Raw genomic sequence first — 57,671 nt, forward strand, 5'->3', positions numbered from 1 at the left:
GCACACTCACCTGATAATGCAAAATCAATGAGGTTTTTGGTAGCTTTCTATTTAATTAGTTTTTGATTTTTGATAATGTAAAATTACAATATAATATCATTATTATAGTAATAATTAATGACTATGTATAGGTATCAATTTATTTTATTAAATATCTAGAGAATGATTTTCATATTAATAAATTAGGCAACAATTGCCGGAAGTATTATCTTTGAATACATGTTATATGACATCTTATCGTATAGAGAGAAAATAAAAGTAGTTGAAGATAACAAGAGGCATAGTTGAAGTCAATTGATTGACAGAGCGATTCTAGCACTTCAATCAAGGTTGGACCAAGTGCAGTAATTTAATTGCATATTTCCAACATATAAGAATTTAACATAATACTTCAAAATAGTAGAAGGATTATGTTAAATTTTGCAGAATTTTATAAATGTGAGATTAAAAAGGGATGTGAATTTATATTGGACAAAGCAGAGACATTAATGAATGGTGAATGGATGGAAGTCTATCCTGAATATTGGATAATGAGTAACAGTACTGACTTGTCTAGTTACTTGTATCATACACCTATAAATAAAGTAAAGCTGAGATGTAGTGAATGTAAAGAAGAGGTTTTTATATGTGCATTAGGTGATGGCATGAAGAAGAAGCCGTATTTCGCACATAAGAAAAGTAAGGAAAATGGGGAAGAAGAATTTATCGAAGAATGCTATCTTCGTACTTCAAATGAGAATTATGAAGAGATATATAAATTTGATAAACCAAGGGCTAATACTTATGAAAGTGCTCTTCATACTGAAATGAAGAAATTTGCAATATCAAAGTTCTGGAGTCAAGAAAATAAATACTATGTTACAAAGGAAGAAGAGGTATTTACTTATAATAGAATAGAGAAGACAAAGCTAAGAGCTGACCTTTTAGCTGGACCATTATATAGAACTGATGGTAAGCCGATTCAAAGAAGTGAACAGTATATTTTTGAAGGTCAAACTATGAAGAATCCATTATCAGTAGCTCACATCGAAAAAGCGATAGAGTATAAGAAGTTAGGATTCTTAGAAGAGAATGTTATAAATGCATATACAGTCGATCATTTAAAGAGAGCAACATTTATTTCAAATAACTATATAGATATCCTACAGTTGCAAAGTCTAGATAGAACTGAAGTTGATGATAGGATTAAAACTAATAGAGAAAAACGTGGTTCAATAGTGAATATGCTGGAACATAGCACAGTAGATAAGCTTAGTGGGTATTATGCTTTCCATGCAGATACTGAGTTTTTATTAGCACTCAAGGATTATAGTAATAATCATCTACTATTTATGTATATTCCAATCACTGATGGTATAAACGAGTTAGAAGAGAAAAATAAGCATAAAAGAAGGCTTATTTTAGCAAGTGTACTTGATACAATAACAATAAAAGATGACTATTGTGTAGTAGCTTATCTATATTTTAAGGATATAACATATATAACTGATATTACTGTATATCAACATGAAGTTATCTTGTACAAAAATAAAACTATAGAGTTCTGCCAGAATTCTTTGCGTGATATAGGAAAGAGATATGTAGAGGATATAGACAATAAGAATAAACAAATCTCAGATTTTATAAAAGATAATGCTCACATACAAAATAGCTTTAATAGGGTAAAATATGAGCTGGAAGCACTAGCATCTCAAAAGGAGAGTGAATTAGCTACTCTAAAAGAAGAAAATAATAAGTTATCAACGACACTCTCAAAAACGAGAGAAGAGCTTTATAAAGAAGCAGAAGCTAAGGTAAGAAATGCCCTAGAAACTGAGTATTTATCCTTGGATAAATTGAAAAGTCACTATCAAGCATCTTATGATGAGATAGCTTCAGTAGCTGAAAGAAACATTAAGAAAGAGCTAGAGAATGAATATAATTATAAATACAATGCTTTCACTGATGGTCACAATTATATGAGAAAAAGGGTAAATTGCCAGAGAGAACATCTACGGTTCATAACAGCAGTAGAAAATATAGAGGCTAAACTTATAGATGGTAAAATTAAATGTCCTAATATTTCAAATGACTCATTAAAGAGGTATTTTGCAGACTATCTAGAAGTTCAGATATATAAATGTGCAACTTGTCCCAAGTATAAGTAATTAGAAGTAAGAAGCAATATAAGCTGCAGAAGTTGACTATAAATACGGTAATGTTTCTCTTGTTTTTTCTGAGGCGGATTTAATGGAATGGGATCAAAGTACATGAACTACTCGTGTTGAATCAGTAGATCATCATTTTGATAAACATCATGATGATAATAAGCATATAGAAGTTAATTATCTAAGTATGAATTTAATAGAGAAATATGGAATTAATTGTATAGTTAAATTAAAAACTTTAATTTGTAATAATTATAGAAAGGAATATAATATTTTATGCCTAGTACTCAAGGATTTGGGGTAATGGAAGAAATTGAAGAAAAGAAATCATATATTGATTATGAGCCTGAGAAATATGATTGTATATTCATTGATGATGATTTCTTTACAGAAATATATATGAGAAATCTTGATATGTTTAAAGAAATGGAAACATTTATTAATAGCATAGATCGTCACTATCAAGGGCTATCTCTATGCGGAATAACATTAATACCACCAAAGTCACTTAAAACTTTCTTAGATATTATTGTTGAAGAGAATACTAATTGTAAATCAAAAGAACTGAAAATGTTAATAGAGAAGATATCTATTGCGATCAAAGAAAATAAATATGTAATCCATTATGGAGATTAGATAGTCTTTTAATATATCGTATGATTAAATGTAAAATTAATAATACTTATTAGAAATAAAAAGTAATTAAATAGTACATGCACTTTACGAGCTTTTTTAACTTTAATACAAAAGGTGATGATTTTAAGAATAAAGAGCAAATTAATGGTGTGAAAGTAAGAGTTGGTATTTGATATGGTGTAAGAGAATATGTTGTTATAAATTTAATATAAAATAGAAAAAGACTATGAAGAGAGCTAGTATTGGCTGAAACTTCATGGTCTTTTTGTGTTTTATAAGTTCATATGATTTAAAAGTTATTATTTTCTTATTTAGACTGACAGTCAATGTCATCATAGTAATATATAATTAAAGTAAAATTTATGAAATATAAATATTGAGGGTAGTGATGTTAATTGGATTATGAAAATATAGATAAGGAAACACTTATTAAAATTCTAAGACAGAAGGATAGTATGTTAAAAACACTAAATATAGAAAAAGAAAAATTAAGTTACTATGCAAGTACGGATGCTATGACTGGAGCATTAAATAGAAGGTCAGGTTTAGAATTACTAGGTAAAGAACTTAACCTGTCTAAAACTAGCAATGAAAATCTTGTTGTTTGCTTTGTTGATGTAGATAGATTGAAGATGATAAATGATACCTTTGGACATGAAGAAGGAGATAAGAGTTTAATAAGCATAGCAAAAATTCTAAGAGAAAGTATTAGAAAAACTGACTTTGTAATTAGGATGGGAGGAGATGAATTCTTAGTAGTATTTCCAAAAACAACAATGAAAGAAGTTAGTATAGTATGGTATAGAATTTGTAAAAGAGTAGATGAAATCAATAAAAATAGTATTAACTATAAATTAAGTTTGAGTTATGGTTTTTATGAATATAGTAAAAAAGTACAAAAAGAAATATCTATTAATGATTTAATAAAAAAAGCTGATACAGAAATGTATAAGAGAAAAACTAAAAAAAAGAAGGAATTTTAGGAATATATGTATAATTAATAAATAGATAAAAAATTTGAGAAAGGTTTACATATTTAATATGGAAAGATTTAAAACAAATGTATTACTATTCATTTACAATCAATTAAAAGAAGGAAAGGTAGTTATAAAGACTGATGTAATAGATAAATTTAATATAAATGAAAGAACTTTTTATAGATACATAAAAGATATAAAAGATTTTATAGATCAAGAGTCTAATGGTGAGTTAATAGGTGAAAAAGTTATATCCGATAGAGAAAAAGGGGGCTATATCCTTAAAGGAGAGCATGAAAAAAATCTCAATGAAAAGGAAATTTTAGCAATTTCGAAAGTTCTCTTAGAAAGCAGAGGTTTTGTAGATACAGAAATAAAAGATATAATTCAAAAACTTCTTGATAATTGTATTTGTAAAGATAAAAAAAGCATCAAATGCATTATAGGAAATGAACTAGTTAACTATGTTTCACCACAACATGGTAAAGAACTCTTAGACAATTTGTGGCAAATAAGTAGTGCAATAAAAGATAAAAACGTATTAGACATTCAATATTGTAAGATGGGTGCAGATGGAAAGATACAAGAACAGGTCTCAAAAAGAACTGTATATCCACAAGGAATATTATTTTCTGAGTATTATTTTTATCTTATAGCTTTAATAGAAGGAAAAAGTTATGAATACCCTACTATCTATAGGGTGGATAGAATTAAAAATTTAACTATTGTAGATAGAAAATATAAAGTGGAGTATAGCAAGAGATTTCAAGATGGAGAGTTTAGAAAGTTAATTCAATTTATGCATACAGGAGAACTAGAAAGAATAAAGTTTAGATTTACAGGTGGATCTATAGAAGCAGTTTTAGATAGACTACCTAATGCAAAAGTAGTAAAAGAAAAACAAGGTAAATACATAATAGATGCAAATGTGTTTGGTAAAGGTATAAAGATGTGGCTTTTGAGTCAAGGGGATTCTGTAGAGGTTTTGGGTTCTGATAAATTTAGGGAAGAAATGATGGAAACTATTGAAAAAATGAGAAACTTATATGTGTGATTGGTTAATAGATAGAGTTAACAAACGTAGATAAATTAGGAAAAATTATATAGCTAATACTTAGAGATTTGAAGATGAAGAATCTAGAAAGCGAGTATGCAAGCAAGATTATGAAAAAAATTTAAATTTACAGAATCTTTAATAGATGCAATATTAGATAGGTGAGCTACAGTAAGGCGCATAGAATCGGTAGAGAAAATTTATTGTAGAAGCTGATGTTTATGGTAGAGGCATAATTATGTGTATATTAATTCAAAGGAAGTATATAAAAGTTATATCGCCATCACAGTTTGTTTAAAAAGTTATTGAAAAAATAAAGAGTTTAAAAATAATTATATATAATAAATGGGTAAGTGTAAATTTATGTATATGTGATTTAATTGCAGTTATAATATATGGGGGTAAGAGGATATGGAGTTTGATTTAAGGTTGATGACTGTTTCACATTCACTTAAAAAACATCCAGTGATAGAGGAAAGTGTAAAATATAAGATTAAATATTTAAATGTCTTGGAGTATATTGTTAATAGGTATTCTAAAAAAGATGAATTTGCTTTAGAATCATTGAAAAATTATAAGAATGCATTTTTAGGCAAAGATATAGATCAATATTCATATAATGATCAGGAATTAAAAAGAGTTTCAAAAGGTGTTATAGGTGTAAAATTTAAGGGGTTTAAATTATTTACATATAGGTATGCTCTTGTGTGTGATTGTCTATTTATAAATGCTATGATGGATGTTACTAAAGCTACTAATATATTAAGTGAAATTAAATCTATTTATAGAAAAAGATATCATGAAAGGCTAGATTTACTTTTTGATGTACTTTATAAAAATAAAAAGTCTATTGAAGGATTAGACAAAATTAAATATCAAGTTAAGTGTTGGCAAGATAATAAAGAATATTTAAAGCAAAAACAATTAACAGTGCTTACAATAGCAAATATGAGTGCAGGAAAATCAACACTTATTAATGCGATAGTTGGCAAGACTATAAATCGCACAATGAATGATGCTTGCACTTCAAAGTTGCATTATATTTATGATAAGGCATTTGAAGATGGATTTAATTATGAGTCAGATGGGGTCTTAAATTTAGATGTAGATGAGAAGATACTTTTAAATGATGATACTAGTAATAAGGATGATAAAATACTTGTTTCTACATATTTTAAGTTATTAGCACAAAAACATTCTAGATTATGTATTATTGATACTCCTGGAGTTAATTCATCATTAAATTCAGATCATACTAAGATTACTAAAGATACTGTTCTAAATGAGCAATATGATAAGGTGTTATACTTAATAAATGCTGAGAATTCTGGGACGGATGATGATCTTAAATATTTACAGTTTATTTTTGAGAATGTAGATGAAAATAAGATAATTTTTGTATTAAATAAATTGGATCGATATAGAATTCCAGAGGATTCTATAGAAGAAAGTATAAATTATTTGAAGGAAGATTTATTAAAATTAGGACTTAAAAATCCAATTATTTGTCCTGTTTCTTCATACGCTGGTAGATTAGCAAAAAAGAAAATGTTTGGAAGTGAATTGAATGAAGATGAGCAGGATGACTACATCTTTCTTCAAAGAAAGTTTAAAAATGAAAGTTATGATCTTTCTAAGTTTTATTCTGAAAATATATTAAATAGGATAAATGAAAATTATAGTGATAAAGAAAAATGTCCAATTATTGATTTACTAATAAATTGTGGCATACTTTGCTTGGAACAAATTATTGCAGAAGGAGCTGAATGCTAATGAGAGAAATATTTATAAAATACAACCCTTATAAAGTTGAAACACAAGTTCAGATTGATGGAAACCCCATTAAAGCAAATAGTGCACTAAATGTGGATGACAAAAGGTTACAAGAATGGATAGAAGATTTACCACAAGTTTTGGTTGATGAGTGTAACACTAGAACTTTTAAAATTATATTTCATGGAACTGTTTTAGACTATGAGGATTTATTATCTGTAGCTAAAGAAGCAAAAGAAAAAGGAATTCAGATAGATTGTGAACACATACCTGCTAAGGAAGTGAAGGAAAAAGAACAAGCTATAAAAAATATTTTTAATGATATTCAGAATGGTCCTTTTGATGAATTAAGGCAGGTAGATGTAAACCGTGCATTTGAAATGGCTTGTAGTAGCGATTTTGAAGTGAATGTAGTTGCTACCATGAGTGCTGGAAAATCAACTTTGATAAATGCTCTTCTAAGACAAAAACTAATGCCTGCAAAACAAGAAGCCTGTACAGCTACAATTACAAAAATAAGAGATAAAGATTTAGACTCTTTCAGAGCTATGGTTTATGATAAACATGGACAGCTAATCGAAACGCATCCTGAACTTAATTTTAGTGTAATGGACAACTTAAATAACAATCCATTAGTTTCGACTATTGATGTTGAGGGAAATATACCTTTTGTGACATCAGAAGATGTTTCATTAGTCCTAGTAGATACTCCTGGTCCTAATAATTCTAGAGACCCGGGACATAAAGCGGCTACTTATCGTATGTTATCAGAATCATCAAAAACCGTTGTTTTATACATATTAAATGCTACACAGTTAGCAGTTAATGATGATAATAACTTACTAAATCATGTGGCAGATAGTATGAGAGTGGGGGGGAAACAATCAAAAGATAGATTTATTTTTGTAGTAAACAAATTAGATGATTTCAAAAAAGGTGAAGATAGTGTCGTTAACTCAATTGAAAAAGTTCGAAAGTACTTAGAAGATAAGGGAATAAAGAACCCCAATATTTATCCAGCAGCAGCACTACCAGCTTTAGACATAAGAACTTCTTTGAAAGATGTAGATTTATCAAAATTAAATCTTATGGATGAGGATATAGATCCAAATATTATGGAAGCAGTAATAAAAGTAAATAAGTTAAACCGAAATGAGGAACTACATTTAGAAACATATGCTCCATTAACACCAAGTGTTCGTGGACAAATTACTTCTGAGTTAGCAATAGCAAAGGAATCTGGAGATAAATATACAGAAGCTCTTGTTCACACAGGGATTATACCAATTGAGTCAGCTATAAGGATATATGTCGCTAAGTATGCAAAAACAGCTAAAATAAAGAATATTGTCGACACTTTTTCAAAAAAATTAGAAAGTGCAAGAACATTTGAGAACACAAAGCAAGATATTGCATTAAATCAAAGTAAACAGAAGGAAATTATATCACAAATAGACGCTATAAAAACAAAATTAAAAAATGGAGAAGAAGCAAAAAAATTCAAGAGTAAGATAGATGCTATTAACTATGACAATGAAATCAAAGAAGTTTCCAACAATATCATTAAGGAAGCACAAAAGAAAATTTCAGCTCAGTGTTCAAGTTGCGAATCTAAACTTAGTCCTAGGGAAGCAGAAAGTATTTGCCAAGTGTTTGCTAGGTTTGCAGAGGGATTACAAGCAGAAATTCAGGTCAAATTAGAAAATATTATAACAAATCATGTTGAAAGAAATGCTCAAGAATTACTTAGTCAGTATAAGCAGAAGATTGAAGCTTTATCAAAAGATGTTGAGGTAGGTGTTATAAAAGTTAATCCTTTTGAATTATTAGATGGAGAAATTGAAAATACAAAAAATATTAGCAAATTATTAGGTGATCTCACTCAAACAGAACGTGTAAAGATTGGAGAATATGAGGTTGAGAACCCTGAAAGATCTGGGTTTTTGGGATTCTTTAAATTTTGGAAGCCAAAATATATTACAAAAACCGAATATAAAGATGTTGAGTATATTAATGGTTCTGAGCTTGCACAGAGGTTTTTTGCACCTTTGCAAAAACAGTTATTTGACAATAGTGATAATGCTATAAAATATGCAAAAGGACAAGTTGGTAATATAAAAACTTTCTTTGGAAAGAAATTTGTTGAACTTGATGATGTGTTAAAGAAGAAACTAGCAGAATTAGAGATATGTGCTACTGATAGTAAAAATGTAGAAAAGATGATTGTGGAAACAAATAAACGATTAAAATGGCTTGAAGATATTCAAATACGTATACAAGCGATACTTCAAATTTAGTATTAGGAGGGGAAATATATGACAATTACACAAGAATTCAGACAAGCTATACAGAATAAAGATACTCGTATGGTTAGAATAATGCTCAAAGACAGTCTTGTAGTTGATCCTACATTTGCAGAATTTAATCAGATGAGTACATTAGCAGAAGCTAACATTGCTGATTTATATGATAAGCATGATGGAGAGGTCTTAAAATCTGAAACAATATCATGGACCAAAGACTATATGGATGAACAAATGGTTCAGCTTGTATATAATTTTTCAAAAGAGAGAATCAAGTTACTTAAAGGCATTTGTGCTTATCTTTATGGTAAAAGAGCTGATAAGATTAAAAATGACAGAAACAATTGCCAAACCCAGATTCAAATTACTAAGAAACAGGTTGGTACAGGATTAGTTGTAGGAGGGGTTGCTACAGCGGCAGTTGGAGTAGCTATAGCTGAAACTGCTATAGTAGCAACAGGAATAGCTATTGGAGTTGCAGGTGCTATACTAATAATCAACGATAAATAGGAGGGCAGCTGAATGAATGAGATTAATGAGTATAAAGATGAAAAAGTAATTTTGCCTAAATATGAGAGTTTAGATGTCCAATTTCAAGAAGCATTCCATGTTGTTGATGACATAGTTTTAAAAAACTATATTACAAAACTTAGAGATTTAGAAATTGTCCCATTAAATGAACAAGAATTTTCAACAAATATCCCTGAAAATGTAAGGTTCTTCAAAATAAATGAAATGGTTTATGAAAAAAATGAATATTCAACACACAAATTTGCAAGTGTTTTTAATGCGCTTGCAACAACAAATTGTGCTGTATTTATCATAATTGATAGTAATGGGGAAAAAACAGATTTTTATATGGGAATTCGATCACTTGATTCTGAACGAACAACAAATTCACTTAAGGATACATTAAAAAATGCAATGTGTGGTCAATTTCCAGGTATAAAAACACAGGATTATCTTGAAGATGAAATGTATGAAGTTTTAAGAAAAATAAAAGCTAGTAGTATATCTGCTGTATCAAGTGTAGCAAATAATAGAGATTATAATAATAGTGATAATAAGTCATTTGTTCAAGGATTAGAAAAACTTGCACTCTCTATGCAAGGTGAACGCTATACAGCTATTATAGTTGCTAATGGTACAACTAGAGAACAGTTGATAGAAACACGGAAAAATTATGAGAAAATCTATACTCAACTATCACCTTTTGCTAGTTCTCAAATAAGTTATGCAAATAATAGTGCGATTAACTTGTCACAGTCATTTTCACAAGGAGTAACAAAAGGAACTTCTTATACAAAAAATGAATCAACAACATACAGTTCAAGTCAATCTAGAAGTGAATCTATTTCAGATTCAGTATCAAAAGAAGGAATGGGAAGTAAGACAACAAAAGGACTTGCTTCTGCAGCTGGAATAGTCGGTGCTGCGCTTGCGCCAGTTACAGGAGGTGCAAGTTTAGCAGTAGGTGGAGTTATATCAGGTGGATTAAGCTTACTAGGTACAGCAATTCAAAATACAGAAACACATGGAACTACAACCAGTACATCACTTAGTGAAAGTAATTCTAAGACGAATGGTGAAAGCTTTGGTGAAAATCAAAGTAAAAATGAAGGGACTACAGATACAAAAGGATTAACCAATGGTACATCACAAACTATAGCATTAACAATTCAAGATAAATCAATTATTAATACTTTAGAGAGAATAGATATTCAGTTAGAAAGGCTAAAAGAATTTGAAAGTTTAGGAATGTGGGAGTGTGCTGCATATTTCTTATCCGATAATCCATATGGAGCTGAGATTGCAGCTTCGACATATAAAGCACTTATGCGTGGAGAAAATTCTGGGGTAGAAGTTTCAGCTATTAATTCATGGAGTAAAGCTGATGGTGATAAGACCAAAATCATTAAGGATTATGTTACAAATTTTATGCATCCTGTTTTTTCATACAATGGTCCGGCAGGGAGTATAGAAGTGACCCCAAGTGCTTTGATAAGTGGAAATGAATTAGCACTTCATATGGGTTTGCCAAGAAAATCTGTAAGTGGCTTTCCAGTAACAGAACATGCTGACTTTGGAAAGGAAGTTGTTAGTTATAATGGCGAAAAAGCAACGCATACTATAAACCTAGGTAATGTTTTTAATATGGGAAATGAGTGCATTAATAGAGTTGAACTAAACAGGAATAGCTTATCTATGCATACATTTATTACTGGATCTACTGGATCAGGGAAAAGTAATACGGTATATGAATTACTCGACCAACTTGATAATGTTGGTATTAATTTTTTAATTATAGAGCCAGCTAAAGGTGAATATAAGAATATGTTTGGTAATAGAAAAGACGTTATTGTTCTTGGTACTAATCCTGTATATTCAGAAATACTTAGAATTAATCCATTTAAATTTCCAGCTAAAGTTCATATTTTAGAACATATTGATCGTTTAATAGAAATTTTCAATGTATGTTGGCCAATGTATGCCGCTATGCCGGCAGTATTAAAGGATGCTGTTTTACAAGCTTATGAAGTATGCGGTTGGAATTTAGTAGAATCGAAAAATAAGTATTCAGAAGAATTATTTCCAACTTTTCAAGATCTACAAACTGAGTTAATCAATGTAATTGGAAATTCTGCTTATTCTCAAGAATTAAAAAGCAACTATATAGGATCTTTGGCAACAAGGGTGAAATCATTAACAAATGGGTTGAATGGTCAAATATTCTCATCAGATGAAGTAGATAATAATATTTTATTTGATAAAAATGTTATTGTTGATTTAAGCAGAGTGGGTTCATTGGAAACTAAGGCTCTTATTATGGGGATTCTTGTAATGAGATTGAATGAACATAGAATAGCATCTACAAAAGGTATGAATATACCTCTTAAACATGTTACAGTTTTAGAAGAAGCTCACAATATTTTAAAAAGAACATCGAGTGAACAAAATTCAGAGGGGTCTAATGTTACAGGAAAATCTGTAGAAATGCTATCTAATGCTATAGCAGAAATGAGAACATATGGAGAAGGATTTATTATTGCTGATCAGTCTCCAAGTGCAGTAGATATCTCAGCTATAAGAAACACCAATACTAAAATTATTATGAGGTTACCAGATGAAACTGATAGAAGACTTGCTGGAAAGTCAGCAGCATTAAAGGATGAACAATTAGATGAAATTGCTAAACTACCAAAAGGTGTTGCAGTTGTATATCAAAATGATTGGTTAGAGCCAGTATTGTGTAAAATAAATAAGTATGATGCTAAAGAAATTGTTTATGAATACAGTGGGTCAATTGTATATAAGCAAAGTAATAAAAATGTATTTGTTAGTGAATTATTAAAATTATTATTAAGAGGACGAAACATAGAACAAACAGAAGTTGATATTGAGTTTTTAAATAACCTTCTAGGAAAAGTTAATTTATCAACAAAGAATAAAATAGGGATTCATTTCTTATTAAAGGAGTATGCAAGTACAGGTAAATTGAATGTATGGAATAATAAAAACTTTGATAAATTATCTGAATTAGTTATAGAACTACTTGAATGTAAAGTATTGGTCGAGAATACAATTCAAAATGTAGAAGACTTTAAAGCATTAACAGATGAATTATGTGAAATGATAGAAAAATTTACTGTTGAACTTAACAAGGAAACAATATTAGCAGTATGCCAATGTTTATTGAAGGATTATTCAAAATATAGTAGCGATAAACTTGAAATTTATGCGGCTTGGAGAAATGAGATTGATAATGGGGTGTTGTTGAGATGAGTGCATTTATGCAATTTGCAGAAATAAATTGGAAAGAATCTTCATTAGCTAAGCTGGCTAAAGAAATGACCAATAAATCAATGGATATCACTGAACTAGACAAACCATTATTAGCTGAAAAAAGAAATGATAGTTCAGAGAAAAAGGAAACTCGTCCTTTGACTGAAGATGAAAAAAATGATATACAACAGAAAACAGGCTGGTCAGAGGAGCAAATGAAAAAATGTACTATAGATGAAGATGGAGTTATCCATTATAAATGTGATAATGAGGAGTTCGAAGGAAAAAAACATGAAGGATCTGGCGTTGAATATGTAAGAAAAACCATTGATGTTAATGGAGTAAAAGTAGAGGTTGTTGTACCGGAGTTTGATAGTGCATTTGATGCACAATTGCCAAAAGATTTATTAAAAGAGTCTAATCCAAAGCAATTTAAAGAGTGTAATCAACAACTGAAAGATACTATAAATAAAGACCCAGAGTTACGTAAGAAATTTACAGAAGAACAGATTGAAGATATCATGGATGCTAAAACTCCAGAAGGATATACTTGGCACCATGACGCAGAGACAGGAAAAATGCAACTGGTTGAAACTAAAATACATGATAGAACTCAAGGAGGAGCAGCCCATACTGGTGGCAAATCGATATGGGGTGGAGGATATAATTCATAAGGAGGAGAATAAGAATGAACAATATTATTTGGAAAAGAGTTAAGCCATTGATCCAGTCTGATAGCCTTAATAAATTTGAACAAGACTATGGAATTATACTGCCAGATACTTTAAAGGAATTTATTATTACTAATAACGGTGGGCGTCCAAGTTTAGATATAATAAAGACAGCAGATGGCAAGGAAGTTGAGATAAAAGCCCTACTATCTTTCAATAAAGAAGATACTGAGAATATTTATAGTGTTATTGAGTATTTTAAAAAACAATTTAATGGAAAGATATTGCCTATTGCAACAGAACCTTCTGGGGATTATTTTTGTATTGATCTAACTATTAACTCAATTGTTTATTGGGAGCATGAAACTAATAGATTAACTTTTATTGCTAAGGATATTGTTGAATTCTTAAATTGCTTATACAAATTATAGCTTTTAGCAGTTATAAAAATGCAATACCCCTAATTCAAAGGGAGACTAAATGCGGTTACCTCCAATATTCATGCGTTTTAGTATAAGCTTGCTAGCAAAACATATGTAGAGTTAATGGTAAATTATGGTGATAAAGTAACAGCTTGTATTTTATATAGTGTAAGGGATGCGTCATTATAAATTTAATATAAAATAGAAGAAGACTATGAAGAAGCTAACAGCTTACATTTCATAGTCTTCTTGTGTTTTATAAATAATAAATAAACTTCTATATTTTATCTCCATCATCAAAAACAAAAAATCCTTCAAATTTACATCCAAGAGCTTCAGCAATTTGCTGGAGCTCTTTTTCTGAGAAATTATCACGAGTAAGTTTGTTGGATAAATTTTGATTAGTGGTTTCAATTAAATTTGCAAGCTCAGATATAGTCATTTTTTTTCGTTTTATTAAAATGCGAATTTTTTCGCCCATTGTTAAAGCCATATTATTCACCATCCTTAATAATAACAATATACACTTTTAAATGTGATTTATCAATAAATCAAGATAAAACTAAACTAAATAATTTAATATTACTTGAAATAATAAACTTATTAGTGTATTATCAAACTATAAAATGTTAAAAGCGAAAACAAGCAAAATTAATTTAGGAAGGTGGATATTAAACATATGAGTAAAGTAATAGCAATTGTTAATCAAAAGGGGGGAGTATCTAAAACTGTAACAACTTTAAATTTAGGACATGCTTTATCTGAAATAGGGAAGAAAGTGTTACTTATAGATTTTGATCCACAAAGCAGTTTGACTGTATGTTTTGGCTATGATAACACTGATAGCATAAACACTACCATATATAATCTGATGGCACTGGCTATTGAAGAAAAAAATCTACCTGAAAAAGATAAGTATATTCTTTCAACGGGGAAGGTTGATCTTATTCCATGTAATTTGGAATTGTCAGCAATAGAAATAGCACTTGTTAATGTCATGAGTAGAGAACTTATTTTAAAATCTATTATTGATGAAATTAAGGAAGAGTATGATTATGTTATTATTGACTGTTCCCCATCACTTGGAATGCTAACAATTAATGCTCTTGCAGCATGTGATAGTGTGATTATACCTGTTACTCCTCAATATCTTTCTGCTAAAGGATTGGAGTTATTATTAAAAAGTATTCTAAGAGTAAAAAAGAGGATTAACCCTAAGATACAAGTTGATGGAATACTTCTTACTATGTATGCAGAAAGAATGAAACTATCAAAGGAAGTGCTGTTAATTATACAAGAAGCATATGGAAGTCATATTCATATCTTTGAAAGCAAGATACCAACATCAGTAAAGGTAGGAGAATCTAATCTGAGAAATAAAAGTACTATAGAGTATGATCCTAAGAATAAAGTATCAATAGCTTATGGGAACTTTGCAAGGGAGGTTGCAGCAATATGAGTGAGAAAAAGTTAATGAGTTTAGCTGATATGTTTGGAGAAAATACTGAGGAAAAAGAACCTGCTAATCATATTGAAATTGACATATCAAAACTTGTATCTTTTGAAAATCACCCATTTAAATTATATGAGGGTGAGCGACTTGAGAATATGGTACGAAGCATTAGGGAACTTGGGGTTATTGTTCCAGTCATTGTAAGATCAAAAGGTGACAGATATGAAATTTTATCAGGTCATAATAGAATAAATGCTGCTAAAACAGCAGGACTATTGAAAGTGCCAGCAATAATTAAGGAAAACCTTGAAGATGAAGAAGCCATGCTTATTGTAACTGAAACAAATCTTATGCAGCGTTCTTTTAGTGATATGCTTCATTCAGAAAGAGCATCTGCATTAGAGCAGCATCATAAAGCACTAGCTTCTCAAGGCAAAAGAACAGATATTTTAAAAGAGATTGAAAGTCTTCTGAAAGCTGATGAAATCAAGGTTGATGAAACTTCTCGACAAGTTGGCGAGAAGTTGACAAGTGCAGATGAAATAGGAAAAACTTTTAATCTTTCAGGTAGGTCTGTATCAAGATATTTAAGAATCTGTAATCTTATAAAAGAGTTAAAAGATAGATTAGATATAGAAGAAATACCTTTTACAGCTGCAGTAATTCTTTCTTATCTAACAGAGGAGGAGCAGTATATTGTAGAACTTATTCTTTCAGAACATAACCTCAAAGTAGATATGAAGAAATCTGAAAGTTTAAGAGCATATTCAGAAGGAAAAAAATTAAATGAAGAAACAGCTTATGCAATTCTTTCAGGAGAATTGAATAAAAAGAAAAAGACAAATAAGCTCTTATCTATTAAATTGAAACCTAAGCTTATCAATAAGTTTTTTGCACCTGAAACTAAGCAGCCTGAAATTGAGGATGTTATTGAAAAAGCTTTAGAATTATATTTTAAATCACAAGGGAAGGAGGTTTTAAATGAGTAGATTCAAAGAAGTAAAAGAAATCTATGAAGAGATAACAGATGTTGTAGCAGACGAAGATATATTAAATGTAGTTGAAAATGAAGCTGCTATTGATGAAGAACTAGAAAATGAAGAGATATCTATATAAAAATTATAAAGAGAAGGTGAAGCCGATGAATAGACAAAGAACAATTAATCTTAATGAGTATAAACATATAATTTCTTTACTTGTACAATTACTTGAATTGGATATGGACACAGAAGAAAAAATTACAGAATACATTGAAACCTTTGGAGTAGATAATTTTCTAAGGGATTATGAATTGATGGACTTGCCTTATGATACATTAGAAAAACTTGAAAGCTTAGCGGAAATTATTGAAGTTTTAGAAGAAGGAAGAGAGTTAATGGAAAATGAAAAGAAAGGAGGTGCAATTTAATGAAAAATAGGCCTCATACAGAAAGCTTTTTAAAAGGACTAACTACATTAACTGGTCTTTCAATGAGAAAGGTTAAGGATTATGCAAAAGATAATAGTCTATTTAATATTTTAGAACATCCACGTATTATAGAACCTAATGAGAAACAGCTTCAAAAGATAGGATTATTGAATGAATTTATTGCGTCTTATAATTTGTTGAAGTCTCATGAAAGTGAAAATAAAATAAAAATATCATCACCAGAGCAAGCAGGAGCTTACTTTGTACCCTTACTTAGTGGTAAGAAAGACAAAGAAAAGTTTATGGTTGCTTTTTTAGATTCAGGAAATAACATTATTCATGCCAGTCTTATATCAGAAGGAACAGTATCACAAGCTGTAGTTTATCCAAGAGAAATATTAAAGCAGGCTTTAGCTTGTGATTGCAAATCAATGATTATTGCACATAACCATCCAGGAGGAGGAATACTGCCATCAGCTGAAGATAAAAATATTACACAAAGACTTGTAGATATTTTTCATCCACTAGAAATTAGAATACATGATCACATTATTGTAGCTGATACAAAATATACTTCAATGGCTGAAAAGGGATATATGCCAAGAGATATACAGGCAAGAGCAAGTTATGAACCTTTTAAAATAGTAGAAGTCAAAAATGAAGAAGAAATTGACTATTCTATTGATATTGAAGATGAAGAATGGGAGCTTTAATAAATAATTAGTAGGAGTTGAGAGTTTTATGGAAAGAGAAAAATTGAGATTTACTGATGAACAAATTGCTCTTGCAGATAGTGTAAATATTATAAACTATGCTGAAAGTATAGGGTATACAGTAAAGCAAGTTACTTCAAGATCATTTAAAATTGAAGGCTATGGCGGGTTATATATTCATGGGAACGGCTATAAGTGGAATTGGTTTTCTCAGAACAAAGGTGGAGGAGCTATTCAATTTGTTATGGAAATGGAGGGTAAAACATGGGTAGAAGCAATAAAAAAGCTACTTAATATAAATAATGAAATTGTAAGTTATACACCAACAAAAATTGAAAATAAAGAAGAAAAAGGAGAATTTATACTACCAGAGAAAAATAGTACCTTCAAGCATATATTCGCATATCTCATAAATACAAGGTATGTTGATAAAGAAATAGTTTATGACTTTGTAAACAAGGGTATGCTTTATGAAAATAAACATGGAAGCTGTGTTTTTGTAGGCTATGATAATAAAGGACAAGCTAAATATGCTAGTGTAAGAAGTACTAATACCACAGGAAAGTCTTATAGATGTGATGTGAAAAATTCAGATAAGACCTATCCATTTTGCAGGTCAGGAACTAATGACACAGTATGTATATTTGAAGCTCCTATTGATCTTATGAGTTATTTAACATTAATAAAAAAGCTTAATATTAAAGATTTTAAAAGCCATTGCATTTCTCTTGGAGGTGTTGCGGATAAAGCTCTTGAATATTATCTCGAAGAAAATCCAGATATAACTAAAATAATGCTCTGCCTTGATAATGATGAAGCAGGGCATTTTGCATGTCAGCAGATAAGAGAAAAATATAGAGACAGATATAAGATATTAAGACATATTCCGCAAGGTAAAGATTTTAATGAACAGCTTTTAAATATGAACAAATTATATGTAGAAGCGGTAGAAAATACATCAACACATATGGTTGATGAAGATGAACTACTTATTTCTCAATAACCTAAAAGACCAAGAATAAAGCCTGTGGCTTTGGTGAGGGCAAGCTTCCTATTTGTATAGCCAATAGCTTGTAAAGTGTGGGGAATCCCCACGCCCCTTTTTAAAAAAATCTCTTCAGCAAGGATGGAATAGATGAGAAAAAGAAATATACAAACAAATATTAGAATGACAGAAAAAGAAATTAATGGCATAAAGAAAAAGGCTAAAAGTGCAAATATGTCTTTTAGTAATTATGTTATTTCTTCAGCATTAAATAATGAAATTATAGTTATTGATGGGATAAAAGATTTTACTCATCAGCTTTCAAAGATAGGGATAAATCTTAACCAACTCACAATGCTATGTCATCAGGGAAAAATAAATTGTGCAGATATAACATCAGTAAATAAAGTGTTAAATGATTTATGGGAGTATTTAGTTTCTATAAGGAAACGTAAAAAGTAAGGTGAGGAAATGGCAGTAATAGAGTTTATTAATGCTTCAAATAACACATATAAAGGAATGAAAAGAGCTATAAATTATATAAAAAATCCTGAAAAAACAGAGCCACACTTAGTTGGTGGAAAAGATAGTAGCCCAGATACTGCTTTTAATGAATTTGTAATGACTAAGCAAAATTTTAAAAAGGAAACAGGAAGGCAATTTATACATTTTGTGCAATCTTTTTCACCACATGATAAAGCAACTCCAGAAGTAATAAATGAAATTGGGAAGAAGCTTTTAGGTCATGAAGCTTTTAAAGATTTCCAAGTTGTATATTCTACCCATACAGATAAAGAACATTTGCACAACCACTTTATAATTAATTCTGTAAGTTTTACATCAGGACGAAAATGGCAGCTATCAAAAGAGCAATTAGAAAGCTTAAAGGAATTCTCTGATGAGTTATGTAGAGATTATGGACTCATTATTGTTGATGGAGCTAAAGGAAACCATAAAGATAGAGGTGAATATAGGGCAAAAGATAAAGAACAAAGTTGGAAGTATGAGCTGTTCTTAGCAGTAAGGCAATGCAAATGGTGCAGTAGAAGTAAAGAAGAATTTATTTCTAATATGGATAAGCTAGGTTATAAAGTGGATTGGAGTGATGAAAGAAAATATATCATCTTTACCACTCCTGATGGTAAGAAATGCAGAAATAGAAAATTATATCCCCCAGAGCATTTCACCAAAGAAGCCCTTTTAAAAGCGTTTGAACTCAATGAGCAGAATGCAGATAAGAAGCAATTGCAAGCTCAAATGGAATTACTATTATCAGCAGTACATGCATTATCAGAAGATGAAAATAGACAAAACAAACATTATCCTTTAACAGCACTTGAAGGTCAAGTTAAGAAGGAGAGAGCTATTGAAGAAGCTAAGGGAAGGGGGTTGGAGTGGGAAAGATAGATTATAATATTGTTTTAGGTTGGAAAATGATTTAATGTATAATAATGGGATAGAAGCCATTTTATAATGATTTAAGGAGGAACTATTATGAACAATTTACAAGCAACAAAAGCTTTAGATAGAGTATTTAGTAGTGACAGTAAAAACTTTAATAATACAGTGTGTGTATTTATTGATGGAGTTTGGGGAATTGGCAAAACATATTTTATTCAAAATTATTTTTCTGAAAGAGAAAGTGAATATGAATTAATTTATACATCTGTGTTTGGAAAAAGTTTAGTTAGAGATATAGAAAAATCTATTTTAATTCATTCTTTACCTGGATTGAAAAAAATCAATGAAGATGGTGGTTTTACTAAAGTTGCAAAGACTTTAATTAATGATGTGAGTGGTAAATTTCTAGGAGTAAGTATTGAAAATTATATTAACTCATTTTCAATAGAAGATATTAAGTGGGATGCTATAGGCAATAAGAAAAGAATTATTTGTTTTGATGATATGGAGAGAAAGTCAGATTCAATAGAAATGAAAAATTTACTAGGATTGATTGAAAGAGCAACAAAGAATTTTGATGTTCTAATAATTGGTAATTCAGATGAGTTAAATGAAAAAGATCGTGAGTTATTTAATAAATATAAGGAGAAAGTGGTGGATCATGTTATTAAAATAGATAAAACAGATAGGAGTACATTAAGTGGTATTTTAAAAAGTATGATAATAGAAGAGAGAAAAGAAATAATTGACGTTTATTTAAATGATAATATAGCTTTTGGTAAAGCACATTCTTCGAAAAAAAGCTTTTTAGCGAATAAAATACACAATTTAAGAGTTTTTATAAAATATGTAGAATTGATTTTGAGATTAGAAAATCACCTTGAACCTTATAAAGTGGATGTAGATATTCTAAAAATGTGTAAAGCTGTTATCTACGATCATTATTTTCCTGATAAAGATGAAAAGAAAAATTCTATGAACTTTGATAAATTTAATATATATAAGGCAATAAATAAAATTTTGCTAAATGAAGATATTAGAAAAGATGAATTTCAAGAATATTTTGTTTCTAACTCTGAGGTAAGAGAAGATATCAGTAGTATATATAGTGCATTTAGATTTAATGAAGAAGAACTTGAGGCTCTAATAAGAAAAATAAAAATTAAGATTAAGGAAAAGGACTTAGGATATTTTATAAAACAGGAAAACGTCATTTCGTTAGTAAGTGCTTTAAGTGAATTGAAAAAAATTGACAAGGATATCATAAAAAATTTATTTGAAATTGCAATAGAATTGTATTCGCCAGAAAAATATATATCACATACAAAAATTAATTATTTACAGTGGAATGATATTGATAATTATGGAAATGAAATAGAATGTGATAAGAAGATAAAAGCATTTATTGAAAAAATAAATCAAAAGTGTGCAGAAAAATTTCAGGATTTTATTAATAATAAATTGGAAGAAGCAAAGAGTACTAAAAATTATGAAGAACTTTTGCAACTATATAATTTCAGTCAAATCAATAAAATTGAAAAATTTGAAGCTATATTTGACTATTATTTTGAAAAGCTAATTGAAAATTATTCAAATGAGATAGTTGAAAAGATAAATACTTTAATTTTTAAGACAGATAGCAATCTTATAAGTGATTTTTTTATTAGTAGAATTAAAAATGAAACACAAATAACTAAAATTAAAAAATATGAATTGTTTGACTTTGAATTGGAAAGAAAAATGCAATATGAAGACCAAGAGGAATACTATAGAAATAATCCGCCAGAAGAAATTGAATGATTTCAAGTAAAAGTAAAACTTTATTTTTTTAAGGAGAGGATTTTTATAAACCAGCAGAGTAAAAAATTCAACATATCCATACTAATCCTACTAACAGGTACCATCTTCAACCTACAATTCTCAACCCTAATCCACTACCTGTTATCAAGGAAAATAATAAAACTAGAGTTTATAAATCTCATAACATGTATCCAAAGTATGGCGTCAAGTAAAAATCACTTGATGCTTTTTTTATGCCTAAATGGATTTATAGTGTTATTTGCAGTATTTTTCTTTGTAGCAAATGACAAGCCTTATCAAAGTGATTTAAAACAAATAACACCTAAGATTTCTACCCCAGTATCAGCAGGGCAAAAACAGTTTGGTTCAGCGGAATGGCTTAGTGAAAAAGAGAAGGATGTAGCTTTTGAAAGCTTTATTCTTAATAGCAATGACAGTAAAGTTAAAACATTAATTAAGCAAGGATATGATGACGTAGAAGAAATTTTGAAAGGAAGTGAGTGCAAAGATGAGAGAAAAGAAGATGAAGAAAGGCAAGAAGAAATCCAAGCGAAATCAACATTTGAAAAACAAGCAAGAAATACTGAAGACACAGAGAAAACCATCAAAAATATTTGTAAATGTTCCCAAAGTATTTTACCGCAAGGTGGTATAGTGCTTGGGTGTAGAAAGGTAGGTGGTAAAGAAAAAATATTCTTTATTGGTGAAGATGTTCATAGTTTATGTATTGGTGCAACACGTTCAGGAAAAACAAGAACAGTTGTACTTCAAAGCATTGCAAATATAGCCCTTGCAGGTGAAAGTATGATTCTAAGTGATCCTAAGGGTGAGCTATACCAATATACCTATCCTCTTTTAGAAAGGTTAGGATATGAGGTTATTGCTATAGATTTTAAAAATCCCTTAAAGAGCCATAGATATAATTTTTTAGAACCTGTAATTGAAGCTATTGATAACAATGATATAGCAAAGGCTATTGATGCTACATGGGATTTAACGTCTCAACTTGTAGGTGAGCCAAAGGGTGAAAGAATATGGACAGATGGTGAAGCTAGTATTATTGCAAGTGCTATTATGAGCGTTGTTTATGATAATAGAGAGGGGAAGAACAGAAAATATCAAAACATGACAAATGTTTATTATTTTATTAGTGAAATGTGTAAGGCTGTAGGCAATTCAATGCCTATAGTTGAGTATGTAAAGAAACTTAGTCCAACTCATCCAGCTAAAGCATTGCTTGCTATATCAGAAGTTGCACCAAGTAAAACAAGAGGAAGTTTTTATACAGCTGCACTTACAACTTTAAGGCTTTTTACAAATCCACTTATAAATTCTATGACTAATGTAACTGATTATAATTTTAAAGATATAGGAAATAAAAAAACAGCTATTTTTATTATTCTTCCTGATGAGAGAACAACTTATTATTCTTTAGCAAGTTTATTTGTATCACAGCATTATATACAACTTGTAAAAAGTGCAGATGAAAGAGGAGGTAGATTAAAAAATAGAGTGAATTTCTTACTTGATGAATTTGGAAACTTTGCTCAAATACCTGATTTCTCAAATAAGCTTACCGTTGGTGGGGGCAGAGGAATTAGGTTTAATTTATTTTTACAGAGTTTTGCACAGCTAGATGAAAAATACGGAAAGGAGGTGGCGAAAACCATAAAGGGCAACTGTGAGAATTGGATTTATCTTCAGGCGGATGACCTTGAAACCTTAGATGAAATATCCAAGAAACTAGGAAATTATACAGTAGCCACTTATTCACTAAGTGCTTCCCATGGAAAATATAGTACTCCATCAAGTTCACACAGCATCAATCTTACTCATAGAGCTTTACTGACAGTTGATGAAATAAGACTTATTTCAAGACCCTATAGCTTAATTACATCAAGAAATAATCCTGCAATTATGTTTTCTCCAGATTTGTCAGAATGGCAATTTAATAAAATCTTTGGGCTAGGAGATAAGGAACATAATCGAAAGATAAGAGAATTAAGAGAAAGTAGAAGAAAAGTAAGAAGTGCAAGTATGGAAAATATGGATTTATGGGGAGTATGGCTTTATTACACAGCTAATGAGCAATTAAATATTACAAAAAACTCAGTAATAGCACTGCAAGAAAAGATTAATAAAGTTGAAAAAATTAGCTATGTAACAGGAAATGAGAAAGGAGATAGTTATTTTGAAACAGATTAAAAACTTTTTAAAAAAGACAAAAGAAAAAATATTACTTACTTTAGTATCAATCTATACAGTCAGTATGATTTCAATACCAGTATATGCGGCAGAAGATGTTAGAAACAGCCAAATTGTAAAAGGTACAGAAAAGTTAATTAATGATATTACTACTTGGTTAATGATACTTGCTCCTGTACTGTCAGGACTTCTAATTATATATTTTTGTATTAGAAGAAGTGCAGCTGATGAGATGGATCAGAAAAAATGGAATAACAGAATTGTTGTAGCAATTGTTTCATGTATTGGAGCAGTGCTAGGCTCAGCAACATTAAATCTTATTGTAGGTTACTACAAGTAATCAATAAAAAATTAAAATCATTAAAACAATTAAATTTATGGAGGTATAAATAATATGAAAAATTTAGTATTAGGAACACAAATTAAGGCTATGAATATGGTAGGAAAAGCAAAGAAAGCTCTCACAAGCAAAAGCGGTGAGGGCTTTGTTGATACAGCGGTTAAAATCTTAATGTCCGTTGTGATTGGAGCATTAATACTTGGAGGGCTATATCTTCTTTTTCAAGGAACTATTCTTCCTACGCTAACTCAAAGAATTAAAGATATGTTTAACTTTAAGGGTTAAATAAATTCATTTAAAGGGCTTAATATTATAATCATAAGCCCTTTAAATATTGGCAGGTGATGATATGGAATACTTATTAGTGCTTTTAATTGCTGGAATATTAAGTGGTTGTCTTACTTATGTGAATTCATTATTAAATGATTTAGTACCTATTGCTTTATATGCAGAGAGATATATGGATACAATGCTTGGCACTAATGGTTTAACGGAAGTATTCGATATTTTCTTTGGTTTTGGTGTTTCACTAATAGTATTAAAGTTTTTGAAGAAAGGCTTTGAACAATATATTCTTTGGACAGAAGGAGATGCTGATGCAGATCCTATACTTATGCTTACAGGATTTTTTAAAGCATTAGCAATAGCAGTATGTTTTCCAACATTATATAGTTGGTTAGGTAGAATTATTGAAGATTTAACAGACAAATTAATAAAAGCAATAAGTAAAGGCATGGTAACAGATTTTACAGCAATAATTAATGGAATATCAAGTGCAGGGCTCTTCACAGCCATTATTTCATTGATATTTTTCATATGTTTCTTTCTTTTATATCTTCAATTTTTAATGAGAGGAATGGAGATATTAATACTTCGTGTAGGTCTTCCAGTAGCTTGTGTTGGATTATTAGATGCAGATAATGGAGTATTTAGAACATATATTCAGAAGTTCTTTCAATCCACTTTAGCAGTATTAGTACAAATAGTTCTAGCAAAAATCGGAGTAGCTTTAATGCTTAATACTCATGTATTTTGGGGTGTGGCTGCATTAATGCTTGCTATAAAGACTCCAAGATTCTTACAAGAATTTATTATTATATCAGGTGGACATGGGGCAGGGCTTATGGGGAATGTTTATCAATCTGCAAGGTTAGTACAAATGACGAAAGGAGCATTTAAAAAGTAATGGAATTAGTAAAAGAAATGGCAGATGCCTTTACAATGCTCATTAGAGTAGGGGCAGTGTTAAGAGTGGTTTATTGTTTTATAAGAATGGGAGTATCAGAGGATGAAGGTGCTATGTATAAGAAAAGGCTTAAGAATACAGTGATGTTCTATATACTTGCAGAAAGTATATGGCAAATTAAGGAGTTGGTATTGAACTATTATAGATAAAGTGTTTATTAGTTTTTAAAGTAAGGGAGGTGTTACATTGGAGCAATACGAAAAAGAAACCTTATATATCCCACTAGGTTTAAAAACAAAGATAGAAATCTTTGATGGTTTTGGAAAAGAAGAATTATTTCAAGCGATACTTGCTACAGTAGTATCAGGAGCAATTGATACAATCATATATATGCTAACCAAAAACACCGCATTTTGTGTGGTGTTTATTTTATCTTCAATTGCAGGTTCGGTGATGATGCTTACCAAGGATAAGACTAATATTTCAGTTGTGGATCAGTTGAAATTTATGATTAGGTTTGCTAAGTCTCAGAAGAATTACAAATATATGTATCTTGATGAATGGAGGTAATATAGCTTTGGATGATAGATATTTAATCGTCAAAGGCTTTTTTTATGCCTTAATTTTGATCTATGCAAGCTATAGAGATATAAAAGAAAAGATCATTCCTGATAAAGTACATCTTATAATTATGATTGTTAGCTTGATAAAAATAAATCTTATGAATTCGGCTCTAGGATTTGTAATTGTTCCACTACCATTTTTTATAACAGCATTATTAAAAGGAGAAGGAATTGGTGGTGGAGATGTAAAACTCATGGCAGCCAGTGGATTTTTATTAGGATTAAAGGGAGGTTTTATTGCAAGTATCATAGGACTTACTGTAGCGATAACTATTAATTTTGTTTATTACAAAGTAAAAAATAAGGATAAAAATATATCCTTTCCACTAGCACCTTATTTATCAATAGGGTGCTTGCTATCATTTCTAATTACAGGAGGAAGTTAAAATGAAAAAATTATTTAAAAATAGAACAGTACTAGGACTTACAGCAATTGTGTTATCTATTATAATTTGTTTCGGAGTTACACCACTTTTCAATAAAGCATTACAGTCTAAAATATCGGTTGTAAGAATTATTAAGGATATTAAAGTAGGAGAGGAAATTACATCAGATAAGATTCAAGTTGTAGAAATAGGTGGGTATAACTTACCAAATACAGTTCTTAAGAATAAGGAAAATGTAGTAGGTAAATATGCAACAGTAGCTTTGCTTAAAGATGACTATGTTCTAAATACTAAAGTATCAGAAAATCCGCTTGCAGATAATATGTATTTGCAAGGGTTAAATGGTAATAAACAAGCTATTTCAATTTCTATTAAAAGTTTTGCAGCAGGACTTTCAGGAAAGCTTGAAACAGGTGATATTATTTCAATTATTTCAGCTGATTTTGGAGAGCTAAGAGAGACTATTATACCTAAGGAACTTCAATATGTAAAAGTTTTAGCTGTTACCACAGATAAAGGATCAGATAAGCAATATTTAGATAATAAAAAGGATGATAAAGAAAAAGAGCTACCATCTACAGTTACTCTTTTAGCAAATAGGACTCAAGCAAAACTATTAGCAGAACTAGAGGAGAAGAGCAAAATACATGTGGCTCTTGTTTATCGAGGGAATGAAGAAATAGCAGAAAAATTTATAAAAGAGCAAGAAAAAATTATTAAAGATTCAAGTATAAACAATATTGCTGATATTAGAGTTAATACTACACAACAAGTTCAGGGAGGAATGTAAATGGAAAGTAATCAAGTTCTTGCTGTATGGGGAAATCCTAACTCTGGTAAAACAATTACAAGCATTAAGATTGCAAGAGAATTAGCATTAAAAAAGAAAAATGTAATCATTGTAATGTGTGATACATTGTGTCCTCAATCCATGTTAGTTTTACCTAGTGCTAAGTCAGAAAAGAAATCTCTAGGAAGTTTATTATCATCTCCTAATATTAGTCAAGAGGATATTTTATCTAAGTGTATTACTTTGAGGAAAAATAAGTATATAAGTATTCTAGGATATGAGCAAGGAGAAAATATATTTACATATGCACAGTATTCAAAGGAAAGGGCAGTAGATTTATTAATACTGCTCAGACATTTAGCAGATTATGTGATTGTAGATTGCTCTAGTGTTTTTACTTCTGATATTTTATCAACAGTTGCACTTGAAATGGCAGATAAAGTTATAAGACTTACAAATGGAAATTTAAAAACGATATCCTATTTTGATGCATATTTACCCTTATTAGCTGATAGAAGATTTAATGTAGATGGCCATATTAAAGTTTTATCTGATGTTAAGAATAATGAACCAAAAGAACAGATTAAGGAAAAATATTATGGTATAAATTATGAGTTGCCACACCTTGAAGAAATGTCAGAGCAATTTTTATGTGGTGAACTTTTTGAAGAGCTAAAATCAAAAGGAAAGGAAGAATACAATGCAGCGATTAGGGAATTAATTACTTTAGTTTTTGATGAAAACTTTGAAGATAAAAAGAGTTCAGGGAGAGCTTTATCATGGTTTAGGGGAGGCAAGAAGTGATGAATAATGCTAGTCTGTTTTTAAATTCAGGACAACACATTAAAGAATTTCCTGATATACTACAAGAGGTACAAGAATATATTTCAAATAAATATTCAACATTAATAGCCCACAATTCAGACAAACAAAAGGAACAGATTAAATCATATATATCTAAATATCTTATGGATTATTCACTAGGAGTTAACGGTTTATCCTTTGATGAACTTGTAGAAAAGTTGTATTCAGAGATGGCTGAGTTCTCTTTTATTACAAAATATCTTTTTAGAAAAGATGTAGAAGAAATAAATATTAATCAGTGGAGAGATATTAAAGTTACTTATACAAATGGAGAAATATTATCTACAGAAGAAAAGTTTAATTCTCCAGAACATGCCATTGATGTAATTAGGAGATTGCTTCATAAATCGGGTATGATACTTGATAATTCACAACCTGTAGTAAGAGGACATTTATCTAATAAGATAAGAATTACTGTGTTTGGTAGTGGAGTAATAGACTCTGATAAAGGGATTGCAGTTTCTATTCGTATTGTTAATCCTCAAAAGCTTTCAAGAGAGGAGTTTATAAATAATGGAACAGGCACAGCAGAGATGCTTGATTTTCTAAGTATTTGTCTAAGATATGGTTTAAGTATGTGTGCTACAGGAGCTACATCATCAGGGAAAACAACATTGATGAGTTGGTTACTTTCAACAATTCCTAACGATAAACGCATTTTTACCATAGAAAATGGTACAAGGGAATTTGATCTTGTAAAGAAAGATGAAAAAGGAAATATTATAAATAGTGTAGTTCATACAGTTACAAGGTATAGCGAGGATAAAAGGCATAATATTGACCAAGAGAAACTACTTGAAAGTGCTTTAACATCTAATCCAGATTATATATGTGTAGCAGAGATGAAAGGTGATGAATCTTTTTCAGCTCAAGAAGCAGCAAGGACAGGACATGCAGTTATTACAACTACCCATGCAAATTCATGTGAAGCAACATATTTTCGTATGGTTACTTTATGTAAGATGAAATATGATATTAATGATGATACCTTATATTCATTGGTAACAGAAGCTTTTCCTATAGTATTTTTTTCAAAGAAGTTAGAGGATAATTCAAGAAAGATTATGGAGATTACAGAGTGTGAAATACTGCCAGATGGTAAAAGGCAAATTCGCACTCTTTTTCGTTATAACATCAAAGAAAATAGAGTGGTAGATGGAAAGTTAAAAATAATCGGTAATTATGAAAGGGTTAATAACATTTCAAAGAGTTTACAAAAAAGACTTCTTGAAAATGGGATGCCTTTAAATATCCTTGATAGTTTACTGAAAGAAGGTGACAGCAGTGACATTGCTTAAGGTAATAGCATTTTTAGGCTTAGTGGCAGGATGTTTTATACTTTTTTCTATTAATCCATTAGAAGTTTCAGAGGCTATTTCAAAAATATTTATAAATAAAGAAAAAACACTAAAATCAAAAATTATAGAAGTTACCAAGAAGAAAAAGCAAAAAGGAGTAAAGCTATTAATAGAAGAAATAAAGAATATTTTAGAAGCTACAAATAAAAGAGAGAAATTTGCAGTCCTCTGTGTATTATCTTTTGCCTTATTTATATTAGGTATGATAGTAGCTATATCCATGAATAATTTTTTCTTAATACCAATACTTGCAGGAGGTTTCGCATTACTTCCATTTTGGTATATTAAGTTTACAGCTACTTTCTATAGGAAACAGTTGAATTCAGAGCTTGAAACAGCATTATCAGTAATAACAACATCTTATTTGAGAAGTGAAAGCATAATTACAGCAATTGATGAGAACATAACTTATATCAACCCACCAGTAGCTGATGTCTTTAAAAGCTTTCTTACACAAACTAAGCTAATAAATTCTAATATTAAAATGGCTTTAGAAAATCTAAAATCTAAGATTGATAATGATGTGTTTAGAGAATGGGTTGATGGAGTTATTGCTTGCCAAGAAGATAAAAATTTAAAAAGTACTTTAACACCAATAGTTATAAAGCTTTCAGATATGAGAATTGTGAGTTCAGAGCTTGATTATCTTTTATATGAACCAATGAAAGAGTTCATTACCATGACAATACTTCTTATAGGAAATATACCACTAATGTACTTTTTAAATAAGTCATGGTATGAAACTTTAATGTTTACAACTATAGGCAAAGCAATATTAGCTATATGTATTTTGGTAATATTTATATCATTGGCAGCGGTAATTAAATTAATTAAGCCTGTGGAGTATAAAAGGTGATGATTTGAAAAACTCAACAGTAAAATAGAAAATTTGCAAAAATAAAATAAAAAAGATGACACTGTAAAAGCATAATGCTTTATCAAAAGATGCAGAAAAGAAAGCAGCGGGCCAAAGAATTATGGATATGACAGCTTTACTAAAGGAACAATCTACACTTATTGATGAATGTGATGAGCAGTTGATAAGGAGATTAATTGGAAAGATATCAATTTATGAGGAAAGGTTTACGGTCGAATTTAAATCTGGAATAGAGATAGATATGGAAATGTAAAAAAACAATGAGTATAGTGCCCTTTAGATTTTTAGAAGCCTAAGGGGTGCTTTACTATTCTTACAGATTGTGTATGAATGGTTTGACTTCAAAAGATTGGAAGATATATAATGTTGTTATTATGATTGTTAAGGAGAGTTAACATGATTGATGTAAATGAGTTACTGGAGATAGAAATTAAAGAAGCAGAGAACATTATAAATGATGAAATATTTTTGTGAAAGATTTATTTAAAGGCTATTTGTGGAATAGGATGCCACAAAACGATAGACTATTACTTGGAACGCTGTTTTTAAATAATATAAACAAAACAAATGATAAGATTAAAGCCATAGAAAAAACTTCTTCCGGGCAACAGAAGTATAAGGTGATGTTATGATTATTGAATGTACAAAAAAGCTTATAGATACAATGAAAATAAAATTAAAGTCATATGATGCTACAAATGCAGATCCCTTTTTTGAGTGGCACGCCAACTTATTTATGTTTGTTAGAAGAAAAGGAGTTCTTCTTATGAACAATAAGACTAGGTATTGTATTGTGCTATATGGTGTAAGAATGGAACATTTTAAAAGGTTTGATAAAGTTGTGATTGATTCAATTAGAGGAACCTTTTTAGCTGAGGGATTCGGCGAGGATTTAGTAGATAAGTATATTGCTAAATGCGGAAATATAGATTATACAAAAACGCATGACCGCAGTGTTTTAGGGCAAATGCAGGATTTTGATATCAGTATATCGTGGAAGTTAGAAGAGTATTTACCCAGTGAAAATATTAACCTTATTGAACTTAACAAATGGGTTAATAATACTTTGATGTGTGGTTCTTTGGATTATTCTTATCCAATAGATTTAATAAGAGAAGAATTGGAGTGCTTAGATTAATTTGGGTTGAAAGTAAGGGGGTATGTAGATGATTGATAAAGCTATTCAGATTGAGGATTTGGCCGTATTAAAGGAAGGGTTTAAGGAGTTTTTAAATACTAATTACAAGCATTTATCTTATAAACATATAATTTGCAGTGAGGCTTTTTATATCTTTAGATACGATTTTGGAATAGAACCAATTGAAGTGCTGGCTAGTGAAGACGGCATTGAAAGATATAGGACAAAGTTGATAGAACACTTTTCAGATAGGGGAAGGAAAAATCCTAAATCAGATTCTTATACATATTGCCGCAATATCAAGTTATTAAAAGAATATGTTATTGGAAATACTGTAAGTTTAAGCACTGGGAAAGGGGAAAAGGAAGTAGCGTTAAGAATACTTAGAAAAAATAAAAGTAGAGTAGAGATACCAAAACCAAGTGAGGGTGAAGTAATAAAGTATCTTGGACAATGGGATAACCTAGAAAACTATAAATTTCAAGAAAAAGCATTAGATAAATTATTCTTTGTAACATATCCTTCTAATGTTTTAATGGAAGATGTTCTTGTAAAAGTTTCTACGCTAAATGATTTTTACAGCACTAATATTTTTGCAGCATATAAGGTGGCTAAACACATTCTATCATTAGATATTGATGAAAGACTAGACAATGGGGATATAACTCTTGTAGGTGATATTGCAAAAATTGAAATGGATAATGGGAATATAAAGAATTTCTATTCCTTTGCTACAAAATACTGTAGCCATCACAAGCCGCTTTACTTTCCTATTTATGATAGCTTTGTTGATACCCTGCTCAAGTATTTTAGGGATACGGATAACTTTTATGAATTCAACAATGAGGATTTAAAAGACTACGTAATATTTAAAAAGATATTAATTGAATTTCGAAGATATTATGGATTGGAGCGATTCAACTTAAAGGAAATAGATAAGTATTTGTGGTTGCTAGGAAAAGAAAGGTTTCCGAAGAATTATGGGAAGGTGAAGTTATGAAGATTGAGATGGGGGAATCCCTTATATTATCTTGGCTTAAACACATTAAGAATTGTCAGCTCATACAGTTGAATTGGACAGTTTCTCCTGAATGGTCCTTTCAAAATAAGGATATTATTGCAGAGTTGATGAATAAAACAAACGACTTGTTTTCATCAAAATATGGTTACGATATATTTAAGAACAACTCCCTTGAACAGTTGATTTCACAAAGTGAGGCTGATGCTGTAGGAATATCATTTGATGAGAATGGTGCCCATATTTATGCTGCAGATATTGCTTTTCACGAAGGTGGACTTAACTATGGCTCAAGAGAGGAAACAGTTTCACGAGTTGTAAAAAAGTGTATCAGAACTGCCATGTGTATTTTAGGGTGTTTTAATATACCTTATGGTGATATTGTTTTTGCTTCACCAAAAATAAACCCTGCTGTTTATAATGACCTTATGGCGACAGTAGATGATATTAATGGAGTATTGCAAAATATGGGGCTTGAATATGATGTACACATTTTGGCTAATGAAAACTTTAATAATGAAATATTGTTACCCGTGACACAGGTTGCAAATAATGTTTCAGATACTTCAGAACTATTTATGCGTGGATTGCAGTTATTTAACCTGTTTGATAAAAGGCAAGTTAAACCTATTTCAATACCAAAAGAGCCTAAAATAAGACAAGAAAAAATAGCACAAAGTTCTGATGATATTATTTCAGGCTACGAAACTTTAAAGGTGGCTGAAATCGCAAGAACTGCTTTACCACCAATTTTAGAAAGTGGGCAAATCCCCATAGAAATTATTGATTTAATGCAAACTAAAGAATACTCAAAAGAAAACTTTGATTTGCAATATCCACTATTAGCAAAGAAATCACATCATACTACTCGTCCAGTTAGATATATGGCAAAGCCAATCCTAAATATTTATGGAGAGGAATATTATCTTTGCTCTGAGTGGTTTGAAAAACCTGGGGTAAATAACGATAGACCATATTTGCTTAGATGGATAAAGGACAATAAATAGGAATTTAACGGAGGTTATAAATGCGAAAAGTTTATTTTTATACAACAGAAGTAAATAGTTGCATTGGTGCGTTCGCTACAGAAGCTGAGGTTATACCCGCTGGTACTACAATCTACTCTATGAGCATAAAAGATAAAAATGAAGAATATCAAAGATATGCAAATGATTTCGACATTCATTTCATTTTTGATGATGATATTCCTGCTTTGTCATTTTATACTGTGCCTTAGGTGGATATTCTAGCAAGGGATAGCGAAGGAGGTTTTATTGGAACAGTTAGTCAACGATCCGATTTGGAAAGTGATGCACCTATATGTTGTATTAATAACCACCAGCAATGCTTTCTGATTGCTAAAACGGGGAGGGAATTTCTAAAAATAGTGAATTCATGGAAGCGGCATCTTGAACCATATAGAGATATCGTTTTTTACCGTTCGAAATCCGAAGCTGAAAAAGAACTTGAATTTATTGAGTTCTAAAAATGAGAATGACAGAAAATTAAAGATTGAACAAATTCCAATTTGTAATTAAGCGAGGAGGGATTGTATGGATATACAGAAAATAAAAATCATGTCTAATAACATTTGCTATGGTCCAGAACCTTCCCCCATCGATGAAGTAGAGCAACATTTAACTATATCATCCACAGAGCGAGCATGGTTTACAGGTTATAACTATGCTGGTGGTTTTGGGAAATATGAAATCTGTAGAAAACAACAATTTAGTATTGGAAAGATAATTGCTAATGAAATATTAAATCTATTTTCTCGATACTGTGAAAGCGGACAGCTACTTTGCTATGCAACAGATATAGGTAGCTGGGAAATGCAAGTTAAGGATACAGATAATAAAAAATATATCTTTAAAGGCTCACTTTGTGGTGAAGTATCTGTTGGAAATACAGATTTAACGGATTATATAAGGAAACATATCCCAATTGATAACTTATTTGTATTTAGTGGTGAGGTATTGAATGATGATGGGAGTTATGAATAGCAAATTAGAAGAATGAAATGGAGAGGTAAAAATGGCGAAAATCAATTGGATGGATATTACAAGGGAAGATGTCATAAAAGCAATTGAAAATTTCCATGCTGAGAATCCAGAGTATCCAAGCCCCAAGTCCACATTTCTTATATATAATGGCAAGAAGCTACCTGCTAAGCATATTCGTGGAATGGCATATAAAGTGGCATATGGAAAAGAAATCAGCAAGAATGATTTCGGCGGCGGCAAGGAGACGATGCGATTTTTTGAAAGACTAGGATTTGCAATGTTTTATACAGGTATATCAGAGTATGTAGACCCAAAAACAGTTATAAAGCAAAAACAATTGGACCAGAAAGCTGAAAAGAAGGTTGAAACAGTACAATCAAAGCTACCTAGGGCTGAAAAACAGTTATTAGCCGATAGAATTAAAATTCCATCAAAAGCTGTCATAGAGCAAAAAAATGCATTACAGCTACTACTTAATAAAGTATTCAATGGAGACATCGTATGTGAAAAAACATTTCCTTGGTTGAAGACACCAGATTTAATCGAAGGAGAATATAAAAAACTGTACAAATTGCTATCCAACTATAGAGGTGATAAAGCATTTGCAAAGAGGAATGTTAAATTAAGATGTGACTTCGTTTGTGAAGGTGAAAAATTGATTGTTGAGTATGATGAAAGGCAGCATTTTTCAGAGGCAAGAAAAGTATCATTGTTGGCTTATCCGGATATATCAGTATACTTTGATAAACAACTATGGATACAGGCATGTAATGATATAAATGCAAAAGATGGACAGCCGGTCAATCGAGATGAAATAAGAGCTTATTATGATAGTGTAAGAGATATTGAAGCCAGCAAGCATGGTTATAAATTAGTTAGAATAATGCATGGACAGATAGATTTTGAAACCGCAGGAGCAGAAGAGAGTTTGAAAAAGCTATTGAATATAAAATCAGAAGTTGTTGAAAATACTAAGATGCAGAAGAATGAAGGTTTGAAAGTAGGGTTATATCTGCAGACTGATGAACTCAAAAACGAAGTAGATTTTGCAAATACTATTGAAATTGTGAAGGAATCTGATTTCGATATTTTTGTTTTACCAGAGTTTTGTTATTGCTCTTTCTACTCTTTATTAATAAATGCAGATATATGTATTGAAGAAGATGTAAATAATATTTTTAAAGCTTGTCTTGATTTTAGTGAAGAAATCGGAAAAGCTGTCATTGTAAGCAGTGAAGATAAGTATGGCACCATTTTTAGTGTTTTTGCTAATGGTTTTGCAAATGAAACTGAAACGGCTACGGCTTTGTATATTAAGCATACTATGACTACGTATTCTGCATTTGAATTAGAAGATTATTGTGAACTTTCCAAGTCAATGTTTGAACCTATCTTATATAAAGGATATAGTATAGGAATGACTATCTGTTATGACTGTAATCATTCATTGTTTAGTAGGATGTATGGATTGAAAAATGTTGATGTTATTATTAACAGCACCAGTGGTAATGTTGTTTATGACAAGTGGTATAAATATAATAAAGTCAGAGCAATAGAAAATGGTTGCTATAACTTTGTTACAATGGGTGGTGATGGAACAGCCGAAAATCCACATTCTTATGTATATGGGTTTAATCCAAATGGCAAAGAACTAAAACCGTTCAATATTATAAAGGAAACCACTGAGTTAAATTCACCAGGAGGCATATATGTTTATGATACATCATTGGATGATGGCTATGCAGCTCAAGATAATAGCCATAACCAATCAAAAACTCCTAATAAGAATTATCAGCTAGAGATACCAGTTGGTGGTATTGATGAGATCTTGATCCAATCAAAAAGAGTGGATGATGGAATATATGTTTATAAAGTTAAGGGTAAAAATGTTGTATTTTGCTTAGTTGAAGGAAATGATATTCTAAAACCGGAAAAAGTTCTTCACTTATTATATGCTAAGGAACTAAAGAAAATCAGCAATAAGAGGTATATTATTGTGAACAAACACAAGCATATTGAAGATAAATTTTTTGGGAATAGGCTATCAGTGGTATTAAAGGTTCGTTCTATGGAGAACTTTTGTGCAGTTATTTTAGAATCAGATAATATCAATGAGTGTTACCAATGTGGAAAAAATCGTACTGCACAGGTTTTGCAATCTGAAAATGGGAAATTTGGCATAGATTTAGATAGAACCACTGGGCCAGAAGCTATATGGAAAAACAAAGATGGTATGAAAGCAGGTTGGCGTGAAAACGCTGAGTGGCTTATTTATGAGATGGGCAAGGAATTGTAAAATAGTCTTCTTTGATAAATAAGTAATAAAAAGTTAACTTATTCCCGCAAACGTCAAAACCTACAAAAGAGCTATCGACATATTCCCACGAACGGGTATAAGTAAAAAAGGCAGATTTTATACACTAAACATAGCTTGGGCATCAATTCAAGCCTTTTGAGCTATCCAGTACAGGGAAATATATCAATATAGGTGTGTAGTTTTTAGAGATAATCAATACAATTTAGGGATATTAAAATAAATAATAATATTAAAAACTCGCTAAATTGTATCAAAATTATAGCTCTTAGACTAAAAGGCTCAATAGATTTAGCTAGAATTTTTATGCTTTGGCTAAGTTGGATCAAAGTGATGAATGGGGAAGCTCATTATAAGTAAAAATACTACGAGTATTGGGCTTCACATTATTCATATATATATATTTCAGAAGAGTATATTAGAAGTCCTAACACTAAAAATCATAGTTTTAATAGTCATACAATAAAAACTATTTAAAGAATAAAATCATACTTAAAATAGTTAAAAAGCATTTTAGAATATAAATTCATATTCTAAAGTGCTTTTTATTTTTACAAAAAGAAAGGAGAACTTTATGCTACTAATATTACTTACTTTTATATGCTTACTCTCATTCGGAACTTATATGATATTAGCAGATTATTTTAAATTACCAAGTTATAAGGCTTCCAAAGCAGTTTTAAGTATAAATAAAAGACAAAAGAAAAAAGTGAAAAATCTTGATGTATTCATTTTAGAACTTTCAACCAAGGTTTCTAAGTATATCAACATCAATGATTATAAAAAGAGAAAGATGATAGCTAGTTTAAAGTCAGCAGAAATTAATTTATCACCAGAAACTTATATAGCAAGAGCTTATATTAAAGCAGGAATGGTACTTTTAAGTATTATCCCTGCTTTAATTATTTTTCCTATGATAAGTCCAGTAATTTTGTTTTTATCTATTGCGGTTTATTTTAAAGAATTAAAAAGTGCTGATGAAGCAGTAAAAAATCAACGGGAGGAAATTGAATATGAGCTTCCAAGGTTTTTAGCTACACTTACCCAAGAGTTAAAGGCAAGTAGAGATGTTCTTTCAATATTAGAAACTTATAAGCAAAATGCAGGGAAGAGTATGAAAAGAGAACTAGAAATAACTGTAGCAGATATGAAATCAGGAAGCTATGAAGCAGCGCTTACAAGATTTGAAACAAGGCTTGGAAGCTCAACTCTATCAGAAGTTGTAAGAGGATTAATTAGTGTGCTTCGAGGAGATGATGGAAGAGTGTATTTTCAGATGTTATCCCATGATTTAAAACAGTTAGAGCTTCAAAGACTTAAAGGAATAGCATCAAGACAGCCTTCTAAAATCCGCAAATATTCCTTTGCAATGCTGATATGTTTCGTCTTAATGTATCTTGGAGTAATGGCAGTAGAAATTGTTAAGTCACTTGGAAATATGTTCTAGGAGGTGGAAATGTGAAAAAACTTCTTAAATGCAAACGTGGAGAAGGGTATATTGATACTGTTGTTATTGTTATAGCTACAATGCTTGTGATTGCTTTTGCAGTAAAGGTGTTTCCCGTATTTATTGCTAAAAATCAGCTTAATAACTATGCTAATGAAATTATTAGAGCTGCCGAAATTTCAGGAAAAGTAGATACAGAAATAAATTTAAAGGCAGAAGAATTAAAAAAGCAAACAGGAATAAATCCTAGTATTTTATGGAAAGCCAATTATATAAGTGGAACAAATAAGGTGCAGATTAGTGATGAAATAACAGTAACAGTATCAAGTACAGTAGATATAGGATTTTTCACCTTTGGTTCTTTTCCTATTGAACTTAATGCAAGGGCAACAGGAAGGAGCGAAGTATATTGGAAATAAAAGCTTTAAAAGGGTTATTGAAAGAAAAAAGAGGAAATGCAATGCCACTTGCCTGTGCTATAGTTATGTCACTGATAATTATATTTAGTGCAGTCTCTGAATACATGAGACTTCAAATAATTGCAAAGGGAGTTAGAGATGCACTTCAAACTTCTATCATAGCTGTTGCAACTGAAAATTATGATGATGTATATAACGGACTTAGAGAGGGGTACAGTGGAGGATATACATTATCTCCTTTAAATAGGTGGGAAAGCAGGATTGATACAGGAGATGTATATAATTATCTTGATAATCTTCTTGGATTAGAAAAAGATGGAGCATATCATATTAAGCTTATAGGAAAGGAAGTAGAGTATAAGCTTTCGAAACTTAAAGTAAATATCGTGAACGATCCCTTAGCACCATCAAATACTGATAATCTACAAAAATTCCAATCAGAAGCATATATTCATCTGGAAGTACCTTTATCATTTGGATGGGACAAGCTACCACCACTTGAAATAGATTTAAAGGTTAAGGCAGGCTACACACAAAAGTTTTAATACCAATAACATAAAAAATATCTAGACATTTCAAAGAAAATATGTTTATTTTTTAACAAGAGTAGAAAAACACGTTGAATTCTAAAAATAAGGGAGGTAATTTTCATGAAAAAGCTTAGTTTTAAGTCAAAGAAAAATATTTTAGCATCAGTTCTTGTGGTTTTAGTTATAGCTTTCGGAACTATATTAGTAGCTTCTATTACTAAAGAGCATAATGTAAAAGATGCAGAAACTTTGGTAAAGTATAATGAGGCTGTATCTATAAATAAAGAGGATTCAAAAACGGAAAAAGCTAATGAAGATGAAAAATTAAATTCAAACACTGTAACTCTAAAGAAAGAGGATAAGTTTGTTAAACCTGAACCACCAAAAGAAAAACCAAAGACTAGTGATGATGCAACAAATAAAAATAAAGTTCCAACATATCCTGAAAAGGAAGTAAAACCTCAAATTGAAACACCAAAAATGGGAAATGTAAATAGTAAAGGACAGATGAATTTCCACGGATTCGGGGAAGTTGAAGATAGTGGTGCAAATAAGGGTCAAAATGTAAGTTCAAATGGAGATATAAATAAACAAATTGGGACAATGGATTAGGAGTAAGAAAAATAGATTTTAAGAGTATGGCAAAAGCCATACTCTTAAAATCGTTTTGGAGGTATTTTATGAAAAAGATGACAGTGTTTTTACTCTGTTTAGTGCTAATAGGTGTTGTTATTCCGAAAAATGCTTTTGCTACAGGAAATGGAAATTTTGATGGTGGAGGAGGTGGAATGGGAAACGGGACTAGTCAAAACTTTTGGAATACAGGTAATGATGGTATAAGAGTAACCGTTATAAGAAGCAGTGATAAAGTACCTGTTACTACGCCTATTGATTTCTCAAATAAAAATCAACCATCTACCATTGGTCATTTTGGCAAGAAGAGTAAACTTCAATATATAAATGGCACTGGATTAGTTCCAAGAATGAATGGTTATGTGTACTATAAGCCATCAAAACCAATGCCAAGGATAATAGGTTCAAGTAGTTATACTATAAACATTGAAGACACTAAAAAATACTTTTGTTCAGAATATGCAATAAGGTTAATTGCAGATATTACAGGAATGAAATATGAAAGTCTTATAAGTGGTGATTATAAATTACTTATAGAGCCTATAGCATATATGACTTTTCAAGGTATTTATATAGCTATGACTGCCCATGAAGCAGCTTTATATGACGAAAAATTAGGAGGGGGCCTACGAAGCAAGATGGTAAGTTTATCACATAAAAATTTACCCCTTGCTTTATTTTTGCAAACTTCTGATTTAGGTTTACCAGCATGGACAGGATCTAATAATCAAAAGGTATCAAATGCACAGATAAAAGCTTATTTAGGAGTTGGAATTGTTCGTTTTAGTGAAGCAGATAAAGGAGTTGTTATAGATACTAGCTACTATGAGTATAGATGTGATACTGATGTTATAACTTCAATAACAGTAAGTACACAAAAAAGACGTACACCAGATACCCCTGTATCTGTAACTTTTAGAGTGAATGGGCAAAATTACACTGTTAAAAACATTTATATTCCAGAAGATGAATCACAGAAAGTTTGGTTTAAATGGCATACTCCATCAACACCGCAAGCACTTAACATTGATGTAAGTGTAACTGGAGCATCAGCAAACAGAACAGCCATTACAGCAAAAATTGTTGATTTAAAAGAAAATACACCACCTAATCCAACAGCTAATGATAAAAATAATGATTTTAAAATTCCAAGCATTCCAAGTAAATCTCAAAAGACTTCTGTAATGTGGGGAGAATGGGATTGTTATTGGGAAGCTAAGTGGGAATGGAAGGCAGATTGGAGTTGGACTAGTAATGGAAGTGGAGGAGGATATTGGGTTGATAATGGGCAGTGGGTAGATAGAGGAGATTGGAAGTATAAGTGGATAAATTATAATGCAAAGCTTTCAGCTAATATTAATGTTCATCCTGATAGTAAAGTTCCTACAGCTTTATCTAAAACAATAAAATCTGGATATGGTGTAAATGTAGATGTATCAACAAATTTAAGTACTAATGCACCAAGTTCATCAATAACAGGTGCTCAAAATGTAATATCATATTACCCAGAATTTAATTATCAAAACTACAATAGAGTATTAAAGAAAATATCATCAGGATATGCTTCAAGCTTTAAGCTTAAAAATAATAAATACTCAACTTATAATCAAAGAGCACATTTTACACCTATATGGTACCCTGATGGAAGATACAATGTGTATTCACAAGTTATTGACACATGGACACCTGATGGAATGCTATCAATAAATTTAAATGACTATGTAAATATACAAGGTAGTCTATATGATGATTGGCATATAGCACCAAAAAATTAAGGAGATGAATTAACATGAGAATATTAATAGTTGAACCACAAAAAATGCCTTTTGAAGCAGTGATAAACAAGGAATTAGAATCAATGCAAAAGATAGTTGGAGGATTAATTCAAGCTGTAGATTTAGATGAAAATACAAGTCTCGTTTGTAATGAAGAGGGAAAATTAATAGGATTAGAAGGTAATAGGCGTGTTGGCAGAGATATAATTGCTGGCACGTTTTTTCTTTGTGGATTTAATGAGGAAGGTCAATTTACTTCCTTAAATGATGAACAGATAAAAAAGTACTCAAAAAGATTTAGAGAACCAGAACAATATGGGTTTTACGATGTAAAGGAAGTAGAAACAATAGAAATCATGCCTTGGGATGAAGAAGAATTTGAACTTTAGGAGGTAGAACATGAAACCTATTATACCAATTATTATGATTATAGTTTGCTTAATTGGAGGAGCTGTAGTTTTTTTAAAAAAAGATAAGAAAAAATCTAGAGAAACTTTAAACAAAGATGAGCAGACAGCTAATGACTTTGTAAATGTAAAAGATATTAAAGATCGTTTCCTTTATACAAGGGACGGCCAAATTATTATGTATATCAAAGTTAATCCCATAAGTATTGATTTGTTTTCAGAAAGAGAAAAGAAACAACTAAACAAAACACTTACAGCAGAGCTTTCCAGTGAGCAGAAGCCTTTTAAATTTCTTGCAGTTTCAAGACCAGTGGATATTTCTCCACTTATCAATGAATATACTCAAATAATTGCCAGTACATCAGACCAAAAGCAAAAGGATTTATTAAGAAATGAAATGATGGTAATGAGCAATTATGCTTTATCAGGAGACGTAGTTGAAAGACAGTTTTATATCATGCTGTGGGAGAAACATGAAGAAGGAGTAGAAAGAGATTTATCTAAAAGGTGCTATGAATTTATATCAAAGTTTGAAAGTGGGAGTATACGCTGTGAAATATTGAAAGAGCAAGAAATAGTAAGGCTGTGTAACCTAATAAATAATCCTGCTTATTCAAATATTGAAGATACAGAATTTGAAGCAACAATACCTATTTTATAAAATTAGATGAGGAGAAAACACATGAAAAGAAAACAACAAAATGAAGCAATGCCAATTAATAATGCATTATTAAATATTATTACCCCAATGGGTTTAGAGATTAAAAGAAACAGTCTTGTTATTGGAGAAAATACGGGGAAAGTTTATGGAATAGTAAAATATCCTCAGAAAGTTGATTATGGTTGGCTTTCTAAAATAACAAATATACCGAGTACCATTGTCAGTATATCATTTACACCAATTGATAATGGTGCTTTTGTTGAGAATTTATCACGAAGTGTTATTCAAAATCGTGGAGCTGCTGAAAGTGCAAAAGATCCTTTAGCACAAAAAAGAGCAGAAAGGGCTGCCTTAGATGGTGAAAAAATAATGGTTCAGATAGATCAAAATGGTGAAACTGTAGGATTACTTGGAATAACTATTATGCCAATAGCTAAGGATGAAGAGACTTTTAATAAAGTTTGCAGAAAGACAGAAAGTACTTGTGCAATGAGTAAATGTAAACCTAGAACCCTTGCAAATTTACAAGAGCAGGCTTTTAAAACACTCTCACCATTTTATACAAATGATGAGAACATAGAACAAATACTATCAAGAATTATACCACTATCCACCTTTGTTGGTGGATTTCCTTTTTCATCAAGTGGATATAATGATGGGACAGGATACTACTTTGGACGTGATACTAGTGGAGGTTTAATTGTTCTTGATACTTGGAAAAGAGGCAATGATAGAACTAATACCAACATGGTTATTATGGGTGTTGCGGGTGTTGGTAAAAGTACAGCAGTAAAACATATAGCTCTTGCTGAATATATGAAAGGTACTAAAATAATTTTTGTAGATCCAGAGAGAGGTACGACACGTTGCTATCTGAAAAGGATAGCCTAAGATATAAAGTATAATTTTTTTTAGTCTTAGAACTGAAATTGCAAGTAGTCAAATGATAGAGTAACGTCTTGAAGGGCTACCCTTAAGTCTCCGAAGTGCAGTGAAATGTGTAAGAATTCTAACTGTACTAAGTTCGGTGAAGGCGGCTGAGAGTTGTCGTAGTGCTAAATAATTAGTAACCGAAAGCTGTTCAGAGGTGAATGGTGCAACCCATAGGCCGGAGGTCTATAAAATACCTATGATTAGAATGTATTAATAAACTCACGAATAGAGTTTATACTGACAAATTTCCGAATGTACGGGTCTATACGGGGAGTATATCGAAAGGTATACGGACACATATAAGTGTTGTTACTGTGGGTGAGTAAAACTCTCGTTTATGAAAACCCATATAATGTTATAGGCATTATCAAGGTAACAGGCTCATAGGAAAAGTCTAAGGGTATATGTGAAAGATAGCAATTTCGGAACGTGGTAAGCTGATAACGTGGAGGACTTACAGCCTGTGAAGCGGTTCTAAGGAAAGTAACTATGATATTAGTAGTTGTATAACTTAGGTTTATATCAGCGAAAGTGGTGGCACAGTACTAATGAAACCATGATAACAAGTGGTGAAGGGATAGCCACTAGTCATAAGGAAGGTTGATTTTATTACCATAAGTTTGAATTGTGGGTTCGAGTAAGACTAAAAGATGTAATTCACTCTCTTAAAACGAGAGGGGTGCAGACCACAATATGAAAGTAAACAAACTAAGATTTAATGAGTATTACGACTTACAAAAAGAATTTGATAGGTTATACTCATCAAGCAAGAATGGTGATAATTTTTATAAGTTAATTGAAATAATAGGTTCAGAACAGAATATAAGATTGGCTTACAGAAATCTCAAGACCAATAAAGGAAGTAAAACTCCTGGCACAGATGGTTTAACAATTAAGAATATAAGCGAGTTACCTACAATTGATGTGATTAACGAAGTTAGAAAAAGAATATATAACTACAAGCCAAAGTCGGTAAGGAGAGTTTTAATACCTAAGCCTGGTAGTGATAAAATGAGGCCTTTAGGGATTCCGACAATTTGGGATAGAGTAGTGCAACAATGTATATTGCAAGTATTGGAGCCTATTTGTGAAGCCAAATTTCACAATCATAGTTATGGATTTAGACCTAATAGAAGTACACATCATGCAGTAAGTAGAATGGTTAGCTTAATTAACATGGGTAAGCAACATTATTGTGTTGATATAGATATTAAAGGATTCTTTGACAATGTTAATCATTCCAAATTGTTAAAACAAATGTGGACTTTAGGTATCAGAGATAAAAGACTTTTAAGTATTATTACCAAGTTACTGAAAGCTGAAATTGAAGGAGAAGGAATTCCAAACAAAGGAACTCCACAGGGGGGAATAATAAGCCCACTATTATCCAATATAGTGCTAAACGAACTAGATTGGTGGGTTAGTAATCAATGGGAAACCTATAAACCCAATAATTATAAAAACCTTGGAGCTTTCAGACAATATGCTAGAAAACACACCGATTTAAAGGGTGGGTTCATAGTTAGGTACGCCGACGACTTTAAAATAATGTGTAGAACATATGAAGAAGCACAAAGATTTTATCATGCTGTCAATGATTTTATTAGTAACAGGCTAAACCTTGAAATAAATACTGATAAATCAGGAATTGTAAATCTTAAGAAAAACTCAACAGATTTCCTAGGATTTAGAGTTAGGATAGTGAAACAAGGTAAATCAAAGTTTGGATATGTTGCACAAACTCATATAAGCAATAAGGCTATTCAAAAAATAAAAAGTAACTTGCGTAATAAGATTAAAGGTATACAGAAAAGCCAAAATAAAGATACTGTTCTGAAATATAATCTAATGGTTATAGGTATTCATAATTACTATAAAATAGCTACCAATGTATATAACAACTTAGATGATGTGAATTATATTATTTCTAAGTCTATTAATAACCGATTTAAGAATAATGCCACCATAGTTAAACTTAGTGATATTGCCGAAGGTGTTAAAAGGTTTATGACAGGTATTACTAATGAGAGAAAGCTAGTTAAAATATTTGAAATTCCACTAATTCCGTTGTGTGCGGTCAAGCACCAAAGTCCTATGAATTTTTCACAAAGTATATGTAACTTTACAGATAAGGGCAGGAGTATTATTCATGAAAGCCTTAAATGCATACCTAGAGATGTTCTTTATCAAGTAATGAATACTAAACTATATAATAGAAGTATTGAATACCAGGATAATAGAATATCTAAATATGTAGCACAATATGGTAAATGTTATATAACTGGAAAAATAATAGAACTTGATAGAGTACATTGTCATCATATTATTCCTGTTAAACTTGGAGGAAATGATAAGTACTGTAATCTCGTGATTGTGGATAGTAAGATACATAGATTAATCCATAGCACAAACATTAGTAAAGCTATAAATCAAACAATATTACTAGAACTAGACAGCAATCAAATATCTAAGTTAAATAAACTAAGGGAGCAAGTCGGGAATATAGCTTATAACAAACTCAACTTATAAAATCAACTGAATATGATGGAACGCCGGATGAAGTGAAAGTTTCATGTCCGGTGTGAATGGGGGGAAAACTTAGAGATAATTTCAAAGAGTTACCTATCCATATAGTATAAGGAATTATGTGAAGCTCTTGGTGGAGATTGGATAAATGCAGGTGGTGGAAGTAACGGAAGAATAAATCCACTACAAATAAGGCCCACTCCTATAGATGATGATGACGAAGTTTATAAAGATGAAGGCTTTGGTATGGGAGATATGGCAATTTATATTAAGAATTTAGAAATATTTTTCAACTTGTATCTTCCATCACTTACAGATAGAGAAAGAGCTATATTAAAAGACTGCATTATTGATTTGTATAATAACTTTAATATAACTTGGGATACTGATATTACAAAATTGAATAATGAAGATTTCCCTATATTTTCTGATTTATATAAGTTAGTAAATAAAAAAGCAAAGGCAAAAGAAAAAATACGTAAAGAAAGTGAACAGAATATATTCGCTGATCTTGTTTTATTACTTAAAGATATTGCTAGTGGAAGTGATTCCTTTTTATGGAATGGTAAAAGCTCTATTAACACCAATACTAGATGTATATGTTTAGATACACATGACTTACAAAATACTAGTGATAATATTAAAAGAACTCAATACTTTAATATTCTTACATGGTGCTGGCAGCAAATGAGCAAGGATAGAAATGAGAGAGTTTTACTTATATGTGATGAAGCTTATTTAATGATTGATCCTAGTGTGCCGCAAAGTTTAGTATTCTTAAGAAATGTAGAAAAAAGAGCAAGAAAGTATGAGGCAGGAGTGGCTATAATAAGTCATTCAGTTGTTGATTTTCTTGATCCGCAAATAAAGATGTATGGACAAGCCCTTTTGGATATACCGTGCTTTAAAATAATAATGGGTACCGATGGCAGGAATCTTCATGAAACAAAGGAACTTTATAACCTAACAGATGCAGAAGAAGAGCTACTTGCAAGTAAAAAGAGAGGAAATGCTTTAGTAATGATAGGATCAAAGAGACTTCATGTAGTTTTTGAAATACCTGAATATAAGTTTCAGTACATGGGGAAAGCAGGAGGAAGGTAAAAGAATTTGGAAAAATTTATAACTGTACATGCTGAATTGTGGGAAATGGTGGTATAATTAATGGAGGATTATGTATATAATGGGAAGTTGAAATTAATATCATTTAAATATTTTATGACCAATATTGTAAGATTAATAGTTGGACTAAATCTTGAAAAATGCCTAAATAGATATATTTTAAGAAATATAATTTTAAAAGAGAATGGAGGATAATAATATGAATTTATCAATTTCTGAACAATTAACATATTCAACGGTTAGAATTGAATGTCAATATGCTGATGGAAATTCTGGAACTGGGACAGGATTCTTTTTTAGACTATTAGAAAATAAAGAAACTGGTACCAACATACCAGTTGTAATTACGAATAAACATGTAATTAATGGAGCAATTAAAGGAAGGCTATTATTTACTAAAGCTAAAAGTAACAATGAACCTAATGATAGGGAACATTTTAATGCATATTTTGATGACTTCGAGTCATGGTGGAGAAAGCATCCAGATCCACAGGTTGATTTATGTGCGATGCCAATTGCGCCATTTCTAATTGAAGCTGAAAAAAGAAATGAGAAACTTTTTTTCATTCCACTTGATATGTCATTACTTCCAACACAAGAGCAACTTGACCAAATATCTGCACTCGAAGAAATACTTATGATAGGATATCCAAATGGTATTTGGGATAGCGCCAATAATAAACCGATATTTCGAAAAGGTGTTACTGCTACTAATCCTAACTTAGATTACAATGGAAAAAAGGAATTTATGATTGACGCAGCATGTTTTCCAGGATCAAGTGGTTCACCAGTCTTTATTTTCAATGAAGGTGGTTATAGGGATAAAAAAGGAAATACATATCTGGGTGCAAACAGAGTAATATTAATGGGGGTATTGTACGCTGGACCTCAACATACAACTACAGGTGAGATTAGGATAATAGATGTTCCAACTTCACAAAGACCTATTGCTGTTTCTACTATTCCAAACAATCTCGGATTAGTTATAAAATCAGATAGAATAACAGAATTAGAGAAACTTTTTAAATGATGATTTTAGAAGGTAACATCGGCTAACAAAAAATTTCTGTTCAGCTTGATTTGAAAAGACAGCCAAGAACACCTACGAAGCTAAGAAAAAGAGATTTCTAAGTTTCTCAGCATCGGAAATTAGAGAGGTTAGGGCATATCATTAATTAGTTTTATTGGCTAACTTATGAATAGAGGTGATTTAATTGAAATTGAATATTATTGGCAATGGTTTTGATTTATATCATGGTTTACCAAGTAGTTATTATTACTTTGGATGCTATCTTATAAAGAATGACCCGGAATTTTATGAAGAAGTTGGTAAGATGTATAACTTTAAGTATATGAAACCAATTGGTTCTCCAATTGAGCATGACTATGAGTATGTAATTGAAGATATATTTTGGAGAGATTTTGAGAGGAGTTTAGGGGAAGTAAATGAATTTTTTGTTGTTGATACACATGAAGATGATTTGGGTTTAGAATACAATGATCCAGTAGATATTGAAATGGATGAAGATAAAATTGCTGAAAGATTAAAACAATACTTTGTGCATTGGGTTAGAGATACATTGGATAAGAATGAAAATTATGATATTATTACAAATTCGATGAAAGAAATAGATAATAGAATAGTGTTTAATGATGAGGACTATTTTTTAGAATTTAATTATACTCATACATTACAACAATTATATAAAATTTCTAATGACAATATTTATTATGTACATGGTGAATGTTTAGGTAAAGATGATGATGAATTAATCATTGGTCACGGTAATTATGATAGAATTAATGAAATCAAGGAGTTAATTAAGAAGTTTGATGAAGAATACGATTTCACACAAAGAAGTAGTAATAAGATTAATGAATACAATTGCTTATTAAGATATATTGAAAGGCTAAGAAAAGATGTCAACCGGAATATGGCAGGGTGTGATATGTTTTATAGTAGAATAGGTAACAATGTAGATTCTATTAGTGTCTATGGCTTGTCTTTTGGAGAGGTAGATATTCCTTATCTCAAACAAATTCGGCAAAGGTGGCCTAAGGCTAGGTGGAAGTTTTCTTATTATTCTTCAAAGGATGAAATACAAATTGCTGATCTAGCAACTAAATTGTTGAATTTGAATAAAGATAAATACGATATTTTTCATTTTTCCAATTTGCTATCTAATAAAATTAGAGAGGAAATCGTAAAAGTGCAGAATATTGTTAGTTATTAGATCATATAATTGTGCTTTTTTTCATTAATACCATCGCATAATAAATTTTACCGTTTGTAGCGTACATTTCTTTATTGGGAGCAAGTGTCTCCTATGAAGAAATGCTTATAGATTTCAGTTAGAGAGGTAGGAGTTATAAATGATAAGATTATTGAGGGAGGGTTTTATGAAATTTATTATTCCAATAGAGAATCTATTTGTTGAAGGGTTTGTAAATTTAGAAGATATTTGGTTTTTACCTCCATTTTTATATGATGAAGAAGAGTTGCCATTTAATGTGGCTGATATAGGAGAGGAGATAGTTGAGCAAGCTTATAATATTTTAAACAATTGTGATTATGAATATAAAGAAAATTATCAAAAATACTCAATTGCCATATTGGAGTATCCATTCACAGAAGAAGAATTTAGGAATAATGTACCGATAAATGATTTTTATATCCTAGAAAAGGTATGTTATAAAGTTGATAGGGCACTTGATCAAATTAGATTGAGTAAGTGCAATTTTTTAAATAAAGATATGTTACCAGGCATTGCTGGAATTATTGGGAAATATCAGCGTGGAATTGTAGTTAATATGGAAAATAATTATTCTAGAGAGGTGTTGGGCAAAGTATATGGTATCTATAGTTTGCCAGGTATTGGATTAGAAATTGATGGTTACGATATCGAATGCGATGAAGTATATAAGAAGCTATTTAGAAAGGAAAGAAATGATCCAGTTTTTTCAAAATGTCGAAATGCAATTACAAGAATAAATGAAGCATATTATTTTAATAATCTAAATACAAGTTTTGTTTATCTTATGAGTACATTAGAAATGCTAGCAAGTGATAATTATATGCAATTTAAGAAAGTCAAAACTAATATAGTTGCATTTATTGCTACAAGTAAATCTGATTATCACAAAAAATGCGAAAAATTAAAAGTTATATCGGAAGAGATAAGGACAGAAATAGTACATAATGGTAAAAGTTTATATGATATTGTGGATAACAATTTTGAAATAAACAAATTATTAGGATTTCTTGTTGATACAATAGTAAACTATTGTGAGAACGTTATAAGTCTAGAGGTTTGTAATGAAAATGATCTTGTTAAAGAAAGAGATATAAGAATTCTTGGATTCTCAACTTAAACTCATTTTTATATAATAACACAATTTGCTTCGAATTAAACTTTTAATTAGTAAATCAAATCAGATTAAGATAAGTGTTAATCAAATTTTATAATATATTTATTTTAACAGAACGGTATACAAATTTATTATAATTTCAATTTCACACTATCCATATAATCTAACATTCAGCAAAGCACCTGAAGTTTGATCAGGTGCTATTTTTTTACCCAATAACCAGATAAGGAGGCTGATACCATGGCACTTGATCCAAAATCAGTAGCCACCATTGCTAAAATAGCAATCCAAGCTGCAAAAGATGATGAAATTAGAAACAAAATAATATTTATTTCACTAGCACCGATTATTTCGGTGCTTTTAATTTTGGCTTTTATAGTATATATCCTTACAAATCCTTTTGAATCTATAAGATACAATTTTAAAGGAAATGAATTAACTAAGATTGAAAGCATTGTAAGTCAGTATAGCTATGAACAGTTAATAAATCCAAATGATAGAAGCTATAGAGAAAGTAGTGGACTAGACTTTTCAGGTATATCGTTTAAAGATGGATCTACAGAAGTAGTTTATTATAATCAAGCTGACGCAAGGTGGAAAGACAAGCCTTATGGAAGAACTGGAACTATAGGAAGAAGTGGTTGTGGCCCTACAGCTCTTTCAATTGCTGTTTCGAGTCTTACAGATAAAAAAGTTGATCCAGTTCAGATGAGCAAATGGGCTTATGAAAATGGATACTATTCTGAAGGTGTTGGTTCTTACCATACTCTAATCCCAAATGGAGCTAAATATTTTGGACTTAAAGTAGAGGGTTGCACAGCAAATGAGCCACAAAGGATAGTTGATGCACTTGCTAAAGGTAAACTTGTAATTGCTATTATGGCAAAAGGAAACTTCACAAATGCAGGACACTTTATAGTTCTTAGAGGAGTAACAGCAGACAAAAGAATACTTGTTGCAGACCCAGTAAGTAGAAATAGGAGTGAAAAAGAATGGAATTTATCAATTATATTAAATGAAGCGAATAAAGGTGCTGACGCAGGAGGACCATTTTGGATAATAGAAAAATAATCAGTAAAGACAAGGAGAAAATACATGAAAAAGAAATCATTAATAGAACTTTTTATCTATATCATAATTGTTGTTGTAGGAGTTATTACGCTGTTTACTTTTAAACCTGAAAAGAAGGCTATTGAAATACCATCAGACTTTAAGATTGCGGCAAGGAGTGAGTATAATGCTTTTGTACATATCAAGTAATCAAAACATAGGAATATTTGATTTTCTTATAAAAGAAAAAGGTTTTATTATTAAAAAATTATCAGGAGAGTTTTATTTGAATAAGTTTGTTGTCCATGACATGAGAAATTTAAGTCATTACAGTTATATAGTAATTGATTTAAAGTCACTAAAGGATACAAGTAAAGAAATTATTGAAGCTTTGAGAGCTTTCAAAGTTATGTATGACTCAAGAATTATAGTATTTGCTGAAGGAAGGGTAAAAGAAGAACCTTTAATAAAGGCTTTAATTGATGAGAAGATTTATAATATTGTAACGGCTACTAATATATCAGGAATTAAAGATCAAATCCTAAAATGTATTAGTGATGAAGGAATGACATATGAAGAGTTTTTTATAAGAGATAGTAATATTCCAGAGGTGATTTCACAATATATATTTAAGCAAAAAGATATAAAGGTTGCAGTTGCAGGAGTATCAAGAAAAGTTGGTACAACTACAACTGCTTTTAATTTAACCAATTATTTGAATAGTATTGGAGCTAGGATTAGTTATACAGAGGCTAATTATAATAATCATCTAAAAGACATTGCTGATTATTATGAGTTTAAAAAAGATGATGAAAAAAGCTTTAAATATAAAGGAATAGAATATTATACAGACAAGCAATTTCCTAATGAATATAATTTTAACGTTTTTGATTTAGGAGTATTAAATACTTCAACAATATCTATATTTAAGACTTGTGAAGTAAGAATTCTTTGTAGTACAGCTAAACCTTATGAGCTGGTACCTCTTAAAGAAACATTAAATATAAAAGAAGGAATACATATTTGTACATTATTATCATTTGTACCTGAGGGTAGTAGGATAGGTTTGAAAAAATTAATTGAGAGTGAAAATAATAGAGTATTTTTCACAGGGTATTCGCCAAGTTTATTTGATGCAAAAGTAAATAAAAAAATATTTAGAGAAATATTAAAAGATTATATTGTTGAAATCTAAAAATATGAAAGGGCTGTTTTTTAATGAAAAAGCATGAATTATTAGATAAAGTATATAAATCAGATTTACTAAGTAGAGCAAAGCAAGTAATGTTTTATCTTATTAACAGGGCTAATGGTGAGGGAACTTGCTTTCCTTCAATTAAAACCATAGCTAATGATTGTGGAGTATCTGAGAGGACCGTGCAAAGGACTATGAAAGTTCTTTTAGAAGAAGGTTACATCCTAAAAGAAAATAGATATAGGGATAATGGTGGGCAAAGCTCAAACCTTTATATGCTACAAATGGAGCCACAAAAAGCTGCTGATAAAGAAGAAGTGGTTAATAATCCAGAGGTTGAAGAAACAAAGCAACCTATAGAGGAAACTGTGATAAATGATAATAATACCACTAATGAAGTTGAAACAGTTACCTTTGAAGACTATAAAGAAACTGTTGGCTTAAATGAGAGAGAAACTAAAATTACCAATGAAAACTTATTGTCAGAGGATGAAAAGCAGCCGATGATAAATCCTCTGAATTTAAAAATGCTAAAATGTCACCCTGTTTTTGTTTGTCATGGACAAAGAATAAGAACATTAGTAAGTACCTTAAATAACTTAAAATTTCAATGTCATAGGGTGAGCGACAAATTGTATCCTCCATGAACTATATATTTTAATAGTTATAAGGGATATTGAAAGATAAATAATTATTATATCTAAATAATAACTAAAATATACTAAGAGGGAGTAGAGGGGAAATTGGGGAAATTGTCGTAAATTGATATATGGCTAAAATGATATAATATACTATAAAAATAGACTTATATCTGTTTACTATGGTAAGAAATAGTGTTAACATAAGCATAGATAAGTATATTTATCAAGGAGGAGCTGTAATGGCAATACGCTGTAAATTATCGACACTTATGGGTGAAAAACGCTATAATATACAAGATGTTTACGAAAAGACAGGACTATCAAGAGGAACTATATCTAATCTCTATCACGATAAAATGCAACGTATCGACTATGAAACACTAAATAAATTATGTAATCTGTTTGGCTGTTGTGTTGGAGATTTAATTGAATATTATAAAAGCGAATAGATATTTAAATCATTAAATAACTTTTGGGATTAAAGTTAGAGTAGTATTTTGGAGAGTAGAGATAGAGTAATAAAATTTGTACAGAGGGGGTGTTTTATTTGTGGTGCAAAAATTGTAATAGAGAAACAGAAAATGAAAAATGTGAGCTTTGTGGAAAAATAACAGAACAAGAGATCCCCTATGAAGTGTTTTGGTGTGATGAATGTAAGGTTCCTATAATTAAAAGTGTAAATAGTATAGATAAAAATAGTTGCACTCTTTGTGGTGGAAACACTACATACATGAGCTCAGATTTAAGACCAGTTTTTCCTGAAGAACGACTACTTCTGGAAATAATAACAGCTGAACCTTTAGATTATTATAAAAAGTCAGTTTGGGCATCAGACAATCGATATTATATTGATGGAAAGTCTAAAGTTATTACTAGCAGCATTTACAAAAAGAATGATCCTAATAAAATTAGAATGTTGTTAGAAGAAAATAAATCAAGGAATGGATATTTGTATTTTAATAAACATATAGAAAAGTTTATTGATGCAAATAAAAATAGATTGAACTATTTAAAAGATGAGGCCTTCGAATTTATTCAAACTACTGCGAAAGAATATGCACATGAAAGTATAGTTTTATCATTTTCAGGAGGAAAGGATTCTACTGTAACAGCAGATTTAGCAGTAAGAGCACTAAGTGATCCTAGTTTAGTTCATATATTTGGAGATACTACGTTGGAATTTCCACTTACAATAGAGTACGCTAAACGATTTAGAAATGATAATCCTAAAGCTATATTCAAGATTGCAAAAAATAAGGAGCAAAATTTTTATAATGTATGTGAAGATATTGGCCCGCCAGCTCGAATGCTCCGATGGTGTTGTTCGATGTTTAAAACTGGACCAATAACTCGTGTTTTGAATAACCTTTATAAGGATAGAGATATTCTTACCTTTTATGGAATACGAAAATGTGAATCAGTTAGTAGAAGCAAGTACAATAGAATAGAAAATAGTGCAGATGCTATTAAGATTCAAAAGCAAAAGGTAGCTTCGCCAATATTTTATTGGAAAGATATAGATATCTGGATTTATATATTAGGTGAAAAAGTAGATTTTAATGATGCGTATAGATTGGGATATGACCGTGTAGGATGTTGGTGTTGTCCAAATAATACTGAAAGAGCTCAGTTCCTTTCAAGGATTTATATGCCAGAGCTATCTTTGAATTGGAGAAATTTTCTAGTGGATTTTGCAAAAAAGATAGGGAAGCCTGATGCAGAAGTTTATGTAGATTCAGGAAAATGGAAGGCAAGGCAAGGTGGAAATGGAGTAATTGCAGCAGAAGATACAAAAATTAAATTTAGTAATTGTACAGCAGAAGAGAATGCTAAAGTTTATAAAATGAATAAACCAATAGATGAGAGTTTTATTCAGCTTTTTATTCCCTTTGGTAGAGTTGCTCCAGAACTTGGTCGTAAATTAATTAATGAAGTTATTATTGTAGATATAAAAAATAATATACCAATCATATCAATACAACCATTTTCACAAGATGGGTATGATTATGCTGTGAAAATAAAAACTATGAATGTAGCAAAACATGAGCATTTACAACGTATGATAGGATATCAAATAAGAAAATTCAATGCTTGCAGAAGATGCTTAAAATGTGAATCATTATGCAAATTTGGAGCTATCTCTATAGTTGGTGATACATACCGTATTAATGAAAGTAAATGTAAAAGATGTAAAATGTGTGTTACAGCAAAGTATCTTGAGGGTGGTTGCCTTATGAACAAATATTTGTACACGAAAGATTAGGGAGTGATAATATGAAGTTTAGAGCACATGATACCTTTTTTATACGAAAAGGTTGGTTATATAAAGGTTTAAAAAATGTACAGGATGATCCACAAGTATTTATGGGCGTAAACGGGAATCCTATGGATATTTTAGGGATAGGTGCTAATATGGTAAAGGCTTTACGATATTGGTTACAGGCAGTTAAATTAACGAAAGAACCATCAGTAGGACGCAAAACACAGAATATAACTGAATTTGGAAGACTTATATATGAGAACGATCCATACATGGAAGAGATGGGGACGTTATGGCTTTTGCATTATCAATTGGCATCCAATCTTGAAGAAGCAACTGCTTGGTACTATTTCTTTAATGCGTTTAGACTATCAGAGTTTACAAAAGATGATTTTGTATCTCATTTAAATAAATTTATAAATAATAATGGTGAAAGTGTATCGGATAGATCTCTAGAAGATGATTTTAATTGTGTTATTAATACCTATGTTCCACGAATTAAATCAAATCCTCAAAAGATACAACCAGAAAGTAATATTGATTGTCCTCTTGGTGAACTTGGACTGATTGATATTGTAAATAAAAAAGAGAAAATATATAGAAAGAGTACACCTAAAAAGGATACAATACATCCTTTGATTTTGTTGGCTGTTATTGTTGATCAAGCAAAAGAATCAAAAGAGATAAAGATATCTTCATTACAGAATGATATTTACAATGTTGGCAAAATATTTAACTTAGATATTATTACTTTAACAAATTTACTTTATAAAATTGAATTGATGGGTTATATAAAAGTAATACGTACTGCAGGACTTGATGTTGTGAGAATTGAAAAAGATATGAATTTTATTGATTGTATAAATGAGTACTATAGAGTGTTAAATAACTAAAAAATAGATAGACTGGGAGAGAAAACTATGATTAAAGAAAAAATAGATGTGGCAAAGGGATTTCAGTCCTCAGTCAATATAGCCTATGACTTATATAATGACGAGAAAGTAAAGAGCTTTATTCCAACTACATCTTCCTTTGATATTCTAGAAGACGTTTTGCTTAGTACGGCGGACAACTCTAATGATAGAGCTAGAATATTAATAGGAGCCTATGGTAGGGGGAAGTCACATATCATATTAGTGTTAATGTCATTGCTCTTTAATAAAAATATAAAATTATTTGAGGAACTTTTAAATAAATTGAAGATATACAATCAAAAATTGTATGATTTTACAGTGGATTATTTAAAAAGTGATAAAAAATTACTTCCTGTAATTGTAAGTGGAAGTAGTGCAAGTCTTACTCAATCATTTTTAAGTGCCTTACAAAAAACTCTTAAGGCAGATGGACTTGAGGACTTAATGCCTGAGACGAATTTTCAAGCTTCAATAAAAACTATAGATTTATGGAAAGAAAAATATCCTGATACTTATAATAAGTTTGTACAAGAATTGAGTGAACCTATAGAAAATTATATTTTAGCTTTGAAGGAATATGATGTTAATGCATATGAGAGATTTGAGAAATTATATCCAAAGCTTACCTCTGGAAGTGAATTTAATCCGTTTATAGGATTTGATGTTGTTGAACTATATGAAATGGTCACAGGAAAGCTAAAAAGCAAAGGTTATGATGGAGTATACATCATTTACGATGAATTTAGTAAGTACTTAGAATCAAGCATTGCTAATGCAACTATAAGCGATATCAAATTACTTCAGGACTTTGCAGAAAAGTGCGATCGTAGTGGTAGTAAGCAAATGCATTTAATGTTAATATGCCATAAAGATATATCAAATTATATTGATAATAATCTTCCGAAAGAAAAAGTTGATGGATGGAGAGGTGTATCAGGAAGATTTAAACAAATAAATCTACATAATAATTTTTCACAGATGTATGAAATAATTTCAGCTGTTATAAAGAAAGATAAAGTATTTTGGGAAGGTTTTTGTGAGAAAAATAAGGAAAGATTTAATAATCTTAAAGATAGATTTATAGCAAATGGGTTGTTAGAGAAGCTAGAATCAGAAACAGTTGATATAGCCGTAAAAGGATGTTATCCATTGCATCCAATA

General features: G+C 30.5%; 58 protein-coding genes and 3 pseudogenes (1 of these 61 running past the window's edge). 60 read left to right on the top strand and 1 reads right to left on the bottom strand.

The window, feature by feature from the left end; genetic code table 11:
• The first annotated feature begins 410 nt into the window (after positions 1-410).
• The 10 genes from ACX0KU_RS15650 to ACX0KU_RS15695 all read left to right on the top strand — a co-directional run bounded on the left by ACX0KU_RS15650 (position 411) and on the right by ACX0KU_RS15695 (position 13,775).
• Positions 411-2,147 carry a hypothetical protein gene (locus ACX0KU_RS15650; protein WP_472992502.1) on the top strand — a complete coding sequence of 579 codons (1,737 nt, stop codon included), beginning with the start codon at positions 411-413 and terminating at the stop codon, positions 2,145-2,147.
• Between the two features lie 276 nt (positions 2,148-2,423).
• Complete coding sequence (locus ACX0KU_RS15655; protein ID WP_472992504.1) at positions 2,424-2,783, top strand: hypothetical protein; 360 nt, start codon at positions 2,424-2,426, stop codon at positions 2,781-2,783.
• Positions 2,784-3,178: 395 nt separating this feature from the next.
• The gene (locus ACX0KU_RS15660) at positions 3,179-3,766 is read left to right on the top strand and encodes a GGDEF domain-containing protein (RefSeq protein WP_472992505.1); all 588 of its coding nucleotides are present in this window, start codon (positions 3,179-3,181) and stop codon (positions 3,764-3,766) included.
• A 58-nt stretch (positions 3,767-3,824) separates the two neighbouring features.
• The gene (locus tag ACX0KU_RS15665; protein ID WP_472992506.1) at positions 3,825-4,814 is read left to right on the top strand and encodes a helix-turn-helix transcriptional regulator; all 990 of its coding nucleotides are present in this window, start codon (positions 3,825-3,827) and stop codon (positions 4,812-4,814) included.
• 411 nt (positions 4,815-5,225) lie between these two features.
• On the top strand, positions 5,226-6,587 hold the full coding sequence (locus ACX0KU_RS15670; protein ID WP_472992508.1) for a dynamin family protein: 1,362 nt from the start codon (positions 5,226-5,228) through the stop codon (positions 6,585-6,587).
• Positions 6,587-8,884 carry a dynamin family protein gene (locus tag ACX0KU_RS15675; protein ID WP_472992509.1) on the top strand — a complete coding sequence of 766 codons (2,298 nt, stop codon included), beginning with the start codon at positions 6,587-6,589 and terminating at the stop codon, positions 8,882-8,884. Before ACX0KU_RS15670 ends, ACX0KU_RS15675 begins: the two co-directional genes overlap by 1 nt.
• Before the next feature lie 18 nt (positions 8,885-8,902).
• Positions 8,903-9,400, top strand: a complete 498-nt coding sequence (locus ACX0KU_RS15680; RefSeq protein WP_472992512.1) for a hypothetical protein — start codon at positions 8,903-8,905, stop codon at positions 9,398-9,400.
• Positions 9,401-9,412: 12 nt separating this feature from the next.
• On the top strand, positions 9,413-12,673 hold the full coding sequence (locus tag ACX0KU_RS15685) for an ATP-binding protein (protein WP_472992513.1): 3,261 nt from the start codon (positions 9,413-9,415) through the stop codon (positions 12,671-12,673).
• Positions 12,670-13,347 carry an HNH endonuclease gene (locus tag ACX0KU_RS15690; RefSeq protein ID WP_472992515.1) on the top strand — a complete coding sequence of 226 codons (678 nt, stop codon included), beginning with the start codon at positions 12,670-12,672 and terminating at the stop codon, positions 13,345-13,347. Before ACX0KU_RS15685 ends, ACX0KU_RS15690 begins: the two co-directional genes overlap by 4 nt.
• A gap of 14 nt (positions 13,348-13,361) precedes the next feature.
• Complete coding sequence (locus ACX0KU_RS15695; RefSeq protein WP_472992516.1) at positions 13,362-13,775, top strand: SMI1/KNR4 family protein; 414 nt, start codon at positions 13,362-13,364, stop codon at positions 13,773-13,775.
• 268 nt (positions 13,776-14,043) lie between these two features.
• Here the strand turns inward: ACX0KU_RS15695 and ACX0KU_RS15700 are convergent, their stop codons facing one another.
• Positions 14,044-14,259: a helix-turn-helix transcriptional regulator gene (locus tag ACX0KU_RS15700; RefSeq protein WP_472992518.1), complete on the bottom strand. Its 216-nt coding sequence runs from the start codon at positions 14,257-14,259 to the stop codon at positions 14,044-14,046.
• A 186-nt stretch (positions 14,260-14,445) separates the two neighbouring features.
• Here ACX0KU_RS15700 and ACX0KU_RS15705 point away from each other — a divergent pair, with 186 nt between their 5' ends.
• The 50 genes and pseudogenes from ACX0KU_RS15705 to ACX0KU_RS15950 form a co-directional block, all read left to right on the top strand.
• Positions 14,446-15,225, top strand: coding sequence for a ParA family protein (locus ACX0KU_RS15705; protein ID WP_472992520.1), 780 nt, complete (start codon positions 14,446-14,448; stop codon positions 15,223-15,225).
• Positions 15,222-16,208 (top strand): ParB/RepB/Spo0J family partition protein, encoded by a 987-nt coding sequence (locus ACX0KU_RS15710; protein WP_472992521.1) that lies wholly within the window; start codon positions 15,222-15,224, stop codon positions 16,206-16,208. Before ACX0KU_RS15705 ends, ACX0KU_RS15710 begins: the two co-directional genes overlap by 4 nt.
• Positions 16,201-16,335 (top strand): hypothetical protein, encoded by a 135-nt coding sequence (locus ACX0KU_RS15715; RefSeq protein ID WP_472992522.1) that lies wholly within the window; start codon positions 16,201-16,203, stop codon positions 16,333-16,335. Before ACX0KU_RS15710 ends, ACX0KU_RS15715 begins: the two co-directional genes overlap by 8 nt.
• A 25-nt stretch (positions 16,336-16,360) precedes the next feature.
• On the top strand, positions 16,361-16,627 hold the full coding sequence (locus ACX0KU_RS15720; RefSeq protein WP_472992523.1) for a hypothetical protein: 267 nt from the start codon (positions 16,361-16,363) through the stop codon (positions 16,625-16,627).
• Positions 16,627-17,340 (top strand): JAB domain-containing protein, encoded by a 714-nt coding sequence (locus ACX0KU_RS15725; protein ID WP_472992524.1) that lies wholly within the window; start codon positions 16,627-16,629, stop codon positions 17,338-17,340. The genes ACX0KU_RS15720 and ACX0KU_RS15725 overlap by 1 nt, the downstream gene beginning before the upstream one ends.
• Before the next feature lie 28 nt (positions 17,341-17,368).
• On the top strand, positions 17,369-18,343 hold the full coding sequence (locus tag ACX0KU_RS15730) for a DUF3991 and toprim domain-containing protein (protein ID WP_472992525.1): 975 nt from the start codon (positions 17,369-17,371) through the stop codon (positions 18,341-18,343).
• A gap of 132 nt (positions 18,344-18,475) precedes the next feature.
• Positions 18,476-18,787: a plasmid mobilization protein gene (locus tag ACX0KU_RS15735; protein WP_472992526.1), complete on the top strand. Its 312-nt coding sequence runs from the start codon at positions 18,476-18,478 to the stop codon at positions 18,785-18,787.
• 9 nt (positions 18,788-18,796) lie between these two features.
• A complete protein-coding gene (locus tag ACX0KU_RS15740) occupies positions 18,797-19,732 on the top strand; it encodes a relaxase/mobilization nuclease domain-containing protein (protein ID WP_472992527.1) in 936 nt (311 codons plus the stop codon).
• Between the two features lie 87 nt (positions 19,733-19,819).
• The gene (locus ACX0KU_RS15745) at positions 19,820-21,526 is read left to right on the top strand and encodes a hypothetical protein (protein ID WP_472992528.1); all 1,707 of its coding nucleotides are present in this window, start codon (positions 19,820-19,822) and stop codon (positions 21,524-21,526) included.
• Between the two features lie 198 nt (positions 21,527-21,724).
• Positions 21,725-23,731, top strand: coding sequence for a VirD4-like conjugal transfer protein, CD1115 family (locus ACX0KU_RS15750; RefSeq protein ID WP_472992529.1), 2,007 nt, complete (start codon positions 21,725-21,727; stop codon positions 23,729-23,731).
• Positions 23,732-23,795: 64 nt separating this feature from the next.
• Entirely contained in the window at positions 23,796-24,071 is a 276-nt protein-coding gene (locus ACX0KU_RS15755; protein WP_472992609.1) for an Mbov_0395 family pilin-like conjugal transfer protein, read from the top strand.
• A gap of 54 nt (positions 24,072-24,125) precedes the next feature.
• The gene (locus ACX0KU_RS15760) at positions 24,126-24,356 is read left to right on the top strand and encodes a DUF6133 family protein (protein WP_472992530.1); all 231 of its coding nucleotides are present in this window, start codon (positions 24,126-24,128) and stop codon (positions 24,354-24,356) included.
• A gap of 64 nt (positions 24,357-24,420) precedes the next feature.
• Positions 24,421-25,257, top strand: coding sequence for a conjugal transfer protein TrbL family protein (locus ACX0KU_RS15765; protein ID WP_472992531.1), 837 nt, complete (start codon positions 24,421-24,423; stop codon positions 25,255-25,257).
• The gene (locus ACX0KU_RS15770; RefSeq protein WP_472992532.1) at positions 25,257-25,466 is read left to right on the top strand and encodes a mercury transporter; all 210 of its coding nucleotides are present in this window, start codon (positions 25,257-25,259) and stop codon (positions 25,464-25,466) included. The genes ACX0KU_RS15765 and ACX0KU_RS15770 overlap by 1 nt, the downstream gene beginning before the upstream one ends.
• 37 nt (positions 25,467-25,503) lie before the next feature.
• Positions 25,504-25,827, top strand: a complete 324-nt coding sequence (locus ACX0KU_RS15775; RefSeq protein WP_472992534.1) for a hypothetical protein — start codon at positions 25,504-25,506, stop codon at positions 25,825-25,827.
• 7 nt (positions 25,828-25,834) lie between these two features.
• Positions 25,835-26,266 (top strand): prepilin peptidase, encoded by a 432-nt coding sequence (locus ACX0KU_RS15780; RefSeq protein WP_472992535.1) that lies wholly within the window; start codon positions 25,835-25,837, stop codon positions 26,264-26,266.
• Position 26,267: 1 nt separating this feature from the next.
• Positions 26,268-27,056, top strand: a complete 789-nt coding sequence (cpaB, locus tag ACX0KU_RS15785; RefSeq protein ID WP_472992536.1) for a Flp pilus assembly protein CpaB — start codon at positions 26,268-26,270, stop codon at positions 27,054-27,056.
• Positions 27,057-27,860 carry a ParA family protein gene (locus tag ACX0KU_RS15790; protein WP_472992537.1) on the top strand — a complete coding sequence of 268 codons (804 nt, stop codon included), beginning with the start codon at positions 27,057-27,059 and terminating at the stop codon, positions 27,858-27,860.
• Positions 27,860-29,218: an ATPase, T2SS/T4P/T4SS family gene (locus ACX0KU_RS15795; RefSeq protein ID WP_472992538.1), complete on the top strand. Its 1,359-nt coding sequence runs from the start codon at positions 27,860-27,862 to the stop codon at positions 29,216-29,218. Before ACX0KU_RS15790 ends, ACX0KU_RS15795 begins: the two co-directional genes overlap by 1 nt.
• A complete protein-coding gene (locus ACX0KU_RS15800) occupies positions 29,205-30,134 on the top strand; it encodes a type II secretion system F family protein (protein ID WP_472992539.1) in 930 nt (309 codons plus the stop codon). Before ACX0KU_RS15795 ends, ACX0KU_RS15800 begins: the two co-directional genes overlap by 14 nt.
• Before the next feature lie 121 nt (positions 30,135-30,255).
• The gene (locus tag ACX0KU_RS15805) at positions 30,256-30,408 is read left to right on the top strand and encodes an integrase (protein ID WP_472992540.1); all 153 of its coding nucleotides are present in this window, start codon (positions 30,256-30,258) and stop codon (positions 30,406-30,408) included.
• A gap of 143 nt (positions 30,409-30,551) precedes the next feature.
• Positions 30,552-30,787, top strand: a pseudogene (locus tag ACX0KU_RS15810) (single-stranded DNA-binding protein).
• Positions 30,784-31,293: a DUF6933 domain-containing protein gene (locus ACX0KU_RS15815; RefSeq protein WP_472992541.1), complete on the top strand. Its 510-nt coding sequence runs from the start codon at positions 30,784-30,786 to the stop codon at positions 31,291-31,293. The pseudogene ACX0KU_RS15810 and the gene ACX0KU_RS15815 overlap by 4 nt, the downstream one beginning before the upstream one ends.
• Positions 31,294-31,321: 28 nt before the next feature.
• Positions 31,322-32,293 (top strand): hypothetical protein, encoded by a 972-nt coding sequence (locus ACX0KU_RS15820; protein WP_472992542.1) that lies wholly within the window; start codon positions 31,322-31,324, stop codon positions 32,291-32,293.
• Positions 32,290-33,318 (top strand): hypothetical protein, encoded by a 1,029-nt coding sequence (locus tag ACX0KU_RS15825; RefSeq protein ID WP_472992543.1) that lies wholly within the window; start codon positions 32,290-32,292, stop codon positions 33,316-33,318. The genes ACX0KU_RS15820 and ACX0KU_RS15825 overlap by 4 nt, the downstream gene beginning before the upstream one ends.
• Positions 33,319-33,338: 20 nt before the next feature.
• On the top strand, positions 33,339-33,548 hold the full coding sequence (locus ACX0KU_RS15830; RefSeq protein ID WP_472992544.1) for a hypothetical protein: 210 nt from the start codon (positions 33,339-33,341) through the stop codon (positions 33,546-33,548).
• A gap of 316 nt (positions 33,549-33,864) precedes the next feature.
• Positions 33,865-34,314 carry a hypothetical protein gene (locus ACX0KU_RS15835; protein ID WP_472992545.1) on the top strand — a complete coding sequence of 150 codons (450 nt, stop codon included), beginning with the start codon at positions 33,865-33,867 and terminating at the stop codon, positions 34,312-34,314.
• 31 nt (positions 34,315-34,345) lie between these two features.
• The gene (locus ACX0KU_RS15840; RefSeq protein WP_472992546.1) at positions 34,346-36,610 is read left to right on the top strand and encodes a nitrilase-related carbon-nitrogen hydrolase; all 2,265 of its coding nucleotides are present in this window, start codon (positions 34,346-34,348) and stop codon (positions 36,608-36,610) included.
• A gap of 592 nt (positions 36,611-37,202) precedes the next feature.
• Complete coding sequence (locus ACX0KU_RS15845) at positions 37,203-38,075, top strand: secretion protein F (RefSeq protein WP_472992547.1); 873 nt, start codon at positions 37,203-37,205, stop codon at positions 38,073-38,075.
• Between the two features lie 11 nt (positions 38,076-38,086).
• Entirely contained in the window at positions 38,087-38,494 is a 408-nt protein-coding gene (locus ACX0KU_RS15850; RefSeq protein WP_472992548.1) for a DUF4320 family protein, read from the top strand.
• Complete coding sequence (locus ACX0KU_RS15855) at positions 38,485-39,039, top strand: hypothetical protein (RefSeq protein WP_472992549.1); 555 nt, start codon at positions 38,485-38,487, stop codon at positions 39,037-39,039. The genes ACX0KU_RS15850 and ACX0KU_RS15855 overlap by 10 nt, the downstream gene beginning before the upstream one ends.
• A gap of 105 nt (positions 39,040-39,144) precedes the next feature.
• Positions 39,145-39,636 (top strand): DUF6550 family protein, encoded by a 492-nt coding sequence (locus ACX0KU_RS15860; RefSeq protein WP_472992550.1) that lies wholly within the window; start codon positions 39,145-39,147, stop codon positions 39,634-39,636.
• Positions 39,637-39,704: 68 nt separating this feature from the next.
• On the top strand, positions 39,705-41,432 hold the full coding sequence (locus ACX0KU_RS15865; RefSeq protein WP_472992551.1) for a DUF8193 domain-containing protein: 1,728 nt from the start codon (positions 39,705-39,707) through the stop codon (positions 41,430-41,432).
• A 14-nt stretch (positions 41,433-41,446) separates the two neighbouring features.
• A complete protein-coding gene (locus ACX0KU_RS15870; RefSeq protein WP_472992552.1) occupies positions 41,447-41,821 on the top strand; it encodes a DUF3846 domain-containing protein in 375 nt (124 codons plus the stop codon).
• A gap of 10 nt (positions 41,822-41,831) precedes the next feature.
• Positions 41,832-42,500 carry a hypothetical protein gene (locus ACX0KU_RS15875; RefSeq protein ID WP_472992553.1) on the top strand — a complete coding sequence of 223 codons (669 nt, stop codon included), beginning with the start codon at positions 41,832-41,834 and terminating at the stop codon, positions 42,498-42,500.
• Positions 42,501-42,521: 21 nt separating this feature from the next.
• Positions 42,522-43,355 (top strand): annotated as a pseudogene (locus ACX0KU_RS15880) (VirB4 family type IV secretion system protein); the annotation flags it as partial.
• Between the two features lie 771 nt (positions 43,356-44,126).
• Complete coding sequence (gene ltrA / locus ACX0KU_RS15885) at positions 44,127-45,962, top strand: group II intron reverse transcriptase/maturase (protein WP_472992554.1); 1,836 nt, start codon at positions 44,127-44,129, stop codon at positions 45,960-45,962.
• A 105-nt stretch (positions 45,963-46,067) separates the two neighbouring features.
• Positions 46,068-47,063 (top strand): annotated as a pseudogene (locus ACX0KU_RS15890) (VirB4 family type IV secretion system protein); the annotation flags it as partial.
• Between the two features lie 60 nt (positions 47,064-47,123).
• The gene (locus tag ACX0KU_RS15895; protein WP_472992555.1) at positions 47,124-47,276 is read left to right on the top strand and encodes a hypothetical protein; all 153 of its coding nucleotides are present in this window, start codon (positions 47,124-47,126) and stop codon (positions 47,274-47,276) included.
• Positions 47,277-47,280: 4 nt separating this feature from the next.
• Complete coding sequence (locus ACX0KU_RS15900; RefSeq protein WP_472992556.1) at positions 47,281-48,111, top strand: S1 family peptidase; 831 nt, start codon at positions 47,281-47,283, stop codon at positions 48,109-48,111.
• 184 nt (positions 48,112-48,295) lie between these two features.
• Complete coding sequence (locus tag ACX0KU_RS15905) at positions 48,296-49,315, top strand: AbiH family protein (protein WP_472992558.1); 1,020 nt, start codon at positions 48,296-48,298, stop codon at positions 49,313-49,315.
• A gap of 166 nt (positions 49,316-49,481) precedes the next feature.
• Positions 49,482-50,453 (top strand): hypothetical protein, encoded by a 972-nt coding sequence (locus tag ACX0KU_RS15910; protein ID WP_472992559.1) that lies wholly within the window; start codon positions 49,482-49,484, stop codon positions 50,451-50,453.
• Positions 50,454-50,690: 237 nt separating this feature from the next.
• Positions 50,691-51,521: a C39 family peptidase gene (locus ACX0KU_RS15915; RefSeq protein ID WP_472992560.1), complete on the top strand. Its 831-nt coding sequence runs from the start codon at positions 50,691-50,693 to the stop codon at positions 51,519-51,521.
• Positions 51,522-51,545: 24 nt separating this feature from the next.
• On the top strand, positions 51,546-51,710 hold the full coding sequence (locus ACX0KU_RS15920) for a hypothetical protein (RefSeq protein ID WP_472992561.1): 165 nt from the start codon (positions 51,546-51,548) through the stop codon (positions 51,708-51,710).
• Positions 51,688-52,695, top strand: a complete 1,008-nt coding sequence (locus tag ACX0KU_RS15925) for a hypothetical protein (protein WP_472992562.1) — start codon at positions 51,688-51,690, stop codon at positions 52,693-52,695. Before ACX0KU_RS15920 ends, ACX0KU_RS15925 begins: the two co-directional genes overlap by 23 nt.
• Positions 52,696-52,718: 23 nt before the next feature.
• Entirely contained in the window at positions 52,719-53,342 is a 624-nt protein-coding gene (locus ACX0KU_RS15930) for a helix-turn-helix domain-containing protein (protein ID WP_472992564.1), read from the top strand.
• 233 nt (positions 53,343-53,575) lie between these two features.
• A complete protein-coding gene (locus ACX0KU_RS15935; RefSeq protein WP_472992565.1) occupies positions 53,576-53,785 on the top strand; it encodes a helix-turn-helix domain-containing protein in 210 nt (69 codons plus the stop codon).
• A 98-nt stretch (positions 53,786-53,883) separates the two neighbouring features.
• The gene (locus ACX0KU_RS15940; RefSeq protein WP_472992566.1) at positions 53,884-55,599 is read left to right on the top strand and encodes a phosphoadenosine phosphosulfate reductase domain-containing protein; all 1,716 of its coding nucleotides are present in this window, start codon (positions 53,884-53,886) and stop codon (positions 55,597-55,599) included.
• A gap of 11 nt (positions 55,600-55,610) precedes the next feature.
• On the top strand, positions 55,611-56,489 hold the full coding sequence (locus ACX0KU_RS15945) for a DUF4007 family protein (RefSeq protein WP_472992567.1): 879 nt from the start codon (positions 55,611-55,613) through the stop codon (positions 56,487-56,489).
• A gap of 27 nt (positions 56,490-56,516) precedes the next feature.
• On the top strand, positions 56,517-57,671 hold the 5' portion of the coding sequence (locus ACX0KU_RS15950; RefSeq protein ID WP_472992569.1) for a DUF6079 family protein. The gene runs 2,478 nt beyond the window's last position; the window shows 1,155 of its 3,633 coding nt (coding positions 1-1,155); it begins with the start codon at positions 56,517-56,519; its stop codon lies off the right edge, out of view.

This window comes from Clostridium sp. X, from assembly GCF_055755365.1.

Excerpts from the sequence above, each read along its gene's own strand:
- ACX0KU_RS15790 (WP_472992537.1), top strand. The coding sequence starts at position 27,057 with ATGGAAAGTAATCAAGTTCTTGCTGTATGGGGAAATCCTAACTCTGGT.
- ACX0KU_RS15690 (WP_472992515.1), top strand. The coding sequence starts at position 12,670 with ATGAGTGCATTTATGCAATTTGCAGAAATAAATTGGAAAGAATCTTCA.
- ACX0KU_RS15910 (WP_472992559.1), top strand. The coding sequence starts at position 49,482 with ATGAAATTTATTATTCCAATAGAGAATCTATTTGTTGAAGGGTTTGTA.
- ACX0KU_RS15825 (WP_472992543.1), top strand. The coding sequence starts at position 32,290 with ATGAAGATTGAGATGGGGGAATCCCTTATATTATCTTGGCTTAAACAC.
- ACX0KU_RS15830 (WP_472992544.1), top strand. The coding sequence starts at position 33,339 with ATGCGAAAAGTTTATTTTTATACAACAGAAGTAAATAGTTGCATTGGT.
- ACX0KU_RS15755 (WP_472992609.1), top strand. The coding sequence starts at position 23,796 with ATGATTTCAATACCAGTATATGCGGCAGAAGATGTTAGAAACAGCCAA.
- ACX0KU_RS15945 (WP_472992567.1), top strand. The coding sequence starts at position 55,611 with ATGAAGTTTAGAGCACATGATACCTTTTTTATACGAAAAGGTTGGTTA.
- ACX0KU_RS15700 (WP_472992518.1), bottom strand. The coding sequence starts at position 14,259 with ATGGCTTTAACAATGGGCGAAAAAATTCGCATTTTAATAAAACGAAAA.
- ACX0KU_RS15685 (WP_472992513.1), top strand. The coding sequence starts at position 9,413 with ATGAATGAGATTAATGAGTATAAAGATGAAAAAGTAATTTTGCCTAAA.
- ACX0KU_RS15805 (WP_472992540.1), top strand. The coding sequence starts at position 30,256 with ATGGATATGACAGCTTTACTAAAGGAACAATCTACACTTATTGATGAA.
- ACX0KU_RS15750 (WP_472992529.1), top strand. The coding sequence starts at position 21,725 with ATGGCGTCAAGTAAAAATCACTTGATGCTTTTTTTATGCCTAAATGGA.
- ACX0KU_RS15930 (WP_472992564.1), top strand. The coding sequence starts at position 52,719 with ATGAAAAAGCATGAATTATTAGATAAAGTATATAAATCAGATTTACTA.
- ACX0KU_RS15820 (WP_472992542.1), top strand. The coding sequence starts at position 31,322 with ATGATTGATAAAGCTATTCAGATTGAGGATTTGGCCGTATTAAAGGAA.
- ACX0KU_RS15895 (WP_472992555.1), top strand. The coding sequence starts at position 47,124 with ATGGAGGATTATGTATATAATGGGAAGTTGAAATTAATATCATTTAAA.
- ACX0KU_RS15735 (WP_472992526.1), top strand. The coding sequence starts at position 18,476 with ATGAGAAAAAGAAATATACAAACAAATATTAGAATGACAGAAAAAGAA.
- ACX0KU_RS15840 (WP_472992546.1), top strand. The coding sequence starts at position 34,346 with ATGGCGAAAATCAATTGGATGGATATTACAAGGGAAGATGTCATAAAA.
- ACX0KU_RS15865 (WP_472992551.1), top strand. The coding sequence starts at position 39,705 with ATGAAAAAGATGACAGTGTTTTTACTCTGTTTAGTGCTAATAGGTGTT.
- ACX0KU_RS15730 (WP_472992525.1), top strand. The coding sequence starts at position 17,369 with ATGGAAAGAGAAAAATTGAGATTTACTGATGAACAAATTGCTCTTGCA.
- ACX0KU_RS15740 (WP_472992527.1), top strand. The coding sequence starts at position 18,797 with ATGGCAGTAATAGAGTTTATTAATGCTTCAAATAACACATATAAAGGA.
- ACX0KU_RS15680 (WP_472992512.1), top strand. The coding sequence starts at position 8,903 with ATGACAATTACACAAGAATTCAGACAAGCTATACAGAATAAAGATACT.
- ACX0KU_RS15675 (WP_472992509.1), top strand. The coding sequence starts at position 6,587 with ATGAGAGAAATATTTATAAAATACAACCCTTATAAAGTTGAAACACAA.
- ACX0KU_RS15920 (WP_472992561.1), top strand. The coding sequence starts at position 51,546 with ATGAAAAAGAAATCATTAATAGAACTTTTTATCTATATCATAATTGTT.
- ACX0KU_RS15925 (WP_472992562.1), top strand. The coding sequence starts at position 51,688 with ATGCTTTTGTACATATCAAGTAATCAAAACATAGGAATATTTGATTTT.
- ACX0KU_RS15935 (WP_472992565.1), top strand. The coding sequence starts at position 53,576 with ATGGCAATACGCTGTAAATTATCGACACTTATGGGTGAAAAACGCTAT.
- ACX0KU_RS15875 (WP_472992553.1), top strand. The coding sequence starts at position 41,832 with ATGAAACCTATTATACCAATTATTATGATTATAGTTTGCTTAATTGGA.
- ACX0KU_RS15650 (WP_472992502.1), top strand. The coding sequence starts at position 411 with ATGTTAAATTTTGCAGAATTTTATAAATGTGAGATTAAAAAGGGATGT.
- ACX0KU_RS15705 (WP_472992520.1), top strand. The coding sequence starts at position 14,446 with ATGAGTAAAGTAATAGCAATTGTTAATCAAAAGGGGGGAGTATCTAAA.
- ACX0KU_RS15670 (WP_472992508.1), top strand. The coding sequence starts at position 5,226 with ATGGAGTTTGATTTAAGGTTGATGACTGTTTCACATTCACTTAAAAAA.
- ACX0KU_RS15815 (WP_472992541.1), top strand. The coding sequence starts at position 30,784 with ATGATTATTGAATGTACAAAAAAGCTTATAGATACAATGAAAATAAAA.
- ACX0KU_RS15845 (WP_472992547.1), top strand. The coding sequence starts at position 37,203 with ATGCTACTAATATTACTTACTTTTATATGCTTACTCTCATTCGGAACT.
- ACX0KU_RS15915 (WP_472992560.1), top strand. The coding sequence starts at position 50,691 with ATGGCACTTGATCCAAAATCAGTAGCCACCATTGCTAAAATAGCAATC.
- ltrA (WP_472992554.1), top strand. The coding sequence starts at position 44,127 with ATGAAAGTAAACAAACTAAGATTTAATGAGTATTACGACTTACAAAAA.
- ACX0KU_RS15770 (WP_472992532.1), top strand. The coding sequence starts at position 25,257 with ATGGAATTAGTAAAAGAAATGGCAGATGCCTTTACAATGCTCATTAGA.
- cpaB (WP_472992536.1), top strand. The coding sequence starts at position 26,268 with ATGAAAAAATTATTTAAAAATAGAACAGTACTAGGACTTACAGCAATT.
- ACX0KU_RS15870 (WP_472992552.1), top strand. The coding sequence starts at position 41,447 with ATGAGAATATTAATAGTTGAACCACAAAAAATGCCTTTTGAAGCAGTG.
- ACX0KU_RS15860 (WP_472992550.1), top strand. The coding sequence starts at position 39,145 with ATGAAAAAGCTTAGTTTTAAGTCAAAGAAAAATATTTTAGCATCAGTT.
- ACX0KU_RS15760 (WP_472992530.1), top strand. The coding sequence starts at position 24,126 with ATGAAAAATTTAGTATTAGGAACACAAATTAAGGCTATGAATATGGTA.
- ACX0KU_RS15655 (WP_472992504.1), top strand. The coding sequence starts at position 2,424 with ATGCCTAGTACTCAAGGATTTGGGGTAATGGAAGAAATTGAAGAAAAG.
- ACX0KU_RS15710 (WP_472992521.1), top strand. The coding sequence starts at position 15,222 with ATGAGTGAGAAAAAGTTAATGAGTTTAGCTGATATGTTTGGAGAAAAT.
- ACX0KU_RS15720 (WP_472992523.1), top strand. The coding sequence starts at position 16,361 with ATGAATAGACAAAGAACAATTAATCTTAATGAGTATAAACATATAATT.
- ACX0KU_RS15715 (WP_472992522.1), top strand. The coding sequence starts at position 16,201 with ATGAGTAGATTCAAAGAAGTAAAAGAAATCTATGAAGAGATAACAGAT.
- ACX0KU_RS15725 (WP_472992524.1), top strand. The coding sequence starts at position 16,627 with ATGAAAAATAGGCCTCATACAGAAAGCTTTTTAAAAGGACTAACTACA.
- ACX0KU_RS15835 (WP_472992545.1), top strand. The coding sequence starts at position 33,865 with ATGGATATACAGAAAATAAAAATCATGTCTAATAACATTTGCTATGGT.
- ACX0KU_RS15665 (WP_472992506.1), top strand. The coding sequence starts at position 3,825 with ATGGAAAGATTTAAAACAAATGTATTACTATTCATTTACAATCAATTA.
- ACX0KU_RS15795 (WP_472992538.1), top strand. The coding sequence starts at position 27,860 with ATGAATAATGCTAGTCTGTTTTTAAATTCAGGACAACACATTAAAGAA.
- ACX0KU_RS15900 (WP_472992556.1), top strand. The coding sequence starts at position 47,281 with ATGAATTTATCAATTTCTGAACAATTAACATATTCAACGGTTAGAATT.
- ACX0KU_RS15745 (WP_472992528.1), top strand. The coding sequence starts at position 19,820 with ATGAACAATTTACAAGCAACAAAAGCTTTAGATAGAGTATTTAGTAGT.
- ACX0KU_RS15695 (WP_472992516.1), top strand. The coding sequence starts at position 13,362 with ATGAACAATATTATTTGGAAAAGAGTTAAGCCATTGATCCAGTCTGAT.
- ACX0KU_RS15765 (WP_472992531.1), top strand. The coding sequence starts at position 24,421 with ATGGAATACTTATTAGTGCTTTTAATTGCTGGAATATTAAGTGGTTGT.